The 57671-nt window shown below is 70.7% G+C and carries 48 protein-coding genes and 1 riboswitch (1 of these 49 running past the window's edge); of the genes, 21 read left to right on the top strand and 27 right to left on the bottom strand.

Features of this window, described 5'->3' with window-relative positions:
- Positions 1-497 carry the 3' portion of a VWA domain-containing protein gene (locus VF330_RS20305; RefSeq protein WP_330853204.1) on the top strand. It extends 469 nt beyond the left edge of the window, so 497 of the gene's 966 nt are visible here — the last part of the coding sequence; its start codon lies off the left edge, out of view; its stop codon occupies positions 495-497.
- Here the strand turns inward: VF330_RS20305 and VF330_RS20300 are convergent.
- From VF330_RS20300 to VF330_RS20285, 4 genes are read right to left on the bottom strand one after another with little or no spacing between them, the layout of a single operon-like run.
- A complete protein-coding gene (locus VF330_RS20300) occupies positions 482-1015 on the bottom strand; it encodes a dihydrofolate reductase family protein (RefSeq protein ID WP_330853203.1) in 534 nt (177 codons plus the stop codon). The two genes, VF330_RS20305 and VF330_RS20300, sit on opposite strands and share 16 nt — an antisense overlap.
- Positions 1012-1875, bottom strand: a complete 864-nt coding sequence (locus VF330_RS20295; protein WP_330853202.1) for a TAXI family TRAP transporter solute-binding subunit — start codon at positions 1873-1875, stop codon at positions 1012-1014. The genes VF330_RS20300 and VF330_RS20295 overlap by 4 nt, the downstream gene beginning before the upstream one ends.
- Positions 1872-3176 (bottom strand): HAMP domain-containing sensor histidine kinase, encoded by a 1305-nt coding sequence (locus tag VF330_RS20290; protein ID WP_330853201.1) that lies wholly within the window; start codon positions 3174-3176, stop codon positions 1872-1874. The genes VF330_RS20295 and VF330_RS20290 overlap by 4 nt, the downstream gene beginning before the upstream one ends.
- Positions 3177-3836: a response regulator transcription factor gene (locus VF330_RS20285; protein WP_330853200.1), complete on the bottom strand. Its 660-nt coding sequence runs from the start codon at positions 3834-3836 to the stop codon at positions 3177-3179.
- A 116-nt stretch (positions 3837-3952) separates the two neighbouring features.
- Between VF330_RS20285 and VF330_RS20280 the strand changes: the two genes are divergently transcribed.
- Positions 3953-5242, top strand: a complete 1290-nt coding sequence (locus VF330_RS20280) for an MFS transporter (RefSeq protein ID WP_330853199.1) — start codon at positions 3953-3955, stop codon at positions 5240-5242.
- Here VF330_RS20280 and VF330_RS20275 read toward each other — a convergent pair.
- Positions 5222-7801, bottom strand: coding sequence for an FAD-binding and (Fe-S)-binding domain-containing protein (locus VF330_RS20275; protein ID WP_330853198.1), 2580 nt, complete (start codon positions 7799-7801; stop codon positions 5222-5224). The genes VF330_RS20280 and VF330_RS20275 overlap by 21 nt on opposite strands.
- A gap of 108 nt (positions 7802-7909) precedes the next feature.
- On the opposite strand from VF330_RS20275, the gene VF330_RS20270 reads away from it, so the two are divergent.
- From VF330_RS20270 to VF330_RS20260, 3 genes are read left to right on the top strand one after another with little or no spacing between them, the layout of a single operon-like run.
- Positions 7910-8614 carry a beta-ketoacyl-ACP reductase gene (locus VF330_RS20270; RefSeq protein ID WP_330853197.1) on the top strand — a complete coding sequence of 235 codons (705 nt, stop codon included), beginning with the start codon at positions 7910-7912 and terminating at the stop codon, positions 8612-8614.
- 37 nt (positions 8615-8651) lie between these two features.
- Positions 8652-9419 carry an enoyl-ACP reductase FabI gene (gene fabI / locus VF330_RS20265; RefSeq protein ID WP_330853196.1) on the top strand — a complete coding sequence of 256 codons (768 nt, stop codon included), beginning with the start codon at positions 8652-8654 and terminating at the stop codon, positions 9417-9419.
- Positions 9420-9471: 52 nt separating this feature from the next.
- On the top strand, positions 9472-10497 hold the full coding sequence (locus VF330_RS20260; RefSeq protein ID WP_330853195.1) for a ferrochelatase: 1026 nt from the start codon (positions 9472-9474) through the stop codon (positions 10495-10497).
- Here VF330_RS20260 and VF330_RS20255 read toward each other — a convergent pair.
- The 4 genes from VF330_RS20255 to VF330_RS20240 form a co-directional block, all read right to left on the bottom strand.
- A complete protein-coding gene (locus tag VF330_RS20255) occupies positions 10494-11819 on the bottom strand; it encodes an extracellular solute-binding protein (RefSeq protein ID WP_330853194.1) in 1326 nt (441 codons plus the stop codon). The genes VF330_RS20260 and VF330_RS20255 overlap by 4 nt on opposite strands.
- Positions 11816-13618, bottom strand: a complete 1803-nt coding sequence (locus VF330_RS20250) for a VWA domain-containing protein (protein ID WP_330853193.1) — start codon at positions 13616-13618, stop codon at positions 11816-11818. Before VF330_RS20250 ends, VF330_RS20255 begins: the two co-directional genes overlap by 4 nt.
- A 125-nt stretch (positions 13619-13743) precedes the next feature.
- A complete protein-coding gene (locus VF330_RS20245) occupies positions 13744-14541 on the bottom strand; it encodes a hypothetical protein (protein WP_330853192.1) in 798 nt (265 codons plus the stop codon).
- A 67-nt stretch (positions 14542-14608) separates the two neighbouring features.
- Positions 14609-15100, bottom strand: coding sequence for a YcxB family protein (locus tag VF330_RS20240; protein ID WP_330853191.1), 492 nt, complete (start codon positions 15098-15100; stop codon positions 14609-14611).
- 294 nt (positions 15101-15394) lie between these two features.
- On the opposite strand from VF330_RS20240, the gene VF330_RS20235 reads away from it, so the two are divergent.
- Both VF330_RS20235 and VF330_RS20230 read left to right on the top strand, forming a co-directional pair.
- On the top strand, positions 15395-16786 hold the full coding sequence (locus VF330_RS20235; RefSeq protein ID WP_330853190.1) for a sigma 54-interacting transcriptional regulator: 1392 nt from the start codon (positions 15395-15397) through the stop codon (positions 16784-16786).
- A complete protein-coding gene (locus tag VF330_RS20230) occupies positions 16783-18711 on the top strand; it encodes a VWA domain-containing protein (RefSeq protein ID WP_330853189.1) in 1929 nt (642 codons plus the stop codon). Before VF330_RS20235 ends, VF330_RS20230 begins: the two co-directional genes overlap by 4 nt.
- A 126-nt stretch (positions 18712-18837) precedes the next feature.
- Here the strand turns inward: VF330_RS20230 and VF330_RS20225 are convergent, their stop codons facing one another.
- Both VF330_RS20225 and VF330_RS20220 read right to left on the bottom strand, forming a co-directional pair.
- The gene (locus VF330_RS20225; RefSeq protein ID WP_330853188.1) at positions 18838-21195 is read right to left on the bottom strand and encodes a hypothetical protein; all 2358 of its coding nucleotides are present in this window, start codon (positions 21193-21195) and stop codon (positions 18838-18840) included.
- Positions 21196-21233: 38 nt separating this feature from the next.
- Entirely contained in the window at positions 21234-21770 is a 537-nt protein-coding gene (locus VF330_RS20220) for a DUF4240 domain-containing protein (RefSeq protein WP_330853187.1), read from the bottom strand.
- 74 nt (positions 21771-21844) lie between these two features.
- Between VF330_RS20220 and VF330_RS20215 the strand changes: the two genes are divergently transcribed.
- Positions 21845-22657 carry an SCO6745 family protein gene (locus VF330_RS20215; protein ID WP_330853186.1) on the top strand — a complete coding sequence of 271 codons (813 nt, stop codon included), beginning with the start codon at positions 21845-21847 and terminating at the stop codon, positions 22655-22657.
- On the opposite strand, the gene ctaD is transcribed toward VF330_RS20215, so the two are convergent.
- From ctaD to VF330_RS20190, 5 genes are read right to left on the bottom strand one after another with little or no spacing between them, the layout of a single operon-like run.
- Positions 22654-24414, bottom strand: a complete 1761-nt coding sequence (gene ctaD / locus VF330_RS20210; protein ID WP_330853185.1) for a cytochrome c oxidase subunit I — start codon at positions 24412-24414, stop codon at positions 22654-22656. The genes VF330_RS20215 and ctaD overlap by 4 nt on opposite strands.
- A 38-nt stretch (positions 24415-24452) precedes the next feature.
- Positions 24453-25778: an esterase/lipase family protein gene (locus tag VF330_RS20205; protein ID WP_330853184.1), complete on the bottom strand. Its 1326-nt coding sequence runs from the start codon at positions 25776-25778 to the stop codon at positions 24453-24455.
- Entirely contained in the window at positions 25778-29674 is a 3897-nt protein-coding gene (locus tag VF330_RS20200; RefSeq protein WP_330853183.1) for an AAA family ATPase, read from the bottom strand. Before VF330_RS20200 ends, VF330_RS20205 begins: the two co-directional genes overlap by 1 nt.
- A 58-nt stretch (positions 29675-29732) precedes the next feature.
- Positions 29733-30539, bottom strand: a complete 807-nt coding sequence (locus VF330_RS20195) for a slipin family protein (RefSeq protein WP_330853182.1) — start codon at positions 30537-30539, stop codon at positions 29733-29735.
- A gap of 51 nt (positions 30540-30590) precedes the next feature.
- Positions 30591-34751: a glycoside hydrolase family 2 TIM barrel-domain containing protein gene (locus VF330_RS20190; protein WP_330853181.1), complete on the bottom strand. Its 4161-nt coding sequence runs from the start codon at positions 34749-34751 to the stop codon at positions 30591-30593.
- Positions 34752-34987: 236 nt separating this feature from the next.
- On the opposite strand from VF330_RS20190, the gene mshC reads away from it, so the two are divergent.
- Positions 34988-36226: a cysteine--1-D-myo-inosityl 2-amino-2-deoxy-alpha-D-glucopyranoside ligase gene (mshC, locus tag VF330_RS20185; protein ID WP_330853180.1), complete on the top strand. Its 1239-nt coding sequence runs from the start codon at positions 34988-34990 to the stop codon at positions 36224-36226.
- A gap of 117 nt (positions 36227-36343) precedes the next feature.
- Here mshC and VF330_RS20180 read toward each other — a convergent pair whose 3' ends face one another.
- Positions 36344-38122 carry a S8 family peptidase gene (locus VF330_RS20180; RefSeq protein WP_330853179.1) on the bottom strand — a complete coding sequence of 593 codons (1779 nt, stop codon included), beginning with the start codon at positions 38120-38122 and terminating at the stop codon, positions 36344-36346.
- Between the two features lie 427 nt (positions 38123-38549).
- On the opposite strand from VF330_RS20180, the gene VF330_RS20175 reads away from it, so the two are divergent.
- Positions 38550-39650: a S1 family peptidase gene (locus VF330_RS20175; RefSeq protein WP_330853178.1), complete on the top strand. Its 1101-nt coding sequence runs from the start codon at positions 38550-38552 to the stop codon at positions 39648-39650.
- Between the two features lie 52 nt (positions 39651-39702).
- On the opposite strand, the gene VF330_RS20170 is transcribed toward VF330_RS20175, so the two are convergent.
- Positions 39703-40200, bottom strand: a complete 498-nt coding sequence (locus tag VF330_RS20170; protein ID WP_330853177.1) for a GbsR/MarR family transcriptional regulator — start codon at positions 40198-40200, stop codon at positions 39703-39705.
- Between the two features lie 83 nt (positions 40201-40283).
- On the opposite strand from VF330_RS20170, the gene VF330_RS20165 reads away from it, so the two are divergent.
- Both VF330_RS20165 and VF330_RS20160 read left to right on the top strand, forming a co-directional pair.
- Positions 40284-41171, top strand: a complete 888-nt coding sequence (locus VF330_RS20165) for an ABC transporter ATP-binding protein (protein ID WP_330853176.1) — start codon at positions 40284-40286, stop codon at positions 41169-41171.
- On the top strand, positions 41168-42751 hold the full coding sequence (locus VF330_RS20160) for an ABC transporter permease (protein ID WP_330853175.1): 1584 nt from the start codon (positions 41168-41170) through the stop codon (positions 42749-42751). Before VF330_RS20165 ends, VF330_RS20160 begins: the two co-directional genes overlap by 4 nt.
- Here VF330_RS20160 and VF330_RS20155 read toward each other — a convergent pair.
- Complete coding sequence (locus VF330_RS20155) at positions 42681-43841, bottom strand: MFS transporter (RefSeq protein WP_330853174.1); 1161 nt, start codon at positions 43839-43841, stop codon at positions 42681-42683. The two genes, VF330_RS20160 and VF330_RS20155, sit on opposite strands and share 71 nt — an antisense overlap.
- Positions 43842-43901: 60 nt before the next feature.
- Positions 43902-44804 carry a PAC2 family protein gene (locus tag VF330_RS20150; protein WP_330853173.1) on the bottom strand — a complete coding sequence of 301 codons (903 nt, stop codon included), beginning with the start codon at positions 44802-44804 and terminating at the stop codon, positions 43902-43904.
- Between the two features lie 48 nt (positions 44805-44852).
- On the opposite strand from VF330_RS20150, the gene VF330_RS20145 reads away from it, so the two are divergent.
- Both VF330_RS20145 and VF330_RS20140 read left to right on the top strand, forming a co-directional pair.
- Positions 44853-45104 carry a hypothetical protein gene (locus VF330_RS20145; protein ID WP_330853172.1) on the top strand — a complete coding sequence of 84 codons (252 nt, stop codon included), beginning with the start codon at positions 44853-44855 and terminating at the stop codon, positions 45102-45104.
- Positions 45097-45753 carry an HAD family phosphatase gene (locus VF330_RS20140; RefSeq protein ID WP_330853171.1) on the top strand — a complete coding sequence of 219 codons (657 nt, stop codon included), beginning with the start codon at positions 45097-45099 and terminating at the stop codon, positions 45751-45753. Before VF330_RS20145 ends, VF330_RS20140 begins: the two co-directional genes overlap by 8 nt.
- Here VF330_RS20140 and VF330_RS20135 read toward each other — a convergent pair.
- The 3 genes from VF330_RS20135 to VF330_RS20125 all read right to left on the bottom strand — a co-directional run bounded on the left by VF330_RS20135 (position 45750) and on the right by VF330_RS20125 (position 47623).
- Positions 45750-46511 (bottom strand): CbtA family protein, encoded by a 762-nt coding sequence (locus VF330_RS20135; protein WP_330853170.1) that lies wholly within the window; start codon positions 46509-46511, stop codon positions 45750-45752. The genes VF330_RS20140 and VF330_RS20135 overlap by 4 nt on opposite strands.
- Positions 46512-46527: 16 nt before the next feature.
- Positions 46528-46716 carry a CbtB domain-containing protein gene (locus VF330_RS20130; RefSeq protein WP_177229632.1) on the bottom strand — a complete coding sequence of 63 codons (189 nt, stop codon included), beginning with the start codon at positions 46714-46716 and terminating at the stop codon, positions 46528-46530.
- A 33-nt stretch (positions 46717-46749) separates the two neighbouring features.
- Positions 46750-46924, bottom strand: a riboswitch (cobalamin riboswitch).
- A 48-nt stretch (positions 46925-46972) separates the two neighbouring features.
- Entirely contained in the window at positions 46973-47623 is a 651-nt protein-coding gene (locus VF330_RS20125) for a (2Fe-2S)-binding protein (protein WP_330853169.1), read from the bottom strand.
- A gap of 108 nt (positions 47624-47731) precedes the next feature.
- Between VF330_RS20125 and VF330_RS20120 the strand changes: the two genes are divergently transcribed.
- Genes VF330_RS20120 through VF330_RS20110 form a run of 3 tightly spaced genes read left to right on the top strand, consistent with a single transcriptional unit; the run spans position 47732 to position 49177 of the window.
- Positions 47732-47995, top strand: a complete 264-nt coding sequence (locus VF330_RS20120; RefSeq protein ID WP_325511161.1) for a phosphoribosyl-ATP diphosphatase — start codon at positions 47732-47734, stop codon at positions 47993-47995.
- A 13-nt stretch (positions 47996-48008) separates the two neighbouring features.
- Positions 48009-48869: an ATP phosphoribosyltransferase gene (hisG, locus tag VF330_RS20115; RefSeq protein WP_330853168.1), complete on the top strand. Its 861-nt coding sequence runs from the start codon at positions 48009-48011 to the stop codon at positions 48867-48869.
- Entirely contained in the window at positions 48866-49177 is a 312-nt protein-coding gene (locus tag VF330_RS20110) for an antibiotic biosynthesis monooxygenase family protein (RefSeq protein WP_330853167.1), read from the top strand. Before hisG ends, VF330_RS20110 begins: the two co-directional genes overlap by 4 nt.
- Positions 49178-49237: 60 nt before the next feature.
- Here the strand turns inward: VF330_RS20110 and VF330_RS20105 are convergent, their stop codons facing one another.
- The gene (locus VF330_RS20105; protein ID WP_330853232.1) at positions 49238-50002 is read right to left on the bottom strand and encodes a thioesterase family protein; all 765 of its coding nucleotides are present in this window, start codon (positions 50000-50002) and stop codon (positions 49238-49240) included.
- The gene (locus VF330_RS20100) at positions 49999-50844 is read right to left on the bottom strand and encodes a RecB family exonuclease (protein ID WP_330853166.1); all 846 of its coding nucleotides are present in this window, start codon (positions 50842-50844) and stop codon (positions 49999-50001) included. The genes VF330_RS20105 and VF330_RS20100 overlap by 4 nt, the downstream gene beginning before the upstream one ends.
- A gap of 94 nt (positions 50845-50938) precedes the next feature.
- Between VF330_RS20100 and VF330_RS20095 the strand changes: the two genes are divergently transcribed.
- Positions 50939-52057, top strand: a complete 1119-nt coding sequence (locus VF330_RS20095) for a site-2 protease family protein (RefSeq protein WP_330853165.1) — start codon at positions 50939-50941, stop codon at positions 52055-52057.
- Between the two features lie 15 nt (positions 52058-52072).
- The gene (locus VF330_RS20090; RefSeq protein WP_330853231.1) at positions 52073-52897 is read left to right on the top strand and encodes a tRNA (adenine-N1)-methyltransferase; all 825 of its coding nucleotides are present in this window, start codon (positions 52073-52075) and stop codon (positions 52895-52897) included.
- A 57-nt stretch (positions 52898-52954) separates the two neighbouring features.
- On the opposite strand, the gene VF330_RS20085 is transcribed toward VF330_RS20090, so the two are convergent.
- Positions 52955-53737: a hypothetical protein gene (locus VF330_RS20085; protein ID WP_330853164.1), complete on the bottom strand. Its 783-nt coding sequence runs from the start codon at positions 53735-53737 to the stop codon at positions 52955-52957.
- A 94-nt stretch (positions 53738-53831) separates the two neighbouring features.
- Entirely contained in the window at positions 53832-54701 is an 870-nt protein-coding gene (locus tag VF330_RS20080) for a hypothetical protein (protein ID WP_330853163.1), read from the bottom strand.
- 717 nt (positions 54702-55418) lie between these two features.
- On the opposite strand from VF330_RS20080, the gene arc reads away from it, so the two are divergent.
- Both arc and VF330_RS20070 read left to right on the top strand, forming a co-directional pair.
- Entirely contained in the window at positions 55419-57215 is a 1797-nt protein-coding gene (gene arc, locus VF330_RS20075) for a proteasome ATPase (protein WP_330853162.1), read from the top strand.
- Positions 57216-57320: 105 nt separating this feature from the next.
- Positions 57321-57671 (top strand): hypothetical protein (locus tag VF330_RS20070; RefSeq protein ID WP_330853161.1); only part of this gene is annotated, 351 nt, incomplete at its 3' end.

Genomic DNA, 57671 nt, shown 5'->3' with positions numbered 1-57671 from the left:
TCGACGGGCTCAAGCTCGCCCAGTCGACCGCGACCGGTGACGCGCTGGTGGCCGCGATGGCGTCGATCGACTCGTTCGGCAAGGTCGTCGGCGGCGCCGAGGGCCCGCCGCCCGCCCGCATCGTGCTGATGACGGACGGCAAGGAGACCGTGGGCACCCGCAAGGCGTTCGACGCCGCCGAGGACGCGAAGAAGGCCGGGATCCCGATCTCCACGATCTCGTTCGGCACCGAGGACGGCGTGGTCGACATCGAGGGCCGGCAGCAGTCCGTGCCCGTCGACGACGACTCGATGAAGGAGATCGCGAAGATCTCCGGCGGCGAGTTCTTCAAGGCCGCCTCCGCCGAGGAGCTGCGCCGGGTCTACGATACGCTCGGCGAGCAGATCGGCTACGAGAAGAAGCAGGCGGACGCGTCGAAGCCGTGGCTGCTGCTCGGCACGATCACGACGATGATCGCGGCCGCCGCGGCGTTGCTGCTCGGTCAGCGCCTGCCGTAGACCAGCTCGACCACACCCGTCCCGAAGGCCCTGGTACTCTTGAGCGCCAGGGCCTTCGGCTGCTTGAAGAACGGCGTGCCGACGCCGAGCGCGACCGGGTTGAGGTAGAGCCGGACCTCGTCGATCAGGTCGTGCTCGAAGAACGACCCCACGAGCTGCGCGCCGCCGACCATGCTGTCGCCGGGCAGCGCCCTGATCTCGTCCGGCAGGACCTCCCGCTTCACGGTGGTGTTCCACTCGGTCGTGCCGAGCGTCCGCGAGTAGACGATCTTGGGCATCTCGCGCCAGATCCGGCCGAAGTCGTGCATCGGTTTCGGCCACTCGGGGTGGTCGTCGGTGTGCGGCCAGGCTTCCAGCATCGTCTCGTGGTTGCGGCGGCCGTCGATGAACCTGTCCATCCGCGCGAGCCCGGTGTTGAAGTGCTCGTGCAGCTCGTCGTCGACGACGTGCCAGCTGATGTCGTGGCCGGGGCCCTCCATGAACCCGTCCAGCGAGATCGACGCCATGGTGATGATCATCCGTGCAGCCTCCGGTATTCCGCGGCGGCCCCGGGGTGCAGGGGCACCTTGCCCGTGTCGATGAGGCTGCGCACGTCGAGGTACTGGGTGCCGAGCGCCTGCTGCGGCACGAGCTGTGCTGCCTTGCCCACGAGCAGCCGCACGACGGCGCTCGCGTAGTCGTCGCTCAGGTCCGGCCGGCACACCAGCAGGTTCGGCGTGCCGATGGTCGGGACGTCGACGGGGGAGCCGTACACGCCCGTGCGGATCTCGACGCGTTCGTAGACCTTGCCGTAGTCCTGCCGCAGCCTCGGCAGGAAGGTGTCGAGCGGCAGCAGCCGGATCCCGCTCGCCTTGTTCAGCTCCGGGGTGGGCACGCCGCCGGACCACAGCAGTGCCGCGATCTCGCCGGCCTTCAGCGCGTCGATGGCGTTGCGCAACGGGTAGTGCTCCTCCCGCACGCCCATCGCGAGCCTCTCGCCCTGCAGGGCGGCACCGGACCCGGCGGCGCCCAGCGACACCGGCAGGCCGATCAGGTCCGCGGCGGACCGGTAGGGCGCGTTCTGCAGCACCACGAGCTGTAAATAGTTCTCGTAGACGCGGCCGAGCGCGACCAGACCCGACTCCACGTGCGCGCTGTCGCTCAACGTCAGCGCGATGTCGGCGGTGCCCTCGCGGAGGTGCCTGAGGTTGTCGGCGCTGCCACCGGTCTCGACGGCCGTGATCGTCAACGGGCTGGTGGCCAGGCGGGAGATCAGGGCGGCGAAGTCGTTGTAGAAGCCGCCGGGCTCGCCGCCCGCGATCCGCAGGGTGCCGCTGGGTTCGCTGACCCCGCACGCCGTCAGCGCGAGGGTGCCGAGGAGGAACGTCCGTCGCTTCACAGCAGCGGCTCCTTCGGCAGCTCGACGGTGACCACCAGGCCGTTGTCGCTGCGCAGCTCCAGCTTTCCGTTGTGGGTCGTGACGATCCGGTCGGCGATGGCGAGGCCCAGGCCCGTGCCGCGCTGCGAGTCGTCGCCGCGCCAGAACCGTTCGGTGGCGCGTTCGAGGTCCTTTGTGGACATACCCGGTCCGTTGTCGCGCACGGTCAGGGTCGAGCGGTCGCAGACCACGACGACCTCCGTGCCGCCGTACTTGATGGCGTTGTCCAGCACCACGTCCAGCACCTGGGCCAGGTCCGACACCGCGCACTGCACGAGACCGGGCGCCCGGTCGTCGACGGTGATCGTGACGTTCTCGGCCTGGGCCGCCGCCCGCCACGCGTCGACGCGGTCGTGCGCCACGACCTGGAGGTCGGCCAGCTCGGGTTCGACGCCGCCCGCCGCGCGTTCGGTGGCGGTGCTCTCGGCCGACGCGAGCGCCAGCAGGCCGTCCAGCAACGACTCCAGCCGTTCGACCTCGGTGAGCAGGGACCCGTTCCGCGGCAGCATGTCCACGCGCAGCCGCAGTGCCGCCATGGGGTTGCGCAGCTGGTGCGAGGCGTCGGCGATCAGCCGGCGCTGCTGGTCGGCGGACTCGGCGACGGCGTCGGACATGCGGTTGAACGACTCCGACAACGCCCGCAGCTCGGCCGGCCCCGCGGTGTCGGCGACGTGCGTGCGCCGTTGTCCCTCGGCGACCGCCCGGACACCGCGGTCGAGCTCCTTGAGCGGCCGCAGCAGCCACCGGGACACGACGAGGGCCAGCAGCACGCACGCGCAGGCCGCGAGCAGTGCGCCGGCCAGCACCAACGCCCACCGCCGCGCGACGTCCAGTGCCGCCACCTGCGTCGACGCCCGCAGCACCACGGCGCCCGCGACCTTGGTGCCGGTGCCGACGGGACGGGCGAACAGGACGTCGCCGCCGCTCCAGGGCAGCACGGTCGGCACGGGCGCGGCGGGCTGGTTGCGCAGCGCGGCGTCGATCTGCGCGGACACGTCGGCGACCGTCATGCCCGACTCGACGACGGGCGTGCCGGCCGCGTCGACAACTACGACCTCCTCGCCGTAGACCTGCGCGTACCGCTCCGCCTCGGACACCACGAGGTCGACGGGCAGGGTCGCGAACCGGTCGAGGTCGGCGGTGCGGCTGATCACGAACTGCTGGGTGCGTTCCGACGCCGTGCTCATCAGCAGCGGGAACGCGAACGCGGTCACCGCCGAGAGCGAGAACAGCAGCAGCACCAACAGAAGCCGTTGCCGCATCTACTCACCGAGCCGGTAGCCGAAACCGCGGATCGTGTGCAGCAACCCCGGCCGGTCGAGCTTGGCGCGCAGCTGCGTGAGGTGCACGTCGAGCGTCCGCGACACCGCCACGAACGCGTTGCCCCACACCTCGTCCATCAGCTGCTGCCGGCTCACCGCCGTGCCGGGCCGCCGCGCAAGCACCGCCAGCACGTCGAACTCCTTGGTGGTCAACGAGATCTCACGCCCGCCGACCACGACCTGCCGGCTCTGGAGGTCGATCTCCACGTCGGACACGCGCACGACGTCGCCGCTCTCCTGCGACCGCGCGGCACTGCGGCGCGCCACCGCGTCGATGCGGGCCAGCAGCTCGGCCAGCCGCACCGGTTTGACCAGGTAGTCGTCCGCGCCGAGCCGGAGCCCGCGCACCACCGTGCGTTCGTCCCCGCGCGCGGTCAGCACCAGCACGGGCACCGGGTCGATCCTGCGGAGCTTGCGCAGCACCTCCAGGCCGTCCTGGTCGGGCAGGCCGAGGTCGAGCAGCACCACGTCGGCGTCGCGGTGGGCCATCAGCGCGTCGGCGCCCCTGCGCACGCGGGCGGGCCGGTGGCCGTTCGCCCGCAGCGCTTCCACCAGGGCGTCGGCGACACCGTCGTCGTCCTCGACCAACAGCACCCGCATGGGAGCAGTATCGCCCCAGAAGGTCGTTTCCGGCGTGTGCCGACGCGCCTAAGTGACTGTAAAGAAGCCTCTGCCCAGGTTGTGAGGGGTGTCGGCCCGCCCCGATGGTGGCTGCCATGACAGTCGTCCAAGAGAAGAACAGCGAACGCCGTGTGGTGGCGAACGTGCTGCGCGGGTCGGTCGGAAACCTCATCGAGTGGTACGACTGGTACGCCTACACCGCGTTCAGCATCTACTTCGCCGCGGCGTTCTTCCCCAAGGGCGACCAGACCGCGCAGCTGCTCAACACGGCCGCCGTGTTCGCGGTCGGCTTCCTCATGAGGCCGCTGGGCGGCTGGCTGCTCGGCCGGTACGCGGACCGGCACGGGCGCAGGGCCGCGTTGACGTTGTCCGTCACGCTGATGGCGCTGGGGTCGCTGATCATCGCGGTGACGCCGTCGTACGCGACCATCGGGGTGGCGGCGCCGGTCCTGCTGGTGCTGGCGCGGTTGTTGCAGGGCCTGTCGGTCGGCGGCGAGTACGCGACCTCGGCGACCTACCTGTCCGAAGTGGCCTCCCCGGCGCGGCGCGGGTTCTACTCCAGCTTCCAGTACGTGACGCTGACGGCCGGTCAGCTCATCGCGCTGGGCGTGCAGATCGTGCTCCAGCAGTTCCTGTCCAAGGCCGAGATGGCGGACTGGGGCTGGCGGGTCGCGTTCGTGATCGGCGCGACCGGCGCGATCGTGGTGATGTGGCTGCGGCGCGGCATGGACGAGTCGGAGAACTTCGAGAAGCAGAAGGACAACCCGCAGAAGGGCACGTTCAAGGCGCTCTTGAAGCACCCGAAGGAATGCCTGCTCGTCGTGGGTCTGACGCTCGGTGGCACGGTCGCGTTCTACACGTACACGACCTACCTGCAGAAGTTCATGGTGAACACCAGCAAGATCGACGCCGCGACGGTCAGCTGGATCAACTTCGCCGCTCTGCTGGTGTTCGTGGTGCTGCAACCGCTCGCGGGCGCGCTGTCGGACAAGATCGGCCGCCGTCCGCTGCTGCTCGGGTTCGGTGTGCTCGGCACGCTGGCCACCGTGCCGCTGCTGACCGCGCTGGCGAGGACGTCCGAGGCCTTCCCGGCGTTCCTGCTGATGCTCGGCGGGCTCGTCATCGTCACCGGCTACACGTCCATCAACGCGATCGTGAAGGCCGAGCTGTTCCCGACGAACATCCGGGCGCTGGGCGTGGGTCTGCCGTACGCGCTGACCGTGGCGATCTTCGGCGGCACGGCCGAGTACGTGGCGCTGTGGTTCAAGCAGGCCGGCATGGAGTCGGTGTTCTTCTACTACGTGGCCGGGTGCGTGCTGATCTCCCTGCTGGTCTACGGGTTCATGCGCGAGACGTCGAAGGACTCAGTCCTCGACCGCGACTAGGGCGGCGAGCGCGCTGGCCAGGTGCACGGGCCTGCGGTCGGTGGTGTGCCGGATCTGCGTGCGGCAGCTGAAGCCGTCCGCGATCACCAGCGCGTCCCCGTTCTCCCGCAACGCCGGCAGCAGGTCCTGCTCGGCGCACGCGATCGACACGTCGTAGTGGCCCTTCTCGAACCCGAAGTTGCCCGCCAGGCCGCAGCACCCCTCGACGACCGTCGGCTTCAGGCCCGCCTTCGCCAGCACGGCGCGGTCGGGTCCGAAGCCGAGCTCGGCGTACTGGTGGCAGTGGGTCTGCACGACGGCCTCGCGGGCGCCTTCGAGCGCGGGCAGCCTCGGTTCGACGTGCTCGGCGAACGTGCGGGTGGCCTTCGCCAGCGCGTGCACCGCGCGGTCGTCGGACAGCTTCGGCGCCTCGGCGCGCAGGAACGCCGTGCAGCTCGGCTCGAGACCGATCACCGGGACGCCCCTGCTCGTCCACGGCAGCAGCAGGCGCGCGGTGCGTTCGACGACCCGGCGGGCCTTCGCGAGCTGGCCGGTGGAGTGCCACGTCAGTCCACAGCAGACGTTCGCGGACGGCACCTCGACCCGGTTTCCGAGATGTGCCAGGACGTTCGCGGCGTCCAGGCCGACACCCGGCTCGAAGTGGTTCGTGAACGTGTCGGGGAACAGCAGCACCGGCTCGCCCTCGCCGGTCGGGTGCAGCTGCCTGACCAGGCGGGTGGTCTGCGTCGGCAGCTCGCGTTCCGGCGTGATGCCCGCGAACCGGCCCAGCTTGGCCGTGACCTTGTTGACCAGCCCGTACTTCAGCCACGTCGGCAGCCAGCCCATGACGTAGTGCGACCGCGGGCGCAGCCGCCGCTTGTAGTGCTCCTGCAGGAACTCGGCCTTGTAGCTCGCCATGTCGACGTCGACCGGGCAGTCGCGCTTGCAGCCCTTGCACCCCAGGCAGAGGTCCAGCGCCTCCGCGACCTCGGCCGAACGCCAGCCGCCCTTGACCACGCCGCCGTTGAGCATCTCGAACAGCAGACGCGCCCGGCCGCGCGTCGAGTGCTTCTCCTCGCGGGTGACGCGGTAGCTCGGGCACATCACGCCGCCGTGGGTGTTCAGGCACTTGCCGACGCCGACGCACCGCCGTGTGTCGTTCGCGAACTCCGCCCGCGTCGGGATCCTCGGTGGTGCCACGACGATCCGCAGGTCGTCGTCCAGCTTCACCGGGTCCACGATCCGGCCGGGGTTGAGCAGGTTCGACGGGTCGAAGGCGCGTTTGAACTCGCCGAACGCCCTGATCGCCGCCGGCGGGTACATGCGGCTGAGCAGCTCGGACCGCGCCTGGCCGTCGCCGTGCTCGCCGGACAGGCTGCCGCCGTGGCTCACGACCAGGTCGGCCGCGTCCTGGAGGAACTCGCGGTAGCCGTGCGCCAGGTCGAAGTCGATGCGGACGTGGATGCAGCCCTCGCCGTAGTGGCCGTAGGTGACGCCACGGCGGCCGTGCCCGGTCAGCAGCTGGTCGAACTCGCGCAGGTAGGCGCCGAGCCGCTCCGGCGGGACGGCGGCGTCCTCCCAGCCGGACCAGGCCTCGCTGCCGTCGGCCATGCGGGTGGCGAGCCCGGCGCCGTCCTCGCGGATGCGCCACAGCGCCCGCTGGTGCGCCGGGTCGTGGATGGTCATCGAGTTCTTCGTGATCGCCGCGACGCGTTCGGGGTGGTCCTCGACCTCGACGAACAGCCAGCTGCGGCCGTCCGGCAGGTCGGGACGGGTCCGGACGCTGTGCACGAGCGACTCGTTCAGGCCCTCGATCGCCAGCGCGTCCTCGATCTGGACGACCTGGTCGGCGGCCTCGTAGGTGTCCGCGAAGCCGAGCACGACGAGCACGCGGCGTTCGGGCCTGCGCACGAGCTTCAGCTCCGCGCCCAGCAGCACCACGCACGTGCCCTCGGTGCCGACGAGCTGCTGGGTGAGCGTGGGGGCGTCCAGCGCGTACCCGCTGACCCGGCGGCTGAGCCGGGGGAACCACGCCGGGTCGTGGGAGGGCAGGGCGAGCGCGGGCGGGTTCGTGGTGTCGAACCTGCGGCCGTCGACGGTCAGCACGTCGAGGTTCGCGACGTTCTCGCTGGTCTTGCCCCACTTCACCGAGTGGGCGCCGCACGCGTTGTTGCCGATCATCCCGCCGATCGTGCAGCGCGAGTGCGTGGACGGGTCCGGCCCGAAGAGGTACTCGCCCGCGTTCGCGTTGATCCGGTCGAGCACCGCGCCCGGCTGCGCGACCGCCCGGTCGCCGCTGATCTCGAACGACGTCAGGTACCGGCTGAAGTCGATCACCAGGCCGGTGCCGCAGGCGTTGCCCGCGATGGACGTCCCCGCGCCGCGGCTGGTGATCGGCACGCGGTGCTCGGCGGCCAGCGCGACGGCCGCGACCACGGCGTCCGTCGTGCGTGGACGGACGACGACCCGCGGCACGTGCCGGTAGTTCGACGCGTCCGCCGAGTACAGGGCACGGCTCGCCGGGTCGTCCAGGACGTCGCCGTCCACGTCGCGGCGGAGGTGGTCGAGAAAGGCCCGCATCACCCGATCATGCACGCCCGGATGTGACATGGCTCCGCCGATGCCGGACTACCTGCCGGTAGCCGATAGCCTCACCCGGTCAACCAGCAGCGATTCCCAGGAGAGCTAGTGAGTCGGTCCGTTCTGGTCACCGGAGGCAACCGAGGCATCGGCCTCGCGATCGCGCAGGCGTTCGCGGCCCAGGGCGACAAGGTCGCGGTGACCCACCGCGGGTCCGGCGTTCCCGAAGGCCTGCTCGGCGTCAAGTGCGACGTCACGAGCTCCGAGGAGATCGACGCCGCGTTCACCGAGGTCGAGGCCGCGCACGGGCCCGTCGAGGTGCTCGTCTGCAACGCCGGCATCACGCAGGACACCCTGCTGCTGCGCATGAGCGAGGACCAGTTCACGCAGGTCGTCGACGCGAACCTGACCGGCGCGTTCCGGTTCGCCCAGCGCGCCTCGCGCGGCATGCTGCGCAAGAAGTTCGGCCGCATCGTCTTCATCTCGTCGGTCGTCGGCCTCACCGGCGGCGCCGGCCAGGTCAACTACGCCGCCTCCAAGGCGGGCATGGTCGGCATGGCGCGCTCGATCGCGCTGGAGCTGGGCTCGCGCAACATCACCGCCAACGTCGTCGCGCCGGGCTTCATCACCACGGACATGACGAACGAGCTGCCCGAGGCCGTCCGCGAGGCCGCGCTCAAGCAGATCCCCGCCGCTCGTTACGGTGCGGCCGACGAGATCGCGCGCGCCGTCACGTTCCTCGCGGCGACCGAGTCCGGCTACATCAACGGCGCCGTGCTGCCGGTCGACGGCGGCCTCGGCATGGGCCACTGAAGTTTCTGTTCTCCTTCTCGGGAAAGGGTTGGATCAAGTGACCGGACTGCTCGAGGGCAAGCGACTGCTGATCACCGGTGTGATCACCGACGCGTCGATCGCCTTCCACGTCGCACGCGTCGCCCAGGAGCAGGGCGCCGAGGTCGTGCTGACCGGGTTCGGCCGGATGAGCCTCGTGACGCGCATCGCCCAGCGCCTGCCCAAGCCCGCTCCCGTCGTCGAGCTCGACGTGCAGAACCAGGAGCACCTGGACACGCTGGCGGACCGCGTCCGTGAGCACGTCGACGGCCTCGACGGCGTCGTGCACGCCATCGGCTTCGCGCCGCAGAGCTGCCTCGGCGCGCCGTTCATGGACGCGCCGTGGGAGGACGTCTCCGTCGCGATGCACGTGTCGGCGTTCTCGTACAAGTCGCTGGTGCAGGCCGTCCGCCCGTTGCTGTCGCACGGCTCGTCGGTCGTCGGCCTCGACTTCGACGCCCGTCAGGCGTGGCCCGCCTACAACTGGATGGGCGCGGCGAAGGCGGCGTTCGAGTCGATCAACCGCTACATGGCGCGCGACCTCGGCCCGGACGGCATCCGCGTGAACCTCATCTCGGCCGGCCCGGTGCGCACGATGGCCGCGAAGTCCATCCCGGGTTTCGGCGAGCTGGAGAAGATGTGGGGCGAGAAGGCCCCGCTGTCGTGGGACGTCGACGACCCGACGCCGGTCGCGAAGTCGGTGTGCGGCCTGCTGTCCGACTGGTTCCCGGCCACCACGGGCTCGATGGTGTTCGTCGACGGCGGCGTGCACTTCCTCGGTCTCTGACGTCACATCTGTTCGTCGTGTGAGGGGTTCGGGCGTCTGATTGGATGGAGCGGTGAGTTTCGATGCGCTGCTCTGGCTTTCCTTCGGCGGACCGGAAGGTCCTGAGGACGTCCGCCCCTTCCTCGAGAACGTCGTGCGCGGACGTGGCGTGCCGCCGGAGCGGCTGGACGAGGTCGAAGCCCACTACCAGCACTTCGGCGGCGTGTCGCCGATCAACCGCCTGAACCTCGAAGCCATCGAGGCCGTGCGGGCCCGCGGCTTCGACCTGCCGATCTACTTCGGCAACCGCAACTGGCACCCGATGGTCGAGGACACCGTCGCGCGGATGAAGGCCGACGGGGTCCAGCGCGCCCTGGTGTTCCCGACGAGCGCGTACGGCGGCTACTCCGCGTGCCGCCAGTACGACGAGGACATCGTCCGCGCGCTGCAGGCCGTGCCGGACGGCCCCGAACTGGTGAAGCTGCGCCACTTCTTCGACCACCCGCTGTTCATCTCCGCCTTCGCCGACGGCGTCCGCGCCGCGGCCGCGACGCTGTCCGGCCCCTACCGGCTCGTGTTCACCGCGCACTCGGTGCCGGTGTCCGCCGACAAGGCCGCCGGTCCGCCGTCCGAGGGCGGCTACCGCTACTCGCGCCAGGTCGTGGAGGCGTCGCGGCTCGTCGCCGCCGAGCTGGGCGTGACGGAGTACGACGTCGTGTGGCAGTCGCGCTCGGGCCCGCCGCAGATCCCGTGGCTGGAGCCCGACATCGTCGACCACGTCGACGCCCTGCACGCCAAGGGCGTGACCGGGGTCGTGGTGTGCCCGATCGGGTTCGTGTCCGACCACCTCGAAGTGGTGTGGGACCTCGACACCGAGGCCCGCGACCGCGCGCTGGAGCTCGGCATGGAGTTCGCCCGCGCCGCGACCCCGAACGCCGACCCGCGCTTCGCCGAGCTCGTGGTGGAGCTGGTCTCCGAGCACACCGCCGGCGCTCCCGCGCGGAAGCTGTCGTCGTTCGTGTCGGCCGGGTGCACCGTGAACGGCGCGCCGTGTGCGCCGTTGTGCTGCGAACCGGCGAAGAGGCCCGCGCGCGCCTAACGGCCTTGCAGGGCGTCCGTCAGCACCTGCGTGGCGTTGGCGGGCAACGCTCCGTCGTGGTCAAGGGCGTAGCGGATGACGGTCCTGAACTCGTCGCTGAACCGCGAGTAGTACGCGGTGACCGGGCGCAGCCGGGCGTCCTCGATGGCCTTGAGCAGGGTCGTGGCGTAGGGGTGCCTGGTGGTGACCTGGCTGTCCTGGTAGACGATCCCGCGGGTGGCGGCGAGGCCGCCCCGTTCGAACAGCAGCTGCTGGCTGCGCGGGCCCGTGAGGAACTCGATGAGGGCCTGCGCGGCGCGGGGTTTCGCCGACTTCGCCGAGATGGCCAGGTTCTGCCCGCCCAGTACGCTCGGACCCGTCAGCTGCGCGACCTCGAAGTCGATGCCGGGGCGGCCGGCCGACTCGCCGCGGTTGCCCTGCAGGGTGCGGTGGGCGACGGGCCAGTTGCGCATGAAAACGATCTTGCCGTCGCGGAACGCCTGGGTGGTCAGCTGCTCGGTCTGGTCGAGGGACTCCGGCAGCACCACGGGTTTCTCGCCCTGGAGGCCGTCGGCGAGCCAGCGCAGGGCGCGGCGGGTGCGGTCGGAGTCGATCACGACCTTGCCGGTCTCGTCGACGACGTCGCCCTTCTCCGCCCAGATCAGTTCCAGCGCGTTGACCGTGAGTCCCTCGTAGTCGGCGAGCTGGCCGCCGAAGCCGGCGGTGAGCCGGGCGTCCTGCGCGGCCCGCAGCGCGCGGGTGGACGTCGTGGCGATCTCGTCCAGGCCGAGGGGCTCTTCCTTGACCAGGTCCTTGCGGTAGAAGAGAAGCCCGGCGTCGGTGTTGAACGGCAACGCCCACAGCACGCCCTGGTGACGGCAGCTCTCCAGCGGTTTGCGCAGGAACCCGCTCGTGTCCACGGTGGACAACGGCCGCAGGTAGCCGGACTGCGCGAACTCGGCGGTCCACGTGACGTCGAGGTTGAAGACGTCCACGTTGTCCGCCTTCTCCCTGGCGCGCGCGACCATCTCGCTGCGCTGGCCGTCCGCCTCCGACGACAGCTCCACGATCTCCGCCGGCTGCTCGGGGTGTTCGGCGTTCCACTGGTTGATCAACGCGCGCCGCTGGCCGCCCTCGCTCTCGTCGCGGCCGCTGAGCACGACCAGCTTGCCCTTCTCCCACTCGCCCGACTCGCGGAACAGCGGCTGCACACCGCTCGTGAACAGGATCGTCAGCACGATCCCGATCGCCACGCCCATCGCGAGCCACGACCGGTTCGCCCACACCACACCGGGCGGGCCCAGCCTCGGCAGGGCGGCCCACGTGCGTCTCAGCCACTTCACCCGGTGCCTCCCCACACCCTGAGGAACAACGCCGCCAGGTCGTCGCCGAGCGTGTCCGTCGTCGAGTCGCGGCACTCGCCGCCGGACGCGTCGGTGATCGACGTCAGCGCGTGCGCCGCGCAGCTCGCGTCGCCGACGGCTATCACGAACACCCGAATGCCCTTGCGCGCCACCGCGTCCACGACGTCCTGCCGGGTCTGCGGGCTGGTCGTGTCCTCGCCGTCGGTCAGCACGACCACGGCACCCACGTGGTCGGCGTCGTTGGCGCCGACGCGGTCGAGGCCGTCCAGGACCGCCTGGTGCAGCGGAGTGCCGCCGGAGGGCTGGACCGTGCCGAGCGCGGCGGTCGCGGCCTCCTTGTCGCGCCTGCCCAGCGGGATGAGCTGACGCACCTCGCTGTTGTTGAACACCGACAGTCCATAGGTGTCCTCGGCGCCCATCTGCGTGAGGGCTTTGCGGACGCCCTCGACCGCGACGGAGAACCTCGTGTCGCCGGTGGCCGTCGGTTCGGCCATCGACCCGGACGCGTCGAGCGCGAGCCAGACCCGTCCGTCCCGTTTGGCCTGCTCGTACTTCTTCTGGAACGCCGCGTGGACCGCGTCGTCCGGTGCCGCCTCCGCGCGGTCGAGCGCGAGCCCGGCGCGCACGCCGAGCTCCTCGCGGAACTCCGGGCCCGCGGCCTGCCGGGCGGGACGCAGGCCGGCGGCGTTGAGGGCCGTCATGCCCTCCTGCGTGCCGAGCCACGCCTGGAACTGCCGCGCCGGCGCCCGCGCGGCGAGGTTCGACACGTCCGGCGCGTCCCACTCGACGAGGTTCAGCGGGTAGTCGGCGCGGTAGGTGTCCGACGGGTACAGCGCGGTCAGGCACGGCTTGCGCGCGCAGCCGGTCCTGTTGTGCCGCATCAGCACCTGCTCGGTCGTGATGACCGCCGCGTCCGGCCTCGGCCGGTCGGCCTCCTCGACCCGGCGTTCCACGACGGCCGGTTCGAGCGACTCGTACAGCGCCTCCGTGGCGAGCCTGCCGTCGATCGCCCTCAGCGGGTCCGGCCTGCCGATCCCGATGCCGGTGCCGCCCACCTTCGTGAAGAGCTCACCCCAGGTTTCCGCGGCCTCGGAGACGACGTCCTGCGCGATCGCCGCGGGCACCCCGAGCACGACGGGCGAGAACGCCACCGACTCGCCCGGCGTGATGCGCACCGCCGAACCGATGCCGCCCGTGCGGCGCACCACCTCGGTCGTCTCCGTGGTGGAGTCCGGCAGCCACACGTCCGGGTGCGGTCCGACCTCCTTCAGGTCCTGCGACGACCAGGACGACCGCAGCGCGATCGCGCCCCGGTTGCCCCAGGCCGAGAACACGTACAGCCGCGCCGTGCGGCACCCGTGGTTGCCCGCCGCCGTGTGCTGCTCGAACTTCCGCGCCACCTCGCCGATCACGGGCGCCGCGTCCTGCGAGGTGAGCACCCGCACCTCGGTCGGCTGTGGACACCCGAGCAGCAGCACCCGCCCGTACGCGACCACGGGCGGTGCCGCCAGGGCGACCAGGCCCGCCGCCACCACGAGCACCGCCGTGAACACCACCCAGCGCAACCGGATGCGCTTGGCCAGCCGGTTCAGCCGGTCGATCGCGGACGCCGACAGCACCAGCAACGCCGTGCCGATGCCGTAGAGCACCCACGACTGCCACGTGGCGAGCGCACCGGTGGCCGTCTCGGAGAGCAGGTGCCCGGCGACCGCGGCGAGCATGAGAGCGCCCGCGTACCGGGGTGCCGTGCTCGACCGGCGCTGGTCGACGTCCTCCATCCCGTCCTCCCCACCAGGCACCATAAGTGGCGGCACCGACAGTTCCGGGGGAGTTGCAGGTTCAGGACGACCTGCTCAGGGAGAACCACTCGTTCGGGTCAGCGCGGCTGCCCGGGACCACCAGGTCAGTGCCGGCCCGCGCCGCTGTCCGCCAGCACGCGCACGGCCTCGTCGACCGCCGCGCACCGCGCCCGGCGCACGGCTTCCGACACCGGCCGCAACGCGTCGGTGCGCGCGGTCATCGCCGACGCCGACACGGCACCACCGGGGGAGTCCGAGCGGGCCACGGACAGGATCGCGTCCACCTCGGCGGCCCGCTGCAACACCCGCAGCGAGCGCGGCGGCATCGCGTCCGGCCACGGCAGCGCGGAGTTCGCGGCGGCCAGGTCGGCGATCTCCTTGCGCACGTTCGGCCGGTGCTTCGCCACGTCCAGCGAGGCCAGGGCGGCCGTCGCCTCGCGCAGGGCCGCGCCCAGGCCGTGCTCGGCCTCGCCGATCGGGATGTGCTCCAGGCCGGTGGACGACGGCAGGTCGAACACCGTCCAGCGCATCACACCGTCCGCCACGATCTTGGGCACCAGCCCGACGTGCACGGACGGGATCACCAGCGCCTCGCCCGAGCGCAGCGCGCACGTCGCGAGGGTGCCCTTGCCGCCCAGGCCGCGCACGTCGCCTGCCACGGGCAGCACGAGCCGCGCCGATGTCGCCCCCGCGCGCCGCAGGGCGGCCAGCAGCAGGGCGGGACCCACGGGGGCCTCGTCGGGACCGGGCAGGTCGAGCGCCGTGGCGGTGCCGTCGTCGTCGGCCACCACCTCGTGCATCTCGGCCCACGTCTGCAGGGCGTCGAGGACGTCGTCGGCGGCGGCCAGACCGTGCAGCCATCCCGACGTCCACACGACCAGCGTGGCACTCGCACAGGACACGCGACGAGATTACGTTGCCGTGGCCCGTCAGCCCTACCCGGTGTGCCCGATCCGAGACGTCCAGGCCCTAGTCCGCCGGACCGATGTGCTTCTCGAGCAGGGTCCGGAACGACGTCACGTCCTCATCGGACCCGAAAGCCCGGTGCGGCACCGAAAGCGACGCCGCGCCCTCGTCGAGCGTCTGCAGCACGAAGCCCTGCCGCGTCTCGGTCCAGCCGGGCAGCTCCTCCCACGCGATCTCCTCGCGCACGGAGCTGCCGACGGCCATCCGGAACGACTGGTCGTCCGCGCTGCCCACCACGGTCCGGCTGATCATCTCGTCCGACGAGAAGCGCCACCACACCGCGACCGGCTCCATCAGCCCGATGACCAGCGCGCACAGCAGGCCGAACAGCGCGACGAACCCCATGTCGTCGAAGCCCACCAGCAGCACGAACGAGATCACGGCGAACGCGAGGGCGAACCACGGCGCCCACCGGACCATCGGCACCATCGCGCGCAGGCTGGCGCGCCAGTCCGCGGGGGAGGGGGCCCAGTTGAAGTCGACAGAGTTGCTCATAGCGCCCCGCATTCTGCTGCACGGCGACACGGCGCATCCGCGGGATGACGAAAGAGAGCCGCGCCGCCGGACGGTTCGCTCACGGCGTACAGCAAAGTGGCGCCGGGACGTCCGTGCTGCCGAAACCGAACGGACAACGGGTGTTCGGCGCGATTGACCACTGTTTCCGCGGTCGACGGACTTCCGGTCAGTGGATGTCGCTGATCCGGCCGGACGTGGTCACCGCTGCTCAGGCGTGCGGGCTGGAGTCGCTCCACGTCGACGGGTCCGGGTTCGGTGCGTAGCGTCGTCTGCGTGACCCAGAACCTGGCCCGCACGGCGGGCGAACTGCGCGCCGCCGGGCACCTGCCGCGCGGCGTCAAGACCGAGATCAGGGAGAACCTCCTCGCGGCGTTGCGCGAAGGCCGCAACCCGTGGCCGGGCATCGTCGGTTTCGACCGCACGGTGCTCCCTCAGCTGGAGCGCGCGCTGCTGGCCGGACACGACGTCGTCCTGCTCGGCGAGCGCGGGCAGGGCAAGACCCGCCTGCTGCGCACCCTGGTCTCCCTGCTCGACGAGTGGACGCCCGTCATCGAGGGCTCCGAGCTGGGCGAACACCCGCTCGACCCGATCACGCCCGAGTCGAAGCGCCGTGCCGCCGAGCTCGGTGACGACCTGCCGGTGGTGTGGCGGCACCGCGACGAGCGCTACGCCGAGAAGCTCGCGACGCCCGACACGTCCGTCGGCGACCTGGTCGGCGACGTCGACCCGGTGAAGGTCGCCGAAGGCCGCTCGCTCGGCGACCCGGAGACGATCCACTACGGCCTGCTCCCGCGCTCGCACCGCGGCATCATCGCCATCAACGAGCTCCCCGACCTGGCCGAACGCATCCAGGTCGCGCTGCTCAACGTCATGGAGGAACGCGACATCCAGGTCCGCGGCTACACGCTGCGGCTGCCGCTGGACGTGCTGCTCGTCGCCACCGCGAACCCCGAGGACTACACGAACCGCGGCCGCATCATCACGCCGCTCAAGGACCGCTTCGGCGCCGAGGTGCGCACGCACTACCCGCTGGAGGTCGACGCCGAGGTGGACATGGTCCGCCAGGAGGCCGAGCTCGTCGCCGAGGTGGGCGACCACCTGCTGGAGATCATCGCCCGGTTCGTGCGGCACCTGCGCGAGTCGTCGTCGATCGACCAGCGCTCCGGCGTGTCGGCGCGTTTCGCGATCGCGGCGGCGGAAACCGTTGCGGCGTCGGCACTGCGCCGGTCCGCGCTGATCGGCGAGTCGCCGGCCATCGCCCGCCCGATCGACCTCGAGTCGGTGCCGGACGTGCTGCGCGGCAAGCTCGAGTTCGAGGCGGGCGAGGAGGGCCGCGAGGAGGAGGTCCTCGTGCACCTGCTGCGCCGCTCGATCGCGGACACGGCCCGTGCCCGCCTGGCCGGGCTGAACCTCCGCGCGCTGGCCGAGGTCGTCTCGGACGGCCACCCGGTCGCGACCGGCGACCGCGTGCACGCCGGCGACATGCTGGCGGCGCTGCCGGAGCTGCCGATCCTGCACGAGGTCGCGGCCCGCATGGGCGCGGGCCCGAAGGACCCCGTCGGCCGCATCGCCTCGGCGGTGGAGCTGGCCCTGGAGTCGCTGTACCTGACTCGCCACCTGTCGAAGGACACCTCCTCCGACGACGACCGATCGGTGTACGGATGAGATACCGCTACGGGCGCTGGGGCGGCGGCGCCGACCCGCTGGCGCCGCCGGTCGACCTCCGCGCGGCCGTCGACGAGCTCGGCCGCGAGATCATGGAGGGCGCGTCGCCGAACTCCGCGCTGCGCGAACTGCTGCGCCGCGGCGTCGACGGCACCCGAGGCCTCGACGACCTGACGTCACGGCTGTGGCAGCGCCGGTCGTCGATCCAGCGCCGCCACCGGCTGGACGGCACGCTGACCGAGGTCCGGCAGCTGCTCGACAAGGCCCTGGAGGCCGAACGCCGCGCGCTGTTCCCGGACCCGTCCGACGACGCGCGCTTCCGCGAGGCCCAGCTCGACGCCCTGCCACCGGGAACCGCAGCGGCCGTGTCCGAGCTGTCCTCCTACGACTGGCGTTCCGGCGAGGCCCGCGAGGCGTTCGAGCAGATCCGCGACCTGCTCGGCCGCGAACTGCTCGACCAGCGCTTCCAGGGCATGAAGGATGCGCTGTCCAATGTGGACTCCCAGGACGTCGAGCGCATCCAGCGCATGCTGCGCGACCTGAACTCGTTGCTGGAGGCGCACGCCGCCGGCTCGCCGGACACGCCGCGCCAGTTCGACGAGTTCATGCGCAAGCACGGCGACTTCTTCCCGGAGAAGCCGCGCAACGTCGACGAGCTCATCGACGCGCTGGCAGCCCGTTCGGCCGCCGCGCAACGCATGATGAACTCGATGACCGACGAGCAGCGCGCCGAGCTGTCCGCGTTGTCCCAGCAGGCCTTCGGCGGCATCGGCTCGCAGCTGTCCACCCTGGACTCCCTGCTGCAACGCCTGCGCCCCGGCGAGGACTGGACGTCGTCGGCCCGCTTCCGCGGCCAGGACCCGCTGGGTCTGGGCGAGGGCGCGCAGGCCATGGCGGACCTGGCCGAGCTCGACGGGTTGGCCGAGCAGCTCTCCCAGTCGTATCCGGGCGCCCGCCTGGAGGACATCGACCTGGAGGCGCTGGAACGCCAGCTGGGCGAGTCGGCCTCGGTGGACGCCCGCAGGCTGGCCGACCTGGAGAAGGCGCTGCGCCAGCAGAACATCCTGGAACGCGCCCCGGACGGCTCGCTGCGCCTGACCCCGAAAGCCCTGCGCCGCCTGGGCGAAACGGCCCTGCGCGGCGTCGTCGACCAGCTGCGCTCGGCTCAGGGCTCCCGCGAGACCACGTCCGCCGGCGCCGCGGGCGAGCTGACGGGCTCGACCAGACCGTGGCAGTTCGGCGACACCGAACCGTGGGACGTCCCGCGCACCCTGCGCAACTCCGTCCTGCGCTCCGGCTCGATGTCCATCGACGTCGTGGACCTGGAAGTGTCCGAGACGGAACACCGCACACGCGCCGCCGTCGCACTGTGCGTCGACACCTCGTGGTCAATGGTGCAGGACGGCCGTTGGGTGCCGATGAAACGCACGGCCTTGGCCTTGCATCACCTCGTGCGCACCCGTTTCCGCACCGACGCCCTGCAGCTCGTGACCTTCGGCCGCTATGCGGAAGCCGTGGACATCGGCCAGCTCACCGGCCTGGAAGGAGTGTGGGAACAGGGCACGAACCTGCACCACGCACTCCTGCTGGCGGGCCGCCACGTCCGCCGCCACCCCGACGCCCAGCCGGTGGTGCTGGTCGTCACCGACGGCGAACCGACCGCCCACCTGGAACCCGACGGCGACGCCGAGTTCCACTACCCACCCCTGCCCAGAACCCTGACCAAGACCCTGAACGAGGTCGACGCCCTGGCCAAGCTGGGCGCGACGATCTCGGTGTTCAAACTGGGCGACGACCCGCGCCTGGCGGCGTTCGTCGACATCGTGGCCCGCCGGGGCGGCGGCCGGGTTGTGTCACCGGACGAGGAGGGACTGGGCGCGGCGGTGGTCAGCGACTACCTGAAATCGCGGCGCCGCCGCCGGTGACTCACTCCGACGGGTGAATCGTGTCCTGATCCACGCCTGGCGCCGTCTGATGGATGTCACGAAACCATGGTCATCTCCCTCCCGCAGGAGGAGGAACGCGGGGGCGGCACGGCACCGTTCACGTTGCTATTCGATCCGGTCCAGGAAGCCGAGCACTTCGTCCAGCCGTTCCGCCAGGTCCGGGTGAGCGGGCAGCAGCGACCGGTACCGCTCGGCTGCTTCGGCGGCGTGCGCGCGTGCTCTGGCGGCGTTGTCGTCGGCTGAGGTGCGCAGGGCGATCACGGCGGCGTTGTGCAGCAGTTGGGCGAGCACGGGTGCGAACTCGGCGCTGCCGGCGTCGAGGTGGGTGCGGGCGACGCCGATCGCGGTCATGACGTTCCGCAGCCCGGTGTCCGGGTGCCCGGCGAGGGCCTGGTAGGTGCCGTACTCGTTGAGGCTGGTCACCGCTGCCTTGGTGTAGTAGTCGGGCGAGATGCGGGCCAACCGCCGGTAGCAGTGGGCGGCGATGCGCGCGGCCCGCACCGCCTCGGCCCGCTTGGCACTCGCGGAGCAGCGGCGGGCCAGGCGGGCGGCCGCGTCGGCCAGGGACGGAAGCATGGGGCTTGGCGCGGTGACGTGCTCCGCCAGCTCCATCGCCTCGGTCTCGGTCGCCGCTGCCTCGTCGTGGCGTTCCGACCGGCTCAGGACGACGGCTTTGTTGAGGAGAGCGCTGACGAGCGTGATGTCGCGCTCGGCATCTTCTTCGGTCTTGATCCCGCGCAGGATGCCGATGCTCGTGTCGAGGCCTTGGAGGGCGCCGGGCAAGTCCCCGTTGCCCGCCGCGTGGCTGCTGCCGTTCATCAGCACCTGTGCCGTTCGGATGGTGAGGTCTCGGTCGTGCGGCGACTGCCGCCAAGCGCGGACCATGATCGAGGTGGCTCGTTCCACGAGGCTGGTGACGACAGGTGAGGTCTCGCCGCAGTTCTTGAGCCGCATGCCGAGGTTCATCAGGACACCGGCCCTGGTTTTCGCCGGCAGGTCGTCGCTCAGGTTCTCGGCCAGCACACCGGTCAGCTCCAGACCGAGCAGCCGCATGCCGATGTCGGGATGGGGCAGTTGGTCGACGAGGAGGACCTGCACGTCGAACGGCGCGTGCTCGATGGCCAGGCGGATCAGGTCGGGGCTCGGGGTGAAGTAGAGCGACGGGCACTCGGGGAGTATTCGCCACAGCACGTCCCGCACTGCCGCGTGCCGGGTGGCGGTCGCGATCAGGACCGCGGCGGGACGGCGTGACACCGCGCGGATGACCGGGGTGCTCTGTGCCGCGCGCACCACCAGACGTGACGCTCGCGGATGCGTCTTGAGGTGGTCGGCGACGAAGTCCTCGCCGAACCGGTCCGGGGTCAGCGGCGGCAGGTCGCGCGGTCCGGGGTAGACGCGGTCGTGCCAGGTCAGAAGCTCACGGCCCGCTGCCAGGCCGTCGGTCACCCCGGCCGCCTCCAGCAGGGCCAGTGCGTCGTCCTCGCTGCTCAGCGGTCCGAACAGCGTCGCGAGGAACACGGCTTCCGCGGCGTGCGGGTGCGGTGGCCAGAGGCGGCGTTCGTGGGCGAGCAGGTAGCCGGAGAGGTCGTCGCGGTCCGGGACGGTCTCGTGGTCGCGGTCGGCACACACCGCGGCGAGGGCGGCCATGTGCAGGGGCAGGGGTGAGGCGTAGTCCTCGTGGTCCAGGTCTGACGGGGGCTGGACGGTGCAGGGGCCCGGCAGGGCGAGTCCGGTGTGGAAGGCGTGGGCTGCTTCGAGGAACGCCTCGGCGCGGGCAGCGGCCGAGTCGGTCAGGTCGAGGAGCTCGATCGGGTCGGGCAGGTCGATCGGGGTGGGGTCGAGGTGGTCGCAGAGGGGCTGCCACAGGTCCTCGATCGAGCGGGCCAGGAGCAGGACGCGCAGCTTGGCCGGGGAGTGCTCGCGGGTGAGGTCCGAGATCAGCGTCCGCAGGTCGCCGTCGGACCAGCGTTCGGCGTAGTCGACGGCCACCAGCACGCCGGCACTCTCCGCCGTGACGGCGACGCGGGTGTCCGAGGTGGACAGGGGCAGCACGGCGTGCTTGTCGGTGGTGCGGTTGACGGCGTGCGCGACGCGCCAGCCCGACAGGTGCGCGTGGGATGCGAAGGCGTTGGCGAGGCGGGTTTTGCCGCGGCCGCCGGCACCGTGCAGGAGCAGGACCGAGCCGGGCGCCGGGGAGCCGAGCCAGCCCAGAAGGCGGTCCTGCACAGCGGGACGGTCCCGGTAGGGGACGACCTCCTGCCGGGTGTCGAGGAGGCGGCTGGGGGTGCGGTGACGTTCGGGCAGGAAGCCGGGCCGGGTGACGGGCGCGAGCCAGTGGACCTGGTAGTCGGGACGGTCGAGGGCCAGGGTGAGGGTGCCGGTGACCGAGCCGATCTGGACCGCGACGCCGGAGATGAACGAGTTGCTGATCGTGTTGGCCGTGTCCGGGCCGCCTTGATCCATACCTCCTCATCGCACGCGCGCGGTCCAGTGTGACGGCCTCAGAGGTCGTACAGCGCCGCCAGCCGCGGCAGCCGCGCCGCCATCTTCGCGCCGTCGTCGAAGTCGAAGTCCCACTCCGGGTCGAGCGCGGGGTAGCGGATCCGGAACGCGTCCTGCGGCAGCTGCATGCCGGTGGCCTTGATGTGGGCGTCCCAGGCGATCGACAGGGCGCCCTCGCGCTCGAACTCGTCACCGGTCTCGGCGGCGGCGACCACGACCGGCAGGTCGGCCAGTGAGTCGGGGGACGCCACGGCGGCCTCGAAGACCTCGCGGCCCTGGGTGAGGAGCCAGCCGCGGAAGTAGTCGAAGCCGTCGTCCGAGCAGCCGCCGTTCATCACGTAGGCGGCTGCCCACAGCGGGTTGGTGTACGAGGCGGCCATGAGGTCCCACAGGACCTGCTGGGCCGCGACGATCTCGGCGGGGGGCATGGCGGCGAGCAGGTCCGTGGCCGCGGCCACCACGGCCTCGGAGTCGGACGGGTCGGTGACGCTCGCCCTGGCGTCGGCGATCAGCTGCCAGAAGGTGTTCGAATCCACGTCTCGGAGCTTGGCAGACGGGTCTGACAATTTTGGTGCCTGACTTGCGAGCCGGGACGTTCTAGGTTGGGAACATGATCAGGACTCTGTTTCGCTCCCTCGAACCCGTGCACGGGATGATCTACTTCGCCCCCGAGGCGGACAGCCGGTACGCGAGCGTCGGGCTGGACCGGCCCGGCGGGTACTTCGCGTCGCGGGCCGCCGCGCTGGGGCCGGTCGGGGCCGAGGTCGTGATCGCGACGTTCTACAACTTCAACCCCGAGATCGTGCGGGCGCGCATTCCGCAGGCGTGGGAGAAGGTCACCCCCGAGCGCATCATCGCGCTGCGGCTGGAGGCGGCGGACGAGGCGTTGCGCAAGGTGCTGCCGGACGACCTCAAGGAGATCACCGAGCTCGCCAGGCGGGCCGCCGAGCGGTCCAAGGAGATGTTGCACGGCCGGCCGTTGTTCGCCGCGCACGCGAGCCTGCCGTGGCCCGACGACACGCTCCTGCAGCTCTTCCACGCGCAGACGCTGCTGCGCGAGTTCCGCGGCGACGGCCACCTCGCGGCGCTGCTGCGGCACGGCATCACCGGCATCGAGGCGCTGGTGCTGCACGTCGCGACGGGCGACTACCCGGCCGACGCGCTGCGCAAGACGCGGGCGTGGTCGCAGGAGCAGTGGGACGCCACGGTCGAGGACCTCCGGCACCGCGGCCTGGTGAACGAGGACCGGCTGCTCACCGAGAAGGGCCGCGAGCTGCGGCAGGGCATCGAGGACGAGACGGACCTGATGGCCGCCCCGGCCTACGACGTCCTGTCCGACCAGGAGAAGGAGCGGTTCGTCGAGCTGGCCGCGCCGCTGGGCAAGGCCGTCGTCGAGGGCGGGCTCCTGCCCGGACGGCGCTAGGAGTCCTTCTCCCGGTCCGTCGAGGCGAGCGCCTTCTCGGTGGTGTCGTCCGTGCCGACCCGGTGCTTCCCGGGGTTCGTCAACGAGAAGTGCGCTTCCTCGCGCATCCGCTCGACCATGTGCGGGTAGTGCAGCTCGAACGCGGGCCGTTCGGAACGGATCCGCGGCAGCTCCGTGAAGTTGTGCCGCGGCGGGGGCGACGTCGTGGCCCACTCCAGCGAGTTGCCGTAGCCCCACGGGTCGTCCTGCGGGGCCGGTTCGCCGTAGCGGTAGGAGCGGAAGACGTTCCACACGAACGGCAGCACGGACGCACCGAGGACGAACGAGCTGATGGTCGAGAACGTGTTGAGGAACGTGAACCCGTCCGAGGGCAGATAGTCGGCGTAACGGCGGGGCATGCCCTCGTTGCCCAGCCAGTGCTGCACGAGGAACGTGCCGTGGAACCCGAAGAACGTCGTCCAGAAGTGCAGCTTGCCCAAGGGCTCGTTGAGCATCCGGCCGGTCATCTTCGGGAACCAGAAGTACAGGCCCGCGTAGGTGGCGAACACGATCGTGCCGAACAGCACGTAGTGGAAGTGCGCCACCACGAAGTACGTGTCGGACACGTGGAAGTCGAGTGCCGGCGAGGCCAGCAGGATGCCCGTCAGACCGCCGAAGAGGAACGTGACGAGGAAGCCGATGGAGAACAGCATCGGCGACTCGAACGTCAGCTGGCCCTTCCACATCGTGCCGATCCAGTTGAAGAACTTGATGCCCGTCGGCACGGCGATGAGGAACGTCATCAGCGCGAAGAACGGCAGCAGCACCGCGCCGGTGGCGTACATGTGGTGCGCCCACACGGCCACGGACAGCATCGCGATCGCCAGCGTCGCGAACACCAGGCCCTTGTAGCCGAACAGCGGTTTGCGGCTGAACACCGGGAAGATCTCCGTCACGATCCCGAAGAACGGCAACGCGACGATGTACACCTCGGGATGGCCGAAGAACCAGAACAGGTGCTGCCACAGGATCACGCCGCCGTTGGCCGGGTCGAACACGTGCGCCCCGAGGTGCCGGTCCGCCGCCAGGCCCATCAGCGCCGCGGTCAGGATCGGGAACGCCAGCAGGATCAGCACGGACGTCACCAGGATGTTCCAGGTGAAGATCGGCATCCGGAACATCGTCATGCCCGGCGCGCGCAGGCACACCACGGTGGTCGTCATGTTGACCGCGCCCAGGATCGTGCCCAGACCGGAGATCGCCAGGCCCATGATCCACATGTCTGCGCCGACACCGGGCGAGTGCACCGCGGACGACAGCGGCGTGTAGGCGAACCAGCCGAAGTCCGCGGCGCCACCGGGCGTCACGAACCCGCCGACGGTGATGATGCCGCCGAACAGGTACAGCCAGTACGAGAAGGCGTTCAGGCGCGGGAACGCGACGTCCGGCGAGCCGATCTGCAGCGGCAGGATGAAGTTCGCGAACCCGAACAGGATCGGCGTCGCGTACAACAGCAGCATGATCGTGCCGTGCATGGTGAACAGCTGGTTGTACTGCTCGTTCGACAGGAACTGCAGCCCCGGCCTCGCCAGCTCGGCGCGCATCAGCAGCGCCATCACGCCGCCGATCATGAAGAACGCGAACGACGTGGTCAGGTACATGATCCCGATCTGCTTGGGATCCGTCGTCTTGAACAGCGAGAGGAAGTACGAGCCCCTGGGCCGTGCGCGCGCCGCCCCCGGATGGGGCACCACGGGTGTGGGCTTGATCGCGGTCATCGCGCCTCCTCCGTGTCAGAGGTGAATCGTCCTCCCGGTCAGACCTCGGGGCAATCCATGGAGAGCACCGCCGAGGTCACCGGGACCACCGGAGCACCTACGGAGATGCCGCTGACCTGCACGTAGTAAGCGCCGGGGGTCATTTCACCGAATTTGACCACCATGGTCTCGGAAATGGCGGGACTGCGCGCTTCGACCTGTTTGCCGTTCTCGTCGAGCAGGGCCACCTTCACCGCTCGCGGGGCCGTGTCGCGCAGCTCGACGGTGACCTCCAGCGTCTCTCCGGCCAGCACCAGGTCGGGCACGCTGACCTGCGGTTCCGTCGCCGTGACGTTCCGCGGGACGATCTGCTTCGCGGTCAGGAACGACTCCACCGCGTCCAGGACCGCCGCGTTGTCCTGCAACGACGTGTGCTGCTCCGTCACCCGGTGCAGCGTGTTCGACGACAGCGCGAGCCCCCGCCGTGCGGCGCCCACGGCCGGCACGGTCGAGTCCCCGTACAGGTCGTCGCCCTCGTACGTCCGGTAGCAGGTCGCCTTGCCGTCGGCGATGCGCGCGGTGGTGGCCGTGGGCTGCTTACCGCCGACGATCGCGTAGGTCTTGTCGGCGAACGTGTCGCCCAACGCGCCGTGGAACGCCATCGCGTCCGCGACCATCTTCGTGTCGAGCTCGGGCAACGACACCTCGGTGGTCTTGAGCAGACCACCGGGCGACTCGATGCACGCGTACTCGGGCAGCAGCTGGTGCAGCGACGGCATCGACCGCGCGAACTCCGTCAGGTCGACGGCCAACGGTCCGAGGCCCTTCCGCACGCCGTTGACGAGCTGGTCCAACGCCGCCGCCGCGCCCCGGTACGGCGTGCCCATCGTGATCAGCTTGTCGGTGCGCTCGGCCATCCCGCACTGCTCGATGCACCACCGCGCCACCAGCCCGCCCATCGAGTGGCACACGAAGCTGACCTTGGCGTCCGGGCCGATCCGGTCCAGCGCCTCGTCCACGCGCCGGGCCAGCAGCGCGCCGTTGTAGCGGTTCGAGAGCCGCCAGTCGTAGGCGAAGAGGACCAGGTTGCCCTTCTCGACGCTGTAGCCGAGGGCGTTCATCCGGCGCGTCACCCGGTCATAGCCCTTCAACGGCGTCCAGATGCCCGGGATGACGTGCAGATCGGCCATCAACGCCACGGGCTCGATGCCGTCGCCGGGGTGCTCGTCGCCGATGCCGGCGGGGAGCTTGAGCCGGTGCAGGCTCCGGCCGAGCGACAGCACGGCGCGCAACGCGGCCCGGCCCGACACCTCCCAGACCATGCCGTCCTTGTCGCGCAACGTGCTGCCCAGGATGCCGGGCAGAACGACGACGAGATCGCTCATCAGGACTCCTCGGCGAGCGTGCGGATTAGGGTGAGCAGCTTCAGGTCCGCGGGCACCAGGTAGGTCAGCTCGTGGATCCACGTCAGCCGTTGGTCGGCCGTCGGCAGCGCAAAGCGCGTGTCTCCGGCCCGAGCGCGCGCGACCGCCTTGTAGAGCGCCGCCAACGCGTGTGGCTCCAACGCCGTGACGGCTTGGGTGAGCGCTTGCGGTGAGGCGGAACCCGCCAGGCCGCGCAGGACCTCGACTACGCGTCCGGGGTCCTCCTGCGCTTCCAGGACGAGGTCGACCACGTCGTAGTCCTCGTCCGCTAGCAGCAGCAGCGCCTGCACGGGCCGGTTGTCGCGCACGTTCTTGAGGACTTCCTTGTCCAGCAGCTCTTCCCGGCGCGTGGCGAGCAGTTCGCGGCGACGTGCGGGCGTGGCGTCGACGAACTCGTCCGCGAGGCTGGCGAGCAGCCACGGCCGGTACGCGAGCACGACACCCTGCTGCTGCGCGGTCGTCCGCCGCGACTGGATGACCTGCGCCTCGATCAGGCTCGTGCCGTACAACGCCTCGGTGACGGCCACGTCGGCGTCCGTCGACAACAGCTCGGGGTGCCGCAGCAGGATCGCGCGCTCTTCGGCGTACGAGCGCGCGAACACCCACGACCGTGCGGTCTTCAACAACACACGGTCCACCGTCAGCCAGTCGGGGATCGAATCCCACGGCCACGGGCCGGAGTCGTAGTGGCGGCGGGCGATGTCGTGCACGTCGTGGATCGCCTGCCGGGACTGGCCGACGTGCGTCAGCGCCTGGCACAGCCACCTCGCCGCCGCCGGGTCACCCGCCCTGGTCGCCGCCGCGCGCAGCACCAGCAGCGTCGCGAGGTGCGGGCCGGTGAACCGCGCGGCGACCCGGTCCCAGGTCTCGTCGACGATCTCGGGCTGTCCCAGGCCCGCGCAGACCGTGTCGAGCGTCAGCAACGCGGCCGCCAGCGTGGACAGCCGGTCGGTGTTCTCCGGCAGCAGGCACACCTCGACGGTCCGCAGCCCGGTCGCGAGCGCCTCGCGGGCCTTGTCGGCGTCGCGCTGGCGGCGCATGAGGTTGTGCAGCGCCTGCGCGTGGACCCGCAGGCCGTCGGCGAGGTCCGCGGCCTGCCGCGCGGTGGCCAGCGCGGCGTCGGTGCGGTCGACCAGGCTGTAGGCGACGCTCAGGCTCAGCGCCGCGCCGGCGAGCTGCGGGCGGAACGCGGCGTGCCGGCCGAGCGCGCCGCTGATCTCCGCGGCCTGCTGCGTGGTGCGGTCGGCGTCGGACAGCCTGCCCAGCGCGAGGTAGTCGCGGCTCAGCTCGACCTGCGCGGTCACGAGGTCGGCGAGGAACACCGGGTTGGTCTGGGCGAGAGAGAAGTACAGCTCGACGGCTTGCTTCGACCGTTGCATCGCCTCGTAGCGACGGCCCGTCTCGCTGCACCGGGTGGCAAGGCACGTCATCGCGCGCGCCAGCGGGGCATCGGAGTCGACGGCTGCCACGGCGTCACGGGCCGTCGACAGCGACTCCGTTCTCCGTCCCAACATGGCGTAGGTCTCGCTCAGATCTACCAACGCGCCACTGAGGTGCGCGGAGTACGTGGGGTTGTCACCGCCGTGCGTCGACGTTTTCGCGATACGTTGCGCGAGTCGTTTGTGCGTCAGGCTTTCCGCGGTCGTCGGAGTCGACGCGACCAGCTCCCGGTAGCGCACCACCGCCTCTTCGGCGGGCGCCACGGCCTGCTGCAACCGCCCGGCCTCGCGGAACCGCCGCCCCAGCTTGTTCAGCACGAAAGCGAGGTCCGCCAGGTACATCCGCAGGGTCGGCACGAGCGTCCGGAAGTGCTCGGCGGCCTCTTCGAGCGGCGCGACGGCCTCGTCGCCGCGACCCCAGTGCATCAGCTCGTTCGCCGCCGTCGTCGCCGCGAGAGCGATGTCCGGCAACAACATCGGGTTCATCCCCGCGAGCGCCCGCAGACCGTCCAACGCGCGGGTGCCGGCGTGCCCGCAGTGCCGCCACGCGTACTTCCACAGGTAGCCCGGCACGTCCGGCGGCACGCCCGCCTCCATCCGCTGCCGGTACAGCTCGATCAGCGCGCACGCCACCGTCTCCGCGCCCGGCGCGAACACCGCGTCGCGGCTCGGGGCGAACTGCGGGCGGAGGTGGTCCGCGAACGTCTGGTGCGTGAGCTTGAAGACCGCCGTGCCCTCCTCACCGTCCTGCACGATGTGACGGCCCAGTTCGGTGAGCACGGCCGTGACGTCCTCACGGCTGAACTTCTCGCCCGACAACGCTTCGGCGACGGCCCGCCACTCCTCCTCCGGGAAGCCAGCGCCGTAGCTCCACGTCAACGCCGTCAGCAACGCACGGGCGGACGGCACCTTCGCCAGTTCACGGTCGAACGCCGCGTCGAGTGACAGCTTGAGGTCGGCGCCACTATCGGCCAGCAGCTGGTCGGTGATCATCCACGCGGTCAGGAACGGCAGCGCCGCCAGCTCGTCCACAGTGGACTGCGGCACCTCGGGGCCCAGCCGCGCCAGCACGTAGTCGCGGACGTCCGCCTCGTCGTCGGCGTCGTCGAGGTCGAGCACCTCGACCGGCGCCAGCTCGGTCAGCAGCGGCGCCCCGCCCGCGACCCGGTGGGCCTGGCGCGTCGAGACGATCACGACGGCGTGGTCGGCGAGCTTGGTCAGCAGCGAGGTGGCGATCGAGAACGACTCCCCGCGCGCCTCGTCCAGGCCGTCGACCACCAGCACCGGAGGCGTCTCCAAGGCGCTGACCACGCCGACCAGCTCGGCGGCACCGCGCCGAGGTCCGTCCGGCGGGGCGATCAGGCCCGCGCCGACGAGCTGGCGGCTGAGCAGGTCGGCCACCCGGTCGGCGTCCATCGCGCGGGCGTGCACGGCGGCGTCGACCGAACCGGGACCGGGGTCGGCGTGCCGGAACGACGGCCCGGCGGTCAGCAGCAGGTCCCGTTCCGCGGCGTTCGACAGGCTCACGACCCGGCCGACGACCGCCGACTTGCCGGTGCCGGGCGACCCCGTGATGACGCGGAGACCGGCGGTGCCGGACCTCACCCAGCGCACGACCTCGTCGACCTGGGCGGTACGACCGGTGAACCACGACCGGTTGTCCGCAGAGTCACCACCGCGCGCGGCGAGCAGGAGGTGCTTCACGACCGTGTTCGCGGCATAGAGCGGATTGGGCAGCATCGGCTGTGCGGAGCCGTACTGCATGAACCGCGGCCGTTGGACGTCGCTGTCCCACGCGTTCAGCAACGCCGTGCCGACCGCACCGCCGTCGACCAACGCCGTGCGGTCGCTCCACCGCCGTGCGTCCTCCACGGCCGTAGGGCCGGCACGCAGCAGCTTGCGCAGCTGACCGCCGAACAACCCGTCACGGGCCGTCTCGACGCTCGAACACGACACCAGCACACCCGCCCAGTGCACTTGGCCGGCCAGCAGCTCCTCCTGGACGGCCGCGACCGTCCGCACGGCCTCGTCGAGCTGGGCGCCGGAGTAGCAGGCGTCGACGACGATCAGCACCTGGTGCGCGCCCGACGCGGCACACCACAGCGCGAACTCGTGCAGCATGATCCCGTCGACGTCTCCGGCGTTGTCCCTGGCGAGGAGCCGGAGGTTGCCCGCGACGGGGATGGCGTGGCCGCTCCACAACGCCACCAGCGCGCCGCCGTCCTGCGGCTGCCGGCGCAACGCCTTCATGTGCTCGCGGACCTCGGCCTCGGTCGGGTCGGCCAACGGCTCGCCCTCGTAGCCCTTCAGCAGGGCGCGCAGCTCCCGCACGTCGCTCACGGCGTGCTGCAGCGGCTGCACCAGCTCGTACGAGCCGACGCCGATGCCGACGAACTTGCCCCTGACCCCGTCCCGCATGTCCTGCAACCCCCTGCACGGACGTCGCTGCGCGCCAGGGGGTGTTACGCCGGTTAACTCACATGGACGAGTCCGTCGAGTCGCCGCCCTTCGGTTGAGGGGGCAGTTCGACGTTCGTGTTCTTCTCCAGGAACCTCAGCAGCTCCACGGGGAACGGCAGCACCAGCGTCGAGTTCTTCTCCGCCGCCACCTCCACGATGGTCTGCAGGAGCCGCAGCTGGAGCGCGCCGGGCGTCTCCTCCATCGTCCCGGCGGCCTCGGAGAGCTTCTTCGACGCCTGCAGTTCGCCGTCCGCGGTGATGATGCGCGCGCGGCGTTCGCGTTCGGCCTCCGCCTGCCGGGACATCGAGCGCTTCATGCTCTCCGGCAGCGCCACGTCCTTGATCTCGACCCGGTCGATGTCGATGCCCCACTCGAGCGCGGGCGTGTCGATCATCAGCTCCAGGCCCTGGTTGAGGCGCTCGCGGTTGGACAGCAGGTCGTCGAGCTCGCTCTTGCCGATGATCGACCGCAGCGACGTCTGCGCCACCTGGAGCATCGCGAACCGGTAGTCCTCGACGTTGATCACGGCCTTCGCCGGGTCCTGCACCTTGAAGTAGACGACGGCGTCGACCCGCACGGTGACGTTGTCGCGCGTGATGCCGTCCTGGGCCGGCACGGGCAGGGTGACGATCTGGAGGTTGACCTTCCGCAGCTGGTCGACCCCCGGGATGAGCATCGTCAGCCCCGGCCCGCGCACGCCCTGCCGAAGCTTGCCGAACCGGAACACCAGTCCCTGTTCGAACTGCTTGATGACCCGCGCGCTCATCGCGAGACCGAGGCCTCCGAGCGCGACGAGCCCGCCGAGGACTTCGAAGTAGACCATGAGACCCCGCCTTCCGACCGGCGAATGCCCTTGATCTCCGACGGTACGCCTCTACGCGCAGGTGAGAACGGGGTTCGCCCAGTCGGCGTGGTCGTGGGCGTTGCCGTCACCTCCGTCCGTGGCCCGGAACGTCACCACGGTTGCTCCACCCGTGTCGACCGTGATCGGTACAGCCGCGCTTTGCCCTGACAGCACAGGGCTTCGGTACACGGACTGTCCGTCCTTCAGCACCTCGAACCGGACCGTGCCCTCGCCGTTCGTCTCGTCGTCCACACCGAGGGTCGCGGTCAGCGTGGAGCACTTCCCGCCCGTGTAGACCTGGAACTCCGAGTCGGGGTGCACGCCGACACCCCTGTCGAACTTGGCGCCGCGGATGCTCAGAGGGACGCCGTCGCCAGCCTGCTCCTCGCCGTTGCTGCGGTCGCGTTCGATCGGACCCCACCCGTTGCGCTCGTTGAGGAACTCCAGCGCGGAGACCTGGGCTTCACCCTGTGGCGCACGCGGAGTCGCGGTGAAGTCCTCGGTCAGCGTCGTGACGCCCTTGCCGGAGGTGATCTCGGCGAACACCGGACGGGTGCCGGTCGTGCCGCCGTCGCGCTGGACCGTCACCTTCGCCGAGCCGCTGGAGAGGTCGGCGGTCGCAGGGGACACCGACCAGCCGTCCGGTGCGGTCAGCCTCGCCGTCGTCGTGCCGGGGCAGGGCTGGGTGACCACGAGGTCTGCCTCGACCTGCTCGCCCGGTTCCAGCGCGGTGTCGGCGGCCCGCAGCTCGGCGGTGGGCGCGCAGTCCACCCGGTTGCCGAGCTTGCCCGTGGCCGCCTCCACGGGCGTGAGCGGGCGCAGCAGCACGGAGTACGCGTACTCGTTGCCCGCTTCCACCTGGTACTGCGGCAACGGCTCGTGGAACGTCTCGCTGACGCCCGTCACGCGGTGTGCGGCGTGCAGGGTCGTCCAGCCGTCGTTCTTCCGGAGCGCGAACGGGTACGCGGCCCGGTCCAGGTCGTCGTACTGCGACACCCGCACGTCGAGGTCACCCGCGACGAGCAGGCCCGCGCGGCCGTCGGACAGCGTCGCCCAGCGCGTGTCCGCGTGGTTGCCGTAGTCCTGCGGCTTGTAGTAGTCGTTGAACTCCTTGTCCACGGTGGACTGGTAGACGCCGACCGGGTTGCCGGCCAAGCGGTCGTCGTAGTTCTCCCCGGGACCGCGGCCGTACCAGGTGAACTTCTTGTAGTCCTGCGGCACCTTGAGGGTGAAACCGATGCCGGGCAGGTAGCTCAGGTCGCGCATGCGGTCCCGGGCCGCGACCCGGTGGCCGACGTGGACCTCGCCGTCCCCGGTGATCCGGTAGGTGAAGGTCTGGCCGAACGACGCGTTCGGCACGGCCTGGGCCGTCGACCTGGCCGTGATGACCGCGTCCGCGCCCGACTGCGCGACCGTGACGCTCGACGGCGTGGTCCTGAGCCGGTCGAGGCCGGTGCGGTACCAGGAGGTGTCCTCGCTCTGGGACTCGTTGGACAGCGGCGCGCGCCAGGCGTCGAGCTCCGGCCCGGTCCTGAGCAGCTCGGTGCCGCGGACCCGCATCGACGTGAGCGTGCCGGAGGACTTGCTGACGACGTACCGGAAGTCCCTGCCGGAGACGACGACCTCGGTGCCGGTCTCGGTCGTGGTGAGCTTGCCGGGGGACCCGGCGGTGTGCAGGCCGGTGACCTGCGTGCCGCCCAGCGGGAACTGGCCGATGCCGACGTCGTTGCCCTTGCGGTCGGTCGCGCGGACGGTCAGGAAGCGCTCGGTCGGGGCGCTGAAGTCCGGCAACGCGATCGTGCCCGGCTGGAGCCCGCCGCGGTGCCGGGCGACCGTGCGGCCGTTGTCCTGGACCTCCCAGCGCAGTTCCAGGTCGTCGGTGCCGGTGAACTGCCGTTCGCTGACGATCGTGAGCTTGTTGTCGGCGAAGGAGAAGCGGATGGGGGAGTGGACCGCCATCAGCTCGGTGGTCTCCGGCTGCGGCCTGCGGTCCGACCACACCAGTCCGTCGACGCCGCCGGTTCCGGCGCCGTAGAACTGCTTGCGGCCCTTGTCCTCCAGCTTCTCGAAGTCGAGCGCCAGCACGGCGGTGGACTTCGGGTCCTGCGCGAGCTCCGCCTCGGTCAGGGCGCGGTGGTAGATCCGGACCTGGTCGACCGTGCCGTGCGCCATGCGGGTGCCGACGTTCTCCTGCATGGTCTCGGAGTTGCGGCCGATGTTGACCGGCCAGTGCGACCAGTCGATCGTGCCGGTGAAGTCGGTGGTGGCGACCACTTCCCCGTCGATCAGCAGGCGCAGCTTCGTGCCGTCGAACGTGCCGGTGACGCGGTGCCAGTTGCCGTGGAAGTCCGCCGGGACCGTCGCGCGGACGGCTCGCCAGGTGCCGCTGTGGATGAAGAACTCCAGCGTCGTGGCGTCGGCCATCTTCAGCGCGTACTGGTGGTCGCCCTTCGCGACGACCGTGAAGTCACCGGTCCAGGTGTCGGGCTTGACCCACGCGTCGAGGGTGAGGCCGTCGGTGACCTCGTCGAGCTTGCGGTCGCGGTAGACCTCGACGAAGTCGTCGAGTCCGCTGAACCGCAACGCCTTCCCGTGCGGTCCGTCCACCTGGGACGGTTTGCCGGACAGGTAGGAGAGGATGCCGTTCGCGTCGTCGGGAGTCGTGTAGAGGGGCAGGGCGATGTTCTGCTCGGCCCAGTCCCAGATGAAGCCGCCCTGCACCTGCGGGTAGGCGCGCACGACGTCCCAGAACTCCTGGAAGTTGCCGAGGCTGTTGCCCATGGCGTGCGCGTACTCGCCCATGATGATCGGCTTGGTGGTGGTCTTCGCCTTGGCCTCCAGGCTCGCGGGCGAGGGGTAGCGCGGGCCGGCGACGTCGGCGAAGGGCGCGTCCCCGTCCGGCACGTTCGGCTGGTGGTAGAGCGGGCGGGTGTCGTGGGCGCGGGCGTACTCGGCCATCGTGTAGTGCGCCTTGCCGAGGCCGGCCTCGTTGCCGGTGTCCCACATGATCACGCTGGGGTGGTTCTTGTCGCGCTGCACCATGGCGACGAAGCGGTCCTGGAACGCGTCCTGCCACTCGGGGCGTTCGGCCAGGCAGTTGGTGGGGCAGCCGTCGTGGTGGTGGGTCTCGATGTCGACCTCGTCGTCGATCATCAAGCCGGTGCGGTCGGCGAGCTCGTAGAAGTACGGGTCGCTCGGGTAGTGCGACGTGCGCACGGAGTTGATGTTGAACCGCTTCATCAGCTCGACGTCTTTCTCCTGGTCGGCGCGGGTGACGTAGCGGCTGCCGTGGTCAGACGTCTCGGCCCGGTTGACACCGCGGAACAGGACGCGCCTGCCGTTGATCTTGAGCTGCCTGTCGACGACCTCGATCTCGCGGAAGCCGACGGGCTGCCTGCCGGTCTGGACGACGCGGCCGTTCCTGAGCAGCTCGATCTTGAGCTCGTAGACGTTCGGCGTCTCGTCGGTCCACTTCAGCGGGTTCGCGACCTTGCCGTCCTCGATCGGGACCTCACGGCCCTGCGGGTCGAAGAGCCTGGTCCGGACGGTATGGCCCTCCTGAGGGCCGCCGATCCGCACGTCGGTGGTGATCGTGGCGTCGCGGTACTCGGCGTCCAGGTCGGTCTTGATGGTGACGTCCTGGAGGTACGTCTTCGGCGTCGAGTAGAGCCAGACCTCGCGGAAGATGCCGGAGAACCGCCACTGGTCGTAGTCCTCCAGGTGCGAGCCCGCCGACCAGCGGTGGACCTGGAGCTTCAGCGTGTTGCGGCCGGGCCTGAGCTTGCTCGTGATGTCGAACTCGGCCGGCGTGTAGCCGCCCTGGTCGTAGCCGACGTACGTGCCGTTCACCCAGACGAGGTAACCGCTGGTCACGCCCTCGAAGCGGACCAGCGTGCGGTCCCAGTCCCGCGGCAGGTCGAACGTCTTCTCGTAGACGCCGGTGGGGTTGACGTCGCGCGGGATCGCCGGAGGGTTGTCCGGGTACATCTCGGTGGGGATGTTGCGGAACACCGGGTGGTCGAGGAAGTCGGTCTGCCACGTGTGGGGGACCTTGACCGTGCGCCACCCGTCCGTGGTGTCCCTGACGTCCTCCGGCTTGTCGAACATCCGGATCCGCCAGTCGCCGTTCAGGCTGAGGCGCTTCTCCGGCCTGAGGTCGGGGTGGGGAGGTTCCTGGTTCTCGCCGGTCATTCTGGGGTTCTCCAGATACGCCAACGCATCCAGGGGTTCGGCGTGTGCGGTTGCGGGAGAGAGTGAGAGCGCTACCACCGTGGCTACGACGACACGAAGCATGCCTTCGGAAGCTAGGGGCGCGTTGACAACGTCGTCAACGAATGTCCGATCTTTCTGTCTCGACGTGTCCGGCGTGGTCGTCCCAACAGCCGGAAAACGCACTCCATCCGGCGGCACGCGTTAGTGTCGGAAGCATGCAGACCTGGTCATCGATTCCTGTGCCGCGGGTTCCGGGGGACCCCCGCCCGCTGCGGCTGTTCGACACGGCTACGGGCGAGGTTCGCCCCACGGCTCCAGGAGACACCGCCAGGTTGTACGTCTGCGGCATCACGCCGTACGACGCGACGCACCTCGGCCACGCCGCCACCTACCTGGCGTTCGACCTCGTGCACCGCGTGTGGCTCGACAACGGGCACAACGTGCACTACGTCCAGAACGTCACCGACGTGGACGACCCGCTCCTGGAACGCGCGCTGCGCGACAAGGACGACTGGGTCGTGCTCGCCATGCGCGAGACCGCCCTGTTCCGCGAGGACATGGAGGCGCTGCGCGTCCTGCCGCCGCAGGACTACGTGGGCATCGTCGAGGCCATCCCCGAGATCGTCGAGGTGGTCGCGAAGCTCCTCGCCGACGGCCACGCCTACCGGGTGGACGACGACGAGTACCCGGACGTCTACTTCTCGCACGACGCCACGGGCCGGTTCGGCTACGAGTCGAACTACTCGTCCGAGGAGATGCTGCGGCTGTTCGCCGAACGCGGCGGCGACCCCGACCGCCCCGGCAAGCGCCACCCGCTCGACGCGCTGCTGTGGCGGGTGAAGCGCCCCGGCGAGCCCTCCTGGCCGTCGGAGCTGGGTGAGGGCCGCCCCGGCTGGCACATCGAGTGCAGCGCCATCGCCCACAACCGCCTCGGCATGGGCTTCGACGTCCAGGGCGGCGGCTCCGACCTGATCTACCCGCACCACGAGTACTCGGCCGCGCACGCCGAGGCCCAGACCGGCGAGCACCCGTTCGCCCGCCACTACGTGCACGCGGGCATGATCGGCCTCGACGGCGAGAAGATGTCGAAGTCGCGCGGCAACCTGGTCTTCGTCTCGAAGCTGCGCGCGGAGAAGGTGGACCCGAACGCCATCCGCCTGGCCCTGCTGGCGGGCCACTACCGCTCCGACCGCCCCTGGTCGGACGCCCTGCTGGACGAGGCGCTGACCCGGCTGGACAAGTGGCGCCGCGCGGCGTCGCTCGACTCCGGACCGTCCGCTGTGGACACCGTCACCCGGCTGCGCGACCACCTCGGGAACGACCTGGACACCCCGCGTGCGCTGGCCGCGGTCGACGCTTGGGCCGACGAGGCGCTGGCGGGTGGCGGGGCGGACAAGCACGGCCCTTCGCAGGTTCGCACGGCGGTGGACGCGCTTCTGGGCGTGGAGCTCTAGCTCGTTCGGTGTGGGGCGCCAGGGCGGTGCCCCACACCGCCACGCGGTTCAGGGCCCGGACGTGGAACCGCCCCCGGGGCGGAAGCACCGGGGGCGGTTCGTTCAGCGGAGCGGCGATCAGACGTCGAGCGTCCAGCTGTTCAGCGTGCCGGTGTCGAGGAACGCCGCGTCACGCACGCGCAGCGTCCAGGTGCCGTTCGCGGCCTCCGAGGAGAGGTCCTTGGTGTAGGTCTCGTTGATGTTGTCGGCCGAGCCGCCGGTGCGGTTGTGCAGGTTGTAGACCGAACCGTCCGGTGCGACCAGGTCGACCACGAGGTCACCCTTGTAGGTGTGGGTGATGGCGACCTTGATCGACGTGGCGGCCGACGCGTTGCCCGCGCAGCCGGAGACGACGATCGTGCTCGTCACGGTGCCCAGGTCCGGGATGGACGCCGGGGTGGAGTTGGTCTTGGCGTCGCAGTTGCCGCCGACCGGGTTCACGACCCACGAGAAGGTCGTCGAGGCGGTCTTGCCCGCGGCGTCGGTCGCCGTCGCGGTCACCGAGGAGGTGCCCGCGGTGGTCGGGGTGCCGGAGATCGCGCCGGAGGACGAGGCCGACAGGCCGGCCGGGAGGCCGGTGACGGACCAGGTGTACGGCGCGGTGCCGCCCGAAGCCGAGAGCTGCAGCGACGCCGGCGTGCCGACCGTGGAGGTCTGCGTGCCGGGGTTCGTCACCGACGGGGTGCCGGGCTGGCCGCCGCCCCACAGCGTGTAAAGCAGCTTGTTCGGGGTGTTGGCGCCGACGTTGGTGATCTTGTTGGGGGTCGAGGCCGCGTCCAGGCCCGACCAGACGGCTGCGGGGGAGTCGGTCGGGTGCGTGGCGAGCCACAGGGCCGCCGCGCCCGCGACGTGCGGGGTGGCCATCGAGGTGCCGGAGATGTTGTTCGTCGCGGTGTCGTTGGTGTTCCACGACGACACGATGTTCTGGCCCGGCGCGTAGATGTCCGTGCAGGAGCCGTAGTTCGAGAACGAGGCGCGCGCGTCGGTGTTCGTCGACGCGTTGACGGTGATCGCCTCGGTGACGCGTGCGGGCGAGGTGCTGCAGGCGTCGGTGTTCGAGTTGCCGGACGCGATCGCGTAGGTCACGCCGGAGGCGATCGAACGACGCACGGCCGCGTCGAGGGTGGAGTCCGCGCCGCCGCCGAGCGACATGTTGGCGACGGCGGGCTTCACGGCGTTCGCCGTCACCCAGTCGATGCCGCCGACGACGCCGGCGGTGGTGCCGGAGCCCGAGCAGTTCAGGACCTTGACGGCGACGACCTTGGCGGCCTTCGCGAGGCCGTACTCCGCGCCCGCGATGGTGCCGGCGACGTGCGTGCCGTGGCCGTTGCAGTCGGTGTTGTTGCCGTCACCGGAGGTGTTGGTGCCCCACGAGGCGCGGCCGCCGAACGTGGAGTGGGTGGTGCGGACACCGGTGTCGATGATGTACGCCGTCACGTTCGACGCCGTCGTGTCGTACTGGTAGCTGCTGCTCAGCGGCAGGTCGCGCTGGTCGACGCGGTCCAGGCCCCAGGACGGCGGGTTCTGCTGCACGTCGAACATGCGGATCTGCGCGTCCTGCTGGACGAACGCGACCTTCGGGTCCGCGGCGAGCCGGGCGGCCTGCTGCGCCGACATCTTCACCGAGAAACCGTTGAGCGCGTGCTGCCAGACCTGGCCGACCTGGCCGCCGTACTTGCTCGCCAGGCCCGGCGCGGCGGCCCTCGACGCCGTGTCGGCCTTCAGCGAGACGATGTAGCTGTCCTTCACGACGTCGGCGCGGTCGGCGCCGAGAATCGTCCCCACGTTTTCTTGAGCTGACGCGGCGGGCACCACGGCGACGGCCAGACACACGGCGGCCGCGGCGGTGAGTCCCATACCCAAGACTCTTCGCATTGCAGGGTTCTCCCTCGTGCAGGGAACAGGGTGACCAGCACGGTAGACCTGCGTCGCAGGTCAGAGGGATACGCCGTCGGATGCGAACTCTTGACAGATTTGATGTTTCGTGAAAGTCCGATTGGTCGCTCTGTGTCACGAAATAGACCGAGCGGACGCATTTCCACGCCCTATATCAACTTTCACGCCGAGAGATCCACCCTCGATCGGCCCTACCGACCGGTAGGCAGCACGACATAGCGTCGCCCAAACGGAGGAACGAACTGATCGGGCAGTTCGACCGCCTGGGGACGCCAGTCATCCGGTGTCGTGCGAGCTGTGTTGCAGCACAGCTGATCTCCTCATCGCGGTTGCCCGGTCCGGCGTTACACCGGCCCTGCACGAAACCGAAGAACAAGGAGAACTGCCTATGAAGCGCATGGCTGTCGCGGCTGTGGCCGTGCTGACGGGTGCACTCGCGACGACGGTTTCCCCTGTCGCCGTCGCCGCACCGCACCCGTCCGCCGACCTGCTCGCCGCGATGCAGCGCGACCTCGGACTGGACGCCCGGCAGGCGGCGGAGCGGCTGCGTCAGGAGAGCGCGGCCACGGTCCTGCAGCGAGTGGCGGAGGGTTTCGCCGGTGACAGCTACGGCGGCGCGTGGTTCGACGCGTCGACCGGCAAGCTCGTCGTCGGCGTGACCGACACCGCCAAGACCGAGAGGCTCCGCCAGCTCGGCGCCGAGCCCCGCACGGTCGCGCACAAGGCGAGCGACCTCGACGCGGCCAAGGCCAGGCTCGACGCGTCGCAGGCTCCCGCCGAGGTCACCGGCTGGTTCGTCGACACCAAGGCGAACGCGGTCACGATCACCGTCAAGCGCGGTCAGTCGGCCGCCGCGAAGTCGCTGGTGGACAAGGCCGGCGCGGTCGCGAAGGTCGTCGAGACCGACGAGACCCCGCGCCTGCTCAAGGACATCCGCGGCGGCGACGCCTACTACATCAACAACGCCGGACGGTGCTCCGTCGGCTTCGCGGTCGACGGCGGGTTCGTCTCCGCTGGTCACTGCGGTTCACCCGGTGACACCGTCGCCGGAGCCGACCGGTCCGCGCTGGGCGAGTTCGAGCAGTCGTCCTTCCCGGGCAACGACTACTCGTTCGTCCGCGCGAACTCGTCCTGGACGCCGACGCCGAACGTGAACCACTACGGCGGCAGCGACGTCGTCGTGTCGGGTCACGCCGAGGCGGCCGTCGGTGCCTCGATCTGCCGTTCCGGCTCGACCACGGGCTGGCACTGCGGCGAGGTCCAGGCCAAGAGCCAGACGGTGAACTACCAGGAGGGCTCGGTCAGCGGCCTCACGCGCACCGACGTGTGCGCGGAGCCCGGTGACTCGGGTGGCTCGTGGGTCAGCGGCACGGAGGCGCAGGGTGTCACCTCGGGTGGCTCCGGCGACTGCACCAGCGGCGGCACGACCTACTTCCAGCCGGTCAACGAGATCCTCGACGCCTACGGCCTGACGCTCACCACGGGCTGACGCGCCGAACGGCGAGGGGGTGCTTCCGCCGGAAGCTCCCCCTCGCCGTCGTTCACGAAGACCGTTCCTCGAGCCACTTCTCGCGGTGCCCGCGCCACCGGTCCAGCAACGTGCCCATCTCGGCGTGCATGAACCGGAAGAACTCGCGCGTCTCGTCCAGCCGCGCCCCCGCCTCGGTGTCCGCGCCGAGCGAGTCGACGCCCTCGCTGAGCACCTCGTCGATCAGGACCAGCATCTGGTCCTTGCGGAACGTCGTCTCGTACCAGACGTTGTCGCGCATGCGGAACACGTCGCGGCGCGATCCCGGCTCACGTTCGCGGCTGACGATCTGGACCGTGGTCAGGTAGCGCACCGCGCCCGACACCGCCGCCGGACTGATCTGCAGCAGGTCGGCGATCTCGGCTGCGGTGAGCCGTCCCGAGTCCGTCGTCAGCAGCGCCGCGAGGATGCGAGCCGGCATGCGGGGCACGCCGACGTCCGCCAGGATCCCGCCGAACCGTTCGACGAACTGGCTCACCGCCTGCGTGTCACGCTCCGTAGCTCTCGTCACGGCGGCATCATCCCCTTTCGTCAGCCGATCGGGCAAAATTTACGAGCTTCACGAAGTTGTGAAACGAGTGTAGCTTACCGGCCATGACATCTGCGATATCCGTGTCGGGCCTGGTCAAGACCTTCGGCCCGACGCGTGCGCTGGACGACCTGAACCTGGACGTCCGAACCGGTGAGGTGCACGGCTTCCTCGGCCCGAACGGCGCCGGCAAGTCGACGACGATCCGGATCCTCCTCGGCCTGCTGCGTGCCGACTCCGGCACCGCGCGGCTGCTCGGCGGCGACCCGTGGAAGGACACGGCGGCGCTGCACCGCCGCCTCGCCTACGTCCCCGGCGACGTCAACCTCTGGCCCAACCTGACCGGCGGCGAGGTCATCGACCTGCTCGGACGGCTCCGCGGCGGCCTCGACAGGAGCCGCCGCGCCGAGCTCCTGGAGCGCTTCGAGCTCGATCCCCGCAAGAAGGGCCGCACCTACTCCAAGGGCAACCGGCAGAAGGTGGCGCTGGTCGCCGCCCTGTCGAGCGACGTCGAGCTGCTCATCCTCGACGAACCGACCTCGGGCCTCGACCCGCTGATGGAGGCCGTCTTCCAGTCCTGCGTCAACGACGAACGCGAGCGCGGCCGCACAGTGCTGCTGTCGAGCCACATCCTCGCCGAGGTCGAAGCACTGTGCGACCGGGTCAGCATCATCCGCAACGGCCACATCGTCGAGACCGGCACGCTCGCCGACCTGCGGCACCTGACCCGCACGTCGATCTCCGCCGAGCTGGCCGCCCCGCCGAACGGGCTCGCGTCGCTCGACGGCGTCCACGACCTGGTCGCCGAGGGCAACCGGGTCAAGTTCGAGGTCGACTCGGACAAGCTCGACCCCGTGCTGAAGCAGCTGGTCTCGTCCGGCGTGCGCACGCTGACCTCGCAGCCCCCCACGCTGGAGGAGCTGTTCCTGCGCCACTACGAGGACGCGAAATGATCGGCACGCTCCCGCTGGTCCGGCTGGCGCTGCGCCGGGACCGGGTCCTGCTGCCGGTCTGGGTGTTGTTCCTGGTCGGCGTCACCTACTCCACGACGACCGCGCTGGAGGAGCTGTACGGGTCGGCGCAGTCGCGGGCCCAGCTCGGCGTCACCGCGAACGCCAACTCCGCGTTCCTCGCGATGCTCGGACCGCTGCACGACTGGTCGTCGCTGGGCGGCCTGGTCGTGTGGCGCTGGGGAGTGTTCTCCGGCCTGTTCATCGCGATCATGGCCTTGCTGGTCGTCACCCGGCACACGCGTGCCGAGGAGGAAGCCGGCCGCACCGAGCTCATCAGCGCGGCGGTCGTCGGCCGGCACGCGCCGCTGGCCGCCGCGGTGGTCGTCGCGGGCGGCACGAGCCTGCTGATCGGCGTGCTCCAGGCGGTGGTGCTGATCGGCAAGGACCTGGACGCGGCGGGCTCGTTCGCGTTCGGCCTCTCCACCGCGAGCGTCGGACTCGTGTTCACCGGCGTCAGCGCGTTCACCGCGCAGCTGTCGGAGAACTCCCGCGTGTCCAACGCGCTCGCGGGCGGGTTCCTCGGCCTGACCTACCTGTTCCGCGCGGCGGGCGACGCGGCGGGGGAGTCCGGTCCGCAGTGGCTCACCTGGCTCTCGCCGATCGGCTGGACCGAGCAGGTGCGGTCGTTCGGGGACAACAGGTTCTGGGTGCTCGGCATCGCGCTGGCGGCGTTCGCGGCGCTGGTCGGCGTCTCGGCGTACGTCGTCACGCGCCGCGACGTCGGGCTCGGTCTGTTCGCGACCAGGCTCGGCCGGCCGGAGGGCACGATCGGCACACCGCTCGGACTCGCGTGGCGGCTGCAGAAGGGCTCGCTGATCGGCTGGTCGGTCGCGCTGTTCGTGGTCGGCGTGATCTACGGCAGCGTGGCGCAGGCGGTCGGGCAGATGGTGCAGGACAACCCGACGCTCGGCCAGATCGTGCAGCAGATCGGCGGAGCCGACGCGATGGTGGACGCGTTCTTCGGGACCGTCACCCAGCTGCTCGGGCTGATCTCGGCGATCTACCTCGTCCAGGCGGTCCTGCGGCTGCGGTCGGAGGAGACCTCGTTCCGCGCCGAGCCGCTGCTCGCGACCCCGGTCTCGCGCTGGGGCTGGGCGGCGTCGCACGCGGTGTTCGCCCTGGTCGGGGGCGCGGTCGTGCTGGCGTTCGCGGGACTCGGGCTGGGCCTGGTGTACGGCCTGCAGATCGGCGACGTCGGCGGTGAGCTGCCGAAGTTGCTCGGCGCGGCACTGGTCCAGCTCCCGGCCGCGTGGGTGGTCGCGGGCGTGGCGCTGCTGTTGTTCGGGGTGTTCCCGCAGTTCACGGGTGTGAGCTGGGCGGTGGTGTCGGCGTCGCTGGTGATCACGCTGCTCGGCCCGGCGCTGCGGCTCGACCGGTGGGTGATCGACGTGTCGCCGTTCAGTCACGTCCCGAAGTACCCGGACGTCACCTTCGGACCGCTGGCGTGGCTCACCGCGGTGGCGGTGGTGCTCCTGGTTGCGGGCTTCGCCGGGTTCCGGCGCCGCGACCTGACCACGTGACGACGGCCGGCACGAGGACGAGCAGCGCCGCCGGGACGAGGAACCCGAGCAGCGGGTGCGACTGGTAGAGCGGGACGAACGCCAACGGGGCCGAGGCGGCGCCCATGAAGCGCAGCGACTGCACGACGCTGACGCTGCCACCCCTGTTGGCGTTCTCGCTCTGCAACACCAACGCGTTGATGCTGACCAACACGCCCTGCGCCGCCGCACCGGTCAGCGCCCACGCGATGACGACCATCGCCGCGAACGGCGAGGTGCCCGCCGCGGCGATCAGCGCGCCACCGACCGTCGAGCCGACGACGACCATCGTGGTGGCACCGAACCGGTCGATGGCCTTGCCGATGTGCCGCGCGGTCAGGAACCCGACGATGCCGAACCCGGTGAGCAGCAGCCCGCGTTCGCCGGCGCCGAGCCCGAACACGTCGTCGAGCCGGAACGCCACGAGGAACGACAGCCCGCCCAGGCAGCCCCAGCCGACGAACGCGATGAGGGCGGGCCTGATCGTGCTCGGCACGAACGCGCTGCGCAGGCTCGCGTCCCGCTCGGGTTCGGCCTCGGTCTCCGGCACGCCCAGCACCGCCAGCCCGACGGCCACCACGGCGATCACCACGAATGCCAGCCGCCAGTCGACCTCGGCGGTGAGCCCGCCGACGAGCGGCGCGGAGGTCTGCCCGGCCGCCTGCATCGACCCGAACAGCCCGAGCGCGCGCCCGAGCTTCTCCTTCGGCGTCGACGCGGCGATCACCGCGAGCAGCACCGGCGTGGTGAACGAGTTCGCCGCGCCCTGCAACGCCCGCGACGCCAGCAGCACCTCGAACGTCCACGCGCCCGCGGCCAGCAGGGACGTGACGGCGTAGGCCACGTAAGCGATCCGGACCGTCCGTTGTGGACCCCAGCGTTGCGCGAACGTGCCGGACACCAGCATCAGCACGGCGAACGGCACCAGGTAGGACGTCAGCGTCGACGCCGCCTCACCCGGCGATCGGCCGAAGCTGTCGCCGATCTCGGGCAGGATCGACGTCGTCACGGCGCCGCCGAACGGCCCAATCAAGGCGCCGGCGTACAAGCCGGCGCGTGCCAAGCGGCCCACGGACACCTCCGCCGCTCACCCTAGTGGGGGAGCGGCGGCGATGGTTGCCTGAGCTAACTTTTATTGGCGCGGGCCTGCCGACGGCCAGCCAGGACCGCGGCCGCGGCGGCGCAGGTACCGCTCGAACTCCGCGGCGATGTCGTCCCCGGAGGCCTCGGTGATCTGCATGGCCGCGTCGCCGCGCTCCTCCAGCGCGCGCACGTAGTTGCGCACGTCCTCGTCCTCGTCGGCCATCTCGCTGACCGTGCGCTCCCACTCCTCCGCCTGCTCCGGCAGCGCGCCGAGCGGGACCTCGATGTCGAGGACCTCCTCCACGCGGTGCAGCAGGGCCAGGGTGGCCTTGGGCGACGGCGGCTGCGAGACGTAGTGCGGCACGGCGGCCCAGAAGGAGATCGCCGGGATGCCCGCCTGCACGCACGCGTCCTGGAACACGCCGACGATGCCGGTCGGACCCTCGTACTTCGAGTGCTCCAGGCCGAACTTCTCGGCGGCGTCCGCGTCGTAGGCGGTGCCGGTGACCGGCACGGGACGGGTGTGGGGCGTGTCCATCAGCAGCGCGCCCAGCGTCACGACGGTCGTCACCCCGAGGGCGTCGATGTGGCCCAGCAGCTCGGCGGCGAACTTGCGCCACCTCATGTTCGGCTCGATGCCGTGCACGAGGACCACGTCCGCGGACGAGCCGGGGGGCCTGCACACCGACAGCCGCGTCGTCGGCCAGTCGACCCTGCGGGTGACGCCGTCGACCATGCGGACGGTCGGCCTGGTCACCTGGAAGTCGTAGTAGTCGTCCGGGTCGATCTCGGCGAGCGGGGTGGCGTCCCAGGTGAGTTGGAGGTGCTCGATCGCCGTGCTGGCGGCGTCACCGGCGTCGTTCCACCCTTCGAAAGCGCAGACCATGATCGGGCTCGTGAGCGGCTGGCGCGGGTTCGAGGGGGTCGGGGATTCCTGGGACGGATCGTTCACGGCGCCAGACTACGGCCTCGCGCGAGCAAGTCATCGCAGGCTTGGCCCATGCGTGGTCGCGGAGCGTCGCCGTCGCGGGACGCGCTGGTCAACCGCGTGACGATCACCGGCCACGCCCGCGAGCCGCCCGGCCGGAACGCGTATCGTGGGCACCGGGAAGTCCACGGACCGCGGCCGGCTCGCCGAAGCGCCGGCCTGGCACCGGCACGAGCGGGTCCGCGAGGGCTCCCGCTGCACCCGGAACAGTCCACCGACGCCTTCGTGGCGCACCACCCGGAGGCGAAGTACTTCGATGTCTGACTTGCAGGCCGTGCTGTGGGACATGGACGGCACGCTGCTCGACTCCGAGAAGCTGTGGGACATCCCGCTCTACGAGTACGCGGAGAAGCTCGGCGGCACGCTGTCGCTGGAGACCCGTGAGCGCATGGTCGGCACGAACGTGCCGACGACGATGCGCCTGCTGTTCGCCGACGTCGGCCTCGACCCCTCCGCGGAGGACCTGGTGGACGGCGCCGCGTGGATCTCGCGCCGCACCGAGGAGGTGTTCCGCGCCGGCCTGCCGTGGCGTCCGGGCGCCCAGGAGGCGTTGCGCGCCGTGCGTGCGTCGGGCGTGCCGATGGCGTTGGTGACGTCGACCGAGCGCGCGCTGACCGAGGTGGCGCTGGACACGATCGGCCGCGACCTGTTCGACGTGACGGTGTGCGGCGACGAGGTGGACGGGCTGAACAAGCCGCTGCCCGAGCCGTACCTGAAGGCCGCGCGGTTGCTCGGCGTGGATCCCGTGGAGTGCGTGGCGGTCGAGGACTCGCCGACCGGTGTCGCCGCGGCCGTGGCCGCCGGGTGCACCGTGCTGGTCGTGCCGTGCGACGTCGAGGTGCCAGCGGGGGAGCGGCGGGTGTTCCGCGACTCCCTCACCGGCGTCGACCTCGACGTGCTGAAGGCGCTCTAGACAGTCTGCGAAGCGGTCACGCGCTCGGCCTTGGCCCTGCGCGTGGCCGGGTCCACCAGCAGGCCGAACACCACGCCGATGCCGACGTAGAGCGTGGCCAGCTGGGCGAGCGAGCTGAGGCGGAACTGCCACAGCACCGCCACCGGCATGTCCGCCGGGATCGTGTCCGGCGGCGCGGGGAACGCCACGAGCACCACCGCGACGGCCGCGACCACCGCGAGGAGCACACCGGTGACGCGCACCGGCTGCGACTGCGCGCGCAGCTGCTCGGCGAGCCGGCTCGCTCCCCACACGATCGCCAGGCCGGCGACGACCACGCCCAGGTACAGCGCGGTCCGGTAGTCCACGGTGTCCGGGTCGCCCACGGCGGGCGGGTTGGCCGGGTACTTCAGCCACGGCAGCAGCGCCACCGCGCCGAACACCGCGACGCCGAACGCGAGGCTGCGGCTGAACGGCGTGCGGTCGGTGAACCAGCGCTTCGACAGCGCGTAGGCCGTGGCGAACACCAGGCCCACCGCGATGCCGACGATCACCACGCCGAGCATGCCGCCCGCGACCTGGGCGCCGCGGCTGACCAGCTCTTCCTCACCGTGCGAGTGCGCGTGACCGTCACCTGCGGGTTCCCGCGCCTCCTCGACCGCCAGGGCGGCGCGGATGGGGATCTCGGTGACCAGGAGCTGCACGAGCGCGGAGGCGGCACCGGCGATGCCGCCGGCCGCGATCCCGCGCAGTGCGATCGACTTGTACGTCGTCGTCATCTGCGTGATCGGCGGATCAGTGGCAGGGGACGCCGAGGGCGTGGCGGCCGTCGTGGAAGAACTCGTGCAGCAACTCGGAACCCGCGCCGAGCGCGAGGCCGTTCTCCTGCAGGACCAGGTAGGTGACGATCAGGCCGAGCAGTGAGACGGCGAAGGCCCACTTGGGCACGCGGACGGCGGACAGGCTTGCTGCGGGGCTCGTCATGACGGGCTCCTCCATACCTCGTGGAAGGTCAACTCTCCTTGCGGCGCCGCAGCCGGTCTCCTGACTCCCGGATCACCGCTCACCCCGCGTCTTCCCAGCCCCGGCGGGGACCAGTGACGTGCTCGGCGGGGGTTGCTTCCCGGTCACAGTGGCGAGGACCGCGCCGGATTTCCACCGGCTTCCCGTCACTGCGGCGCGTGCACCGTAAGTTGAGCGGCCCGCCGAGCACAACCGGCCATAAGAGTTGTTGCGTTCCTCACTTCACGAGTGGACAGTCACCACACTTCCCACCTGCGGCGACGCGGTAGTAGAGGCAACAGCTCCTGCGGCGGAACGCGACCTCGCCGGGGATCGAGAAGAATTCTCCCGCCTGTTCGAACGGCGGCGCGGTCATCAGCCGCACACCGCGCAGTTCCGCTTCCTCGGCCGTGAGCATGCCCGCGCGCACGACCATTTTCAGCGCGCCCGCGATGTTCGACATCGCGTTGCCCCACAACAGCCCGCGCGACACCGGGGTGACGTCCTGGATGGCCTCGACCACGGGCGCGAGCGCCTCGGCGGCGGGCGGGCCCAGCCGCGGCAGGTCGACGCGGACGCTCAGGCCGCCGGCCGGGTCGTGGCGCCACCAGAGGTTCTCCGGCCGCACGTCGATCGGCAGGCCGGCGGCCGTGAGCGGGCTGAGCAGCCGCGCGGTGTAGCTGAGGAAGAACAGGCTGGCCGCGACGCGCGGTTCCTCCGCTTCGTACCGGATCGCGATGGCGTCGATCGTGTTCTTGAGGTCCGGGCCCTCGAGCAGCGCGGTTCCCGGCAGCCAGGACTCGTCCGGACGGCCCACGTCGAGCGCGAAGAACGGGTTGATCCCGCGCACCCGGCGCAGCGCGGCGAGGACCTCGGCGAGTTCGGACACGGAAGTTCACGCTACTGGGTGTCCATGCAGGACAAATCACGTCCAGGGCATGGGACGGATCCGACCGCGGTGTGGACGTGGGTCCGCGGGATGGGAGGATGTCGTGTCGTGAAGACCTTCGACTCCCTGTTCGCCGAACTGACCGAACGAGCCGCCACCAAGCCGGCGGGGTCCGGCACCGTCGCAGCGCTCGAGGCCGGCGTCCATGCGCAGGGGAAGAAGGTCCTGGAGGAGGCGGGCGAGGTCTGGATCGCCGCCGAGTACGAGTCCGACGAGAAGCTCGCCGAGGAGATCTCGCAGCTGCTCTACCGCCTCCAGGTGCTCATGCTGGGCCGCGGCCTCACCCTCGAAGACGTTTACAAGTACCTCTGAAAGAGACTTCCACATGCTGCGCGTAGCAGTCCCGAACAAGGGCGCGCTCGCCGAACGCGCCTCCGCCATGCTCACCGAGGCCGGCTACCGGCAGCGGCACGAGCCCCGCGACCTGACCGTGCTCGACCCGAACAACGACGTCGAGTTCTTCTTCCTGCGCCCCAAGGACATCGCGATCTACGTGGCGTCCGGCGACCTCGACCTGGGCATCACCGGCCGCGACCTGGCCGCCGACTCGGGCGCCGACGACAACGGCTCGTCCGTCGAGGAGCTGCTGGCCCTGGGCTTCGGCTCGTCGACCTTCCGCTACGCCGGCCCCCGCGGCACGGACTGGAAGGTCGAGGACCTCCAGGGCAAGCGCCTCGCCACGGCGTACCCGAAGCTGGTGGGCCGCGACCTGCGCGCCCGCGGCATCACGGCCCAGGTGATCCGCCTCGACGGCGCCGTCGAGATCTCCATCCAGCTCGGCGTCGCCGACCTGATCGCCGACGTGGTGGGCTCCGGCCGCACCCTGCGCCAGCACGACCTGGTGCCGTTCGGCGACCCGATCTGCGAGTCGGAGGCCGTGCTCGTGCACCGCGCGAACTCCGAGCTGACGAAGGCGAAGAAGCAGCTGACGGCCCGCCTGCAGGGCGTCGTGTTCGCCCAGCAGTACCTGATGCTCGACTACGACTGCCCGCGCTCGATCCTGGACGAGGCCGTCGCGCTGACCCCGGGCCTCGAGTCGCCGACCGTCGCGCCCCTGGCCGACGAGGACTGGGTGGCCGTGCGCGCCATGGTGTCGCGCAAGGAAGCGAACCAGGTGATGGACGAACTGGCCGCCATCGGCGCCAAGGCCGTCCTGGCGTCGGACATCAGGTTCTGCCGCCTGTGATCCTGGAGCAGGCCGTCCTGGACGTCGTTCCGGGGCTCTCGGACGAGTTCGAGTGGGCGTTCGGCGAGGCGCGGTCGTTGATCAGCGCCTCGCCGGGCTTCCTCGGCCTGGAACTGCTGCGCTGCCTGGAGACGCCGTCGCGCTACCTGCTGCTGGTGCGGTGGGAGTCGCTGGAGGCGCACACCGTCGGGTTCCGGCAGGGGCCCTCCTACGAGCGGTGGTCGTCGTTGCTGCACCGGTTCTACTCGCCGTTCCCGGTGGTGGAGCACTACTCCAGCGCTCTGAGCACCTCGTCGTCGGTGGTCTGACCCCAGTAGTTCTCGCGGTTGATCCCGCCGAGAGCGAAAGAAGACCGGAGAGGCTGAGAGTCAGCGCTCCCGCACGAACAACGCCTGCGCCGACGTGCCCACCGGGCCGTCGGCGTCGTGCACCTCGCTGGTCGCCACGCCGACGCCGTCCGGGCCGATGGTCGTGCGCGCGTCCATGCCGATCCACTCGCCCGAGGGCTGGCGGTGCAGGTGCACGGTCAGGTCCGTGTTGATGGCGTACCACTTGCGGATGTCCACACGGGACGAGACGCCGCTGGCCGAGTCGACGACGGCGAACAGGCGCTCCACCGGCGAAGTCTCGAAGCCCTCGACGACGGCGACGCGCGGGCGGGCCCACACCCGGGCGTCGCCCGGCGTGAAGATGCCGCCGGACAAGGAAAGCCATTCGACGGCGGCGAGGTAGCCACCGCCCCAGTGGTCCGGGATCTCCATCGGTGCCGCCGAACCGGGCGGTGGCAACGCCTTTCCCGTGCCGCCGGCCACCGCCGTGGTGTCGGAGCCGACCATGTGCCACGCCCGCGCGGTCAGTGCCACGCGGCCTTCGCAGGACAGCGCGGCGGAGAGCAGCTCCACCGAACGGCCGGGGCGTTCGACCGAAGTGGACACCTCGAGGTCGGCCACCGGGACCGGGCCCAGCACCTCGAACGTCACGCGGGACAACGACGGCCGCAACGCCAGCAGGGCGCGGACCAGCAGGGCCGAGGGCGGGCCCAGGTGCTGGCTGTCCGGGCCCCACGGGCCGACGGTGTGCGAGGTGGAGCGGAACGCGTCGTCGCCCAGCGGCAGGTAGAAGGCGGTCATCAGTCGCGGTCCTGCAGCGGCTCGGTGTCGTCGGGCTCCGGCCAGCCCGGGTACGGCGGCGGGGTGCCGTCGAAGGCCGGGCAGAAGGCCTTGTGGTCGCAGTAGTCGCACAGGCGGCTGGGGTTCGGGCGGAAGTCGCCGGTGGGGGCGGCGCGCATGATGGCCTGCCAGATGGCGTCCAGCGTGCGCTCGAAGCGGGCCAGCTCCGACTCGTCCGGCGTGTAGGCCAGGGCCTGGCGGTCGGCCAGGTACATCAGGCGGAGCTGGCGCGGGACGACGCCGCGCAGCTTCCACAGCACCAGGGCGTAGAACTTCATCTGGAACAACGCCTTCGCCTCGCCGATCTCGCGCGGCGCGGCGCCGGTCTTGTAGTCCACGACCCGGATCTCGCCCGTCGGGGCGACGTCCACGCGGTCGATGTAGCCGCGCAGTAGGACGCCGGACGGGAGCTCGGACTCCACGAGCAGCTCGCGCGACTCCGGTTCGAGGCGGCGCGGGTCCTCCAGGCCGAAGTAGCCGTCGAGGAGCTTCGTGGCCGACGCCAGCCACTCCGCCTCCTCCTCGCCGCCGGGGACCTCGAACAGCGAGGCGAACTCCGGGCGTTCGGACTTCACGCGCTCCCACGCCGGGACGATCATCGTGCGGGCGCGGTCTGGCACGCGCTCGGCGGCGGGCAGGGCGAACAGGTCCTCCAGCACCGCGTGCACCACCGTGCCGCGCACCTGCGCCTTCGTCGGCCTCTCCGGCAGCCGGTCGACCGCGCGGAAGCGGTAGAGCAGCGGGCACTGCTTGAAGTCCCCCGCCCTGGACGGCGACAGCGCGGGCCTGCGCAACGTGGTGCTCATGGTTCGACCCTAGGACAGGGGTCTGACAATTCCGGAGGCCGCCCGTCCGGGTCACCGAACCGCGAGATCACACCCGCGGCTCTACAGTGCTCCCGTGGCCGCGCGGATCAGTGAACGGGAGAGCGGCCTGCTGCTGTTCCGGGTGGCGGGCATCCCGGTGCTGCTCGCGCCTTCGTGGTGGATCGGCTCGGCGATCGTGGTCGCCTTCTACGCCCCGCTCGTCGACGACCTGGCCCCCGGCACGCCGCCCGGCGCCGGCCTCGCCGTCGCCGCGTTGTTCGCTGTCTTCCTGGGCCTGAGCGTGCTGGCCCACGAGCTCGGCCACTGCGTCGCGGCGCTGCGGCTCGGGCTGCCGGTCAGGAGACTGCGCCTGTACCTGCTGGGCGGCCTGTCCGAGATCATGCGCACACCCGGCAAACCCAGCCACGAAGGCGTCGTGGCGGGCGCGGGACCGGTCGTGTCCATCGCGCTGGCCGTCGTCTTCGGCATCGGCGGGTTCGCGATGACGCCCGGCGGTCTGCTGTGGCTGCTGGTCGTGCAGGTGGCCGGCGCGAACCTCGTGGTCGCCATCTTCAACCTGCTGCCCGGCCTCCCGCTCGACGGCGGGCGCATCGTCCGTGCGGGTGTGTGGGCCGCGACGGGCCAACGGGCGACGGGCACGCGTGTCGCCGTGGTCGGCGGGTTCGCCGTCGCTGTGGCGTTGGTGGTGTGGGCGCTCTACGGCGTCGCGGAAGGCGCGGAAGACCGTTGGCTGCGCTTCGGCGTGTGCGTCCTCACGGCGTGGGTCGTCGTCGCCGGAGCACGCAGCGAGCTCGCGAGCGAACGGCGCCGCACCTGGCCCGCGGGCATCACCCTGGACGACCTCATCCTGCCCGTTCTCCAGCTGCCGGCGGAAAGTCCCGTCAGGGACGCGCTGAGCACCTCGGCCGGCCGGGGCGTCGTGCTGGTCAGGGCCGACGGCGTCGCGGCGGGGCTGCTCGACACCGTCGCGGCGGAGAAGCTCGCCGCCGCCAGCCCGTTCGCCCCCGCGGAGCAGGCCGCCGAACCGATCCGGCCCGAGACCGTGCTGCTCGCCGACGAGCCGGGCGAGGAGATCGTGGAACGGGTCCAGGGCACCGCCGCGTGGCAGTTCCTCGTCGTCGACCTGGAGGGGCGCCCGGCGGGCGTGCTGCGCAGGGAGGACCTGCGTGCGGCCATTGAGAAGGGCGTTTGACACCATTGCGCGGTGATTAGCGCAAGTGGACCGTTCCAGCCGGGTGACCGGGTTCAGCTGACCGACCCCAAGGGCCGGCACTACACGGTCGTCCTCGAGCCCGGCAAGGAGTACCACACCCACCGCGGCGCCATCCCGCACGACCTGCTCATCGGGCAGCCGGAGGGCTCGGTCGTCGCGTCCGTGGGCGGCACGAACTTCCTGGCGCTGCGCCCGCTCCTGCCGGACTACGTGCTGTCGATGCCGCGGGGCGCGCAGGTCATCTACCCCAAGGACGCCGCGCAGATCGTCATGTACGGCGACATCTTCCCCGGCGCCCGCGTCCTGGAGGCCGGCGCCGGCTCCGGCGCGCTGTCGTGCTCGCTGCTGCGCGCGGTGGGGGAGAAGGGCAGCGTCCAGTCCTACGAGGTGCGCGACGACCACGCGGTCCACGCGATCCGCAACGTCGAGACGTTCTTCGGCGAACGCCCCGGCAACTGGTCGATCACCGTCGACGACGTGAAGAACCACCGGGGCGAGGTCGACCGGGTCATCCTCGACATGCTCTCGCCGTGGGAGGTGCTGCCCACGATCGCGGAGAACCTCATCCCCGGCGGCGTCCTCGTCGTGTACGTCGCCACCACCACACAGCTGTCCGTGGTCACGGAGGCGTTGCGCGAGCAGACGTGCTGGACCGAGCCCCACGCGTGGGAGACGCTCGTCCGCCCGTGGCACGTCGTCGGTCTCGCCGTGCGCCCGGAGCACCGGATGATCGCGCACACCGCGTTCCTGCTGACCGCGCGCAAGCTCGCGCCCGGCGTCACGGCCCCGAAGCCGCAGCGCCGCCCCAGCAAGGGCTGAGCACCCCGAGCACGGCGACGGCCCGCACCCGCACGGGTGCGGGTCGTCGCCGTCAGGTCAGTTGGACTCGACCTTCTCGATGCCGCACACCTTCCAGTCGCCGCCCTCCTTGGTCAGCTTGTAGACGATGCTGCCCGAGGAGGTCTTGCCGGGGTTGTTCGGATCGACGAGCCCGGAGAGCTTCTGGGTGAACGTGCCGCTGCTGCCGGAGGTCTTGACGTCCGACACCGTGGCCGTCGCGCTCGGCTGGGCCTTGCCGGACTGCGTCTTGAGCTTGGGGAACTCCGCCGCGCACACGAGGTCCTTGACGTCGGCGGGGTTGCTGTTGCCCGCGCGGGCGCCCTTCAGCACGATCTCGGTGAACTCCTCCGCCACGTCCTTCGCCGCCGAGTCACCGCCGCTCGACGAGCTCTTCGACGTCGGGGCGGGCGTGTCACCGCCGTTCGTGCCGCTCTCGGCCGCGGCCGTGGACGACTTGGGCTCGTCGTCGCCGGTCAGCAGCACCGCCGCCGTGACGCCACCGCCGACGAGCACCAGGACGCCGAGCACGACCCCGACGACCAAGCCGGTCTTGCTCTTCTTCGGCGGGGGACCCCCGTACCCGCCGCCGAAGCCGGGCTGCTGCTGGCCGTAGGGCCCCGGCTGACCGGGCTGCGGCTGTCCGTACGGGCCCGGCTGGCCGGGTCCGGGACCGTAGCCCTGCTGCTGGCCGTAGCCCGGCGGCGGTGGCGGCTGCTGCCCGTACCCCGGTTGTGGCTGGCCGTAGCCGGGTGGCGGCTGCTGGCCGTGGCCCGGCTGCTGGTGCCCGTACGGGCCCGGTTGCTGCGGCGGGTAGGTCATCGAATTCCCCCGATGCGGTTGTGCGAACAATGCGACCGTGGCCCGGCCGCAAAAGGCCCCGCCGAGTTCAGCGGGGCCCTGGGCGTGCCGGAGGTCACCGGGTCGTCGGAACCTGGAAGTCCGGCAGCTTGATGTCCTTGGCGAGCGTGCAGAACTTCCAGTCGCCCGATTCCTTCTTGAACTTCACCGTGGTGTCGAACGTCTTGGACTGGTTCCCCACCGTCACGGTGGTGGAGACGCCGACGTCCGCGGTGTCGCCGGACACCTTCACGTCCTTGACGTTCACCTTCGGCGAGGGCATCTTCTTGAGCTCCTCGGTCAGCTTGCGCTGCTCCGGCGTGAGCTTCTTCTCCGCCTCCTCGGCCTCCTTGAGGGCCTCGGAGCAGGCCATCGACTTGGCCTTGCTCTCGTTCTTGGCGGCGCTCGCGGCGTAGTACTCCTCCGCGACCTTCTTGACGTCGGCCGCGTCGTCACCGCCGCCGGAGGACGACGAGCTGGACGAGCTGTCCGAGCCGTTGCCGCTGAACAGGACCGCCGCCGTGATGCCGCCGCCGACGAGCACCAGCACGGCGATCACCACGCCGACGACCAGGCCGGTCCTGCTCTTCTTCGGCGGCGGGCCGCCGAACCCGCCGGGGCCGGGCTGGCCGTAGGGCTGCTGGCCGTAGGGCTGCTGCCCGTACTGGCCCTGACCGGTCTGCGGCTGCCCGTACGGGCCGGTCTGGGGCTGGCCGTACTGCCCCTGCTGCGGGAAACCGCCGCTCTGCGGTCCCTGCTGGCCGAACGGGTCCTGCTGCGGCTGGCCGTACTGGCCGGGCTGCTGACCGTATCCGGGCTGCGGCTGGCCGTATCCGGGCTGCGGCTGCTGGCCGTGACCCGGCTGCTGCGGCGGCTGCTGCCCGTACGGCCCGCCGGGCGGCGGCTGCTGCCCGTAGGGCCCGGGCTGCTGCGGCGGGTACGTCATCGAAACTCCCCCGATGCGGATGAGGTGGTCTTTCCCAGGACATTGTCGTACTCCACCGACCGGCTCGCGGCCGAATGGGACCGGCCGACACGCGCGCGGGTGGTCGCGCACATCACTTCAAGTTTCCTTCCGGTCACGTGAAGGCCATGTCTGATAACGATTGCGGCAACTCCACCGGGATTCGAGTGCGATGCTCTGCGCTGTCGGGGTGGTCCTCCGGACGCGTCCGCGGAACCACCCGGTTGGCCGCACGCCCGCCGGTCCTGCCGGAGGCCCGCCCGCGAGCGGCCTCCGCCGAGCCCGGACGGAGTGGGTCGCGGTGCGTGACCACCGAACGGATCAACCAGTGGTCCACCTGGTGGGACGGCGGTGGATCGCCGCTCGTCCGCGCCTCGTGAACCCCACCACGCGTGTCCGCGGTCGCCCGAGGGTGGTCGCGGACGGTGGGGACCGGGCACCGGCGCAGGTGCTCCCATGACCCCCTCATCCCGGGCTTCTCGCAGGTCGGCGGCGTGTCGCGGTGCGAAACGCCGGTGGTCGCCACAGAGACGCACGGTAGCCGGTGGGCACCTGGACCTGACACCGAGATGGAGCAGCCGACCCCCGTTGGAGGCCTTGCCGTTGCGTCACACGAGCGAAGATGATGTTGTGGGTACCCCATTTTGTCGGTGATCGCCGGTACCGTAATCGGTACGAACACGGGAGGAGGGTGCCGACATGCAGCACGGTCATCCCGGCAGCCAACCCGATGAGGGTGGCGAGCTGAACCAGGGCAACATTTCTGCTGAGCTGACAGCGCAGATCAGGTTCCTCGAGGACGAGATCGCGTCGTTGCGTCGCAAGCTGACCGAGTCGCCGCGGCACACGCGGTTGCTCGAGCAGCGCTTGGCTGAGGCGACTGAGCGCGTCAGCCAGCTGACCGAGCGAAACACGAAGCTCATAGACACCCTCCGCGAAGCACGAAGCCAGCTTCTCGCGCTGCGTGAGGAGGTCGACCGGCTGGCCCAACCGCCCAGCGGGTACGGCGTCTTCATGGCGCGCTTCGACGACGGGACGGTGGACGTCTTCACGTCCGGCCGCAGGATGCGCGTCGCCGTGTCCCCCGCGGTCGAGCCGGAGAAGCTGGACTTCGGCCAGTCCGTGCGCCTGAACGAGGCGCTGACCGTGGTCGAGGCCGGCGGGTTCGAGCGGTCCGGTGAGGTCTGCGCGCTCCGGGAGGTGCTCCTCGACGAGGGAGACGGCCTCATCGGCCGCGCGCTGGTCGTCGGTCACGCGGACGAGGAGAGGGTGGTGTGGCTCGCCCAGCCGCTGCTCGACTCGCCGCTCAAGCCCGGCGACTCGTTGCTGGTCGACTCGAAGGCGGGCTTCGCCTACGAGCGGGTCCCCAAGGCCGAGGTCGAGGACCTCGTGCTCGAGGAGGTCCCGGACATCGACTACAACGACATCGGTGGCCTCTCCCGGCAGATCGAGCAGATCCGCGACGCCGTGGAGCTGCCGTTCCTGCACGCCGACCTGTTCCGCGAGTACGAGCTGCGCCCGCCCAAGGGCGTGCTGCTCTACGGCCCTCCCGGCTGCGGCAAGACGCTCATCGCCAAGGCGGTGGCGAACTCGCTGGCCAAGAAGGTGCGGGAGATCCGCGGCGAGACCGACAAGCAGGCGAAGTCGTACTTCCTCAACATCAAGGGCCCCGAGCTCCTCAACAAGTTCGTCGGTGAGACCGAGCGGCACATCCGCCTGATCTTCCAGCGGGCTCGCGAGAAGGCGTCCGACGGCACCCCGGTGATCGTGTTCTTCGACGAGATGGACTCGATCTTCCGCACCCGTGGCTCCGGTGTGTCGTCCGACGTCGAGACGACGATCGTGCCCCAGCTCCTCGCCGAGATCGACGGCGTCGAGGGCCTGGAGAACGTCATCGTCATCGGCGCCTCCAACCGCGAGGACATGATCGACCCGGCGATCCTCCGCCCCGGCCGCCTCGACGTGAAGATCAAGATCGAGCGACCGGACGCCGAGGGCGCGAAGGACATCTTCAACAAGTACCTGACGCCCAACCTCCCGCTGCACGCCGACGACCTCGCCGAGTTCGGCGGGGACCCGAAGGCCTGCATCGAGGGCATGGTGCAGCACACCGTGGAGCGCATGTACGAGGAGTCCGAGGACAACCGGTTCCTGGAGGTCACCTACGCCAACGGTGACAAGGAGGTCCTGTACTTCCGGGACTTCAACTCCGGCGCCATGATCCAGAACATCGTCGACAGGGCCAAGAAGGCGGCGATCAAGTCGCTGCTCGACACCAAGCAGCCCGGACTCTCCGTCCGGCACCTGCAGGCGGCCATCCTCGACGAGTTCGCCGAGAACGAGGACCTGCCGAACACGACGAACCCGGACGACTGGGCGCGCATCTCGGGCAAGAAGGGCGAGCGGATCGTCTACATCCGCACGCTCGTCACCGGGAAGAACCAGGACACGGGCCGCGCGATCGACACGGCCACGAACACCGGCACGTACCTGTAGGACCCGCTGTGATCGAACCGCCCCGGCTGCTTCTTGGCCGGGGCGGTTCCGCGTTTCCACCCGGCGGGGGCACCCACGGCCCTAAGATCCCGTTCAGGGGGAAACATGAGGACCGTCTGGTACCTGCTGGGTGCGTTCGGGGTCGCCGCCGCGCTGTCCTACGGCCGTGACGTGGCGGACCCGCTCGCCGTCGCGGGAACACCGGTGCCGCTGTCGATCGAGTCGATGCGGGCCCAGGCGGACCGCAGCTGCCAGCGGCCGCTCGGATACGTGCTCGGGACGCTGCAACGCGTGCGGGACCACGTCGTGGAGGCGGGCGTCACCCCCGACGCGATGATCGTCTGCAGAGTCCACGGCAACGGGTTCACCGTCTCGAAGGGCGAGGCCGGCGCGCCCGGTACCAGGTACGTCGCCGGTCGCACGGGCCTGGTCTGGGACGACGACACGAGCCTCGAG

The sequence above is a fragment of the Lentzea sp. genome, assembly GCF_036380075.1.
Lineage (GTDB): Bacteria > Actinomycetota > Actinomycetes > Mycobacteriales > Pseudonocardiaceae > Lentzea.
Note: the sequence above shows the minus strand (reverse complement) of the source record. Positions and strands in the feature narration are given on the sequence as shown.

Excerpts from the sequence above, each read along its gene's own strand:
- VF330_RS20190 (WP_330853181.1), bottom strand. The coding sequence starts at position 34,751 with ATGACCGGCGAGAACCAGGAACCTCCCCACCCCGACCTCAGGCCGGAG.
- arc (WP_330853162.1), top strand. The coding sequence starts at position 55,419 with ATGCAGCACGGTCATCCCGGCAGCCAACCCGATGAGGGTGGCGAGCTG.
- VF330_RS20285 (WP_330853200.1), bottom strand. The coding sequence starts at position 3,836 with ATGCGGGTGCTGTTGGTCGAGGACGACGACGGTGTCGCCGACGCCCTG.
- VF330_RS20080 (WP_330853163.1), bottom strand. The coding sequence starts at position 54,701 with ATGACGTACCCGCCGCAGCAGCCCGGGCCCTACGGGCAGCAGCCGCCG.
- VF330_RS20250 (WP_330853193.1), bottom strand. The coding sequence starts at position 13,618 with ATGGAGGACGTCGACCAGCGCCGGTCGAGCACGGCACCCCGGTACGCG.
- VF330_RS20160 (WP_330853175.1), top strand. The coding sequence starts at position 41,168 with ATGATCGGCACGCTCCCGCTGGTCCGGCTGGCGCTGCGCCGGGACCGG.
- VF330_RS20225 (WP_330853188.1), bottom strand. The coding sequence starts at position 21,195 with ATGGATCAAGGCGGCCCGGACACGGCCAACACGATCAGCAACTCGTTC.
- mshC (WP_330853180.1), top strand. The coding sequence starts at position 34,988 with ATGCAGACCTGGTCATCGATTCCTGTGCCGCGGGTTCCGGGGGACCCC.
- VF330_RS20135 (WP_330853170.1), bottom strand. The coding sequence starts at position 46,511 with ATGACGACGACGTACAAGTCGATCGCACTGCGCGGGATCGCGGCCGGC.
- VF330_RS20280 (WP_330853199.1), top strand. The coding sequence starts at position 3,953 with ATGACAGTCGTCCAAGAGAAGAACAGCGAACGCCGTGTGGTGGCGAAC.
- VF330_RS20240 (WP_330853191.1), bottom strand. The coding sequence starts at position 15,100 with ATGAGCAACTCTGTCGACTTCAACTGGGCCCCCTCCCCCGCGGACTGG.
- VF330_RS20145 (WP_330853172.1), top strand. The coding sequence starts at position 44,853 with ATGCGTGGTCGCGGAGCGTCGCCGTCGCGGGACGCGCTGGTCAACCGC.
- VF330_RS20085 (WP_330853164.1), bottom strand. The coding sequence starts at position 53,737 with ATGACCTACCCGCCGCAGCAACCGGGCCCGTACGGGCACCAGCAGCCG.
- hisG (WP_330853168.1), top strand. The coding sequence starts at position 48,009 with ATGCTGCGCGTAGCAGTCCCGAACAAGGGCGCGCTCGCCGAACGCGCC.
- VF330_RS20140 (WP_330853171.1), top strand. The coding sequence starts at position 45,097 with ATGTCTGACTTGCAGGCCGTGCTGTGGGACATGGACGGCACGCTGCTC.
- VF330_RS20200 (WP_330853183.1), bottom strand. The coding sequence starts at position 29,674 with ATGCGGGACGGGGTCAGGGGCAAGTTCGTCGGCATCGGCGTCGGCTCG.
- VF330_RS20205 (WP_330853184.1), bottom strand. The coding sequence starts at position 25,778 with ATGAGCGATCTCGTCGTCGTTCTGCCCGGCATCCTGGGCAGCACGTTG.
- VF330_RS20165 (WP_330853176.1), top strand. The coding sequence starts at position 40,284 with ATGACATCTGCGATATCCGTGTCGGGCCTGGTCAAGACCTTCGGCCCG.
- VF330_RS20275 (WP_330853198.1), bottom strand. The coding sequence starts at position 7,801 with ATGCGGGCCTTTCTCGACCACCTCCGCCGCGACGTGGACGGCGACGTC.
- VF330_RS20180 (WP_330853179.1), bottom strand. The coding sequence starts at position 38,122 with ATGGGACTCACCGCCGCGGCCGCCGTGTGTCTGGCCGTCGCCGTGGTG.
- VF330_RS20100 (WP_330853166.1), bottom strand. The coding sequence starts at position 50,844 with ATGAGCACCACGTTGCGCAGGCCCGCGCTGTCGCCGTCCAGGGCGGGG.
- VF330_RS20130 (WP_177229632.1), bottom strand. The coding sequence starts at position 46,716 with ATGACGAGCCCCGCAGCAAGCCTGTCCGCCGTCCGCGTGCCCAAGTGG.
- VF330_RS20195 (WP_330853182.1), bottom strand. The coding sequence starts at position 30,539 with ATGGTCTACTTCGAAGTCCTCGGCGGGCTCGTCGCGCTCGGAGGCCTC.
- VF330_RS20215 (WP_330853186.1), top strand. The coding sequence starts at position 21,845 with ATGATCAGGACTCTGTTTCGCTCCCTCGAACCCGTGCACGGGATGATC.
- VF330_RS20175 (WP_330853178.1), top strand. The coding sequence starts at position 38,550 with ATGAAGCGCATGGCTGTCGCGGCTGTGGCCGTGCTGACGGGTGCACTC.
- ctaD (WP_330853185.1), bottom strand. The coding sequence starts at position 24,414 with ATGACCGCGATCAAGCCCACACCCGTGGTGCCCCATCCGGGGGCGGCG.
- VF330_RS20230 (WP_330853189.1), top strand. The coding sequence starts at position 16,783 with ATGAGATACCGCTACGGGCGCTGGGGCGGCGGCGCCGACCCGCTGGCG.
- VF330_RS20300 (WP_330853203.1), bottom strand. The coding sequence starts at position 1,015 with ATGATCATCACCATGGCGTCGATCTCGCTGGACGGGTTCATGGAGGGC.
- VF330_RS20290 (WP_330853201.1), bottom strand. The coding sequence starts at position 3,176 with ATGCGGCAACGGCTTCTGTTGGTGCTGCTGCTGTTCTCGCTCTCGGCG.